General features: G+C 37.4%; 42 protein-coding genes, 4 pseudogenes and 1 riboswitch (2 of these 47 cut by a window edge). Of the genes and pseudogenes, 19 read left to right on the top strand and 27 right to left on the bottom strand.

The window, feature by feature from the left end:
* A protein-coding gene (locus HMPREF2644_RS01995; RefSeq protein WP_011272359.1) for an ABC transporter ATP-binding protein crosses the window boundary here: on the top strand, positions 1-1735 show its 3' portion. Its footprint begins 110 nt before the window's first position; 1735 of the gene's 1845 nt are visible here — the last part of the coding sequence; its start codon lies beyond the left edge, outside the window; the stop codon is at positions 1733-1735.
* Between the two features lie 124 nt (positions 1736-1859).
* On the opposite strand, the gene HMPREF2644_RS01990 is transcribed toward HMPREF2644_RS01995, so the two are convergent.
* The 3 genes from HMPREF2644_RS01990 to HMPREF2644_RS01980 are packed head-to-tail and all read right to left on the bottom strand — an operon-like array spanning position 1860 to position 3593.
* Complete coding sequence (locus HMPREF2644_RS01990) at positions 1860-2138, bottom strand: heavy-metal-associated domain-containing protein (protein ID WP_070828192.1); 279 nt, start codon at positions 2136-2138, stop codon at positions 1860-1862.
* Positions 2139-2146: 8 nt separating this feature from the next.
* Positions 2147-2509: a mercuric transporter MerT family protein gene (locus HMPREF2644_RS01985; RefSeq protein WP_005656013.1), complete on the bottom strand. Its 363-nt coding sequence runs from the start codon at positions 2507-2509 to the stop codon at positions 2147-2149.
* Positions 2484-3593 carry a transglutaminase-like domain-containing protein gene (locus HMPREF2644_RS01980; RefSeq protein WP_011272358.1) on the bottom strand — a complete coding sequence of 370 codons (1110 nt, stop codon included), beginning with the start codon at positions 3591-3593 and terminating at the stop codon, positions 2484-2486. Before HMPREF2644_RS01980 ends, HMPREF2644_RS01985 begins: the two co-directional genes overlap by 26 nt.
* A 252-nt stretch (positions 3594-3845) precedes the next feature.
* Here HMPREF2644_RS01980 and HMPREF2644_RS01975 point away from each other — a divergent pair, with 252 nt between their 5' ends.
* The 7 genes and pseudogenes from HMPREF2644_RS01975 (at position 3846) to HMPREF2644_RS01945 (ending at position 12189) form a co-directional block, all read left to right on the top strand.
* Entirely contained in the window at positions 3846-6269 is a 2424-nt protein-coding gene (locus tag HMPREF2644_RS01975; RefSeq protein WP_044364421.1) for a DMSO/selenate family reductase complex A subunit, read from the top strand.
* Between the two features lie 10 nt (positions 6270-6279).
* Positions 6280-6897, top strand: coding sequence for a DMSO/selenate family reductase complex B subunit (locus HMPREF2644_RS01970; RefSeq protein WP_038441398.1), 618 nt, complete (start codon positions 6280-6282; stop codon positions 6895-6897).
* A gap of 1 nt (position 6898) precedes the next feature.
* Positions 6899-7738: a dimethyl sulfoxide reductase anchor subunit family protein gene (locus tag HMPREF2644_RS01965; RefSeq protein ID WP_038441400.1), complete on the top strand. Its 840-nt coding sequence runs from the start codon at positions 6899-6901 to the stop codon at positions 7736-7738.
* Between the two features lie 111 nt (positions 7739-7849).
* A pseudogene (gene dmsD / locus HMPREF2644_RS01960) lies at positions 7850-8461 on the top strand (Tat proofreading chaperone DmsD).
* Positions 8461-8961 carry a ferredoxin-type protein NapF gene (gene napF / locus HMPREF2644_RS01955; RefSeq protein WP_038441403.1) on the top strand — a complete coding sequence of 167 codons (501 nt, stop codon included), beginning with the start codon at positions 8461-8463 and terminating at the stop codon, positions 8959-8961. The pseudogene dmsD and the gene napF overlap by 1 nt, the downstream one beginning before the upstream one ends.
* 214 nt (positions 8962-9175) lie before the next feature.
* Positions 9176-10597 (top strand): annotated as a pseudogene (locus HMPREF2644_RS01950) (vitamin B12 dependent-methionine synthase activation domain-containing protein); the annotation flags it as partial.
* Positions 10598-10623: 26 nt separating this feature from the next.
* Positions 10624-12189, top strand: a complete 1566-nt coding sequence (locus HMPREF2644_RS01945) for an RNA-directed DNA polymerase (protein ID WP_005659310.1) — start codon at positions 10624-10626, stop codon at positions 12187-12189.
* A gap of 334 nt (positions 12190-12523) precedes the next feature.
* Here HMPREF2644_RS01945 and HMPREF2644_RS01940 read toward each other — a convergent pair whose 3' ends face one another.
* Positions 12524-13726 carry an ATP-binding protein gene (locus tag HMPREF2644_RS01940; protein WP_032824907.1) on the bottom strand — a complete coding sequence of 401 codons (1203 nt, stop codon included), beginning with the start codon at positions 13724-13726 and terminating at the stop codon, positions 12524-12526.
* 67 nt (positions 13727-13793) lie between these two features.
* Between HMPREF2644_RS01940 and HMPREF2644_RS09465 the strand changes: the two are divergent.
* Both HMPREF2644_RS09465 and HMPREF2644_RS01935 read left to right on the top strand, forming a co-directional pair.
* Positions 13794-14027, top strand: a pseudogene (locus tag HMPREF2644_RS09465) (hypothetical protein); the annotation flags it as partial.
* Positions 14028-14152: 125 nt separating this feature from the next.
* On the top strand, positions 14153-14989 hold the full coding sequence (locus HMPREF2644_RS01935; protein ID WP_005647819.1) for a class II glutamine amidotransferase: 837 nt from the start codon (positions 14153-14155) through the stop codon (positions 14987-14989).
* 180 nt (positions 14990-15169) lie between these two features.
* On the opposite strand, the gene HMPREF2644_RS01930 is transcribed toward HMPREF2644_RS01935, so the two are convergent.
* The 4 genes from HMPREF2644_RS01930 to serB form a co-directional block, all read right to left on the bottom strand.
* Complete coding sequence (locus HMPREF2644_RS01930; RefSeq protein ID WP_005655992.1) at positions 15170-15715, bottom strand: YggT family protein; 546 nt, start codon at positions 15713-15715, stop codon at positions 15170-15172.
* A complete protein-coding gene (corA, locus tag HMPREF2644_RS01925; protein WP_005655990.1) occupies positions 15715-16662 on the bottom strand; it encodes a magnesium/cobalt transporter CorA in 948 nt (315 codons plus the stop codon). The genes HMPREF2644_RS01930 and corA overlap by 1 nt, the downstream gene beginning before the upstream one ends.
* A gap of 295 nt (positions 16663-16957) precedes the next feature.
* A complete protein-coding gene (locus HMPREF2644_RS01920) occupies positions 16958-17449 on the bottom strand; it encodes a YajQ family cyclic di-GMP-binding protein (protein WP_005651674.1) in 492 nt (163 codons plus the stop codon).
* 17 nt (positions 17450-17466) lie between these two features.
* On the bottom strand, positions 17467-18411 hold the full coding sequence (gene serB, locus HMPREF2644_RS01915) for a phosphoserine phosphatase (protein ID WP_005655988.1): 945 nt from the start codon (positions 18409-18411) through the stop codon (positions 17467-17469).
* A gap of 380 nt (positions 18412-18791) precedes the next feature.
* Here serB and tkt point away from each other — a divergent pair, with 380 nt between their 5' ends.
* Positions 18792-20789 carry a transketolase gene (gene tkt, locus HMPREF2644_RS01910; RefSeq protein ID WP_005688349.1) on the top strand — a complete coding sequence of 666 codons (1998 nt, stop codon included), beginning with the start codon at positions 18792-18794 and terminating at the stop codon, positions 20787-20789.
* Positions 20790-20913: 124 nt separating this feature from the next.
* On the opposite strand, the gene bioB is transcribed toward tkt, so the two are convergent.
* The 15 genes from bioB to HMPREF2644_RS01835 form a co-directional block, all read right to left on the bottom strand.
* Positions 20914-21915 (bottom strand): biotin synthase BioB, encoded by a 1002-nt coding sequence (bioB, locus tag HMPREF2644_RS01905; protein ID WP_005655985.1) that lies wholly within the window; start codon positions 21913-21915, stop codon positions 20914-20916.
* A gap of 112 nt (positions 21916-22027) precedes the next feature.
* Entirely contained in the window at positions 22028-22675 is a 648-nt protein-coding gene (gene thiQ, locus HMPREF2644_RS01900; protein ID WP_038441405.1) for a thiamine ABC transporter ATP-binding protein, read from the bottom strand.
* A complete protein-coding gene (thiP, locus tag HMPREF2644_RS01895; RefSeq protein ID WP_011272346.1) occupies positions 22659-24275 on the bottom strand; it encodes a thiamine/thiamine pyrophosphate ABC transporter permease in 1617 nt (538 codons plus the stop codon). The genes thiQ and thiP overlap by 17 nt, the downstream gene beginning before the upstream one ends.
* A 4-nt stretch (positions 24276-24279) precedes the next feature.
* Complete coding sequence (thiB, locus tag HMPREF2644_RS01890) at positions 24280-25278, bottom strand: thiamine ABC transporter substrate binding subunit (protein ID WP_011272345.1); 999 nt, start codon at positions 25276-25278, stop codon at positions 24280-24282.
* 52 nt (positions 25279-25330) lie between these two features.
* Positions 25331-25418: riboswitch (TPP riboswitch) on the bottom strand.
* 106 nt (positions 25419-25524) lie between these two features.
* Positions 25525-25872, bottom strand: a complete 348-nt coding sequence (locus HMPREF2644_RS01885; RefSeq protein ID WP_005690826.1) for a helix-hairpin-helix domain-containing protein — start codon at positions 25870-25872, stop codon at positions 25525-25527.
* Positions 25873-26041: 169 nt separating this feature from the next.
* Positions 26042-26986, bottom strand: a complete 945-nt coding sequence (gene ispH / locus HMPREF2644_RS01880) for a 4-hydroxy-3-methylbut-2-enyl diphosphate reductase (protein ID WP_005659294.1) — start codon at positions 26984-26986, stop codon at positions 26042-26044.
* Positions 26983-27498: a signal peptidase II gene (gene lspA / locus HMPREF2644_RS01875; protein ID WP_038441408.1), complete on the bottom strand. Its 516-nt coding sequence runs from the start codon at positions 27496-27498 to the stop codon at positions 26983-26985. Before lspA ends, ispH begins: the two co-directional genes overlap by 4 nt.
* Before the next feature lie 69 nt (positions 27499-27567).
* Positions 27568-29127 (bottom strand): phosphoethanolamine transferase, encoded by a 1560-nt coding sequence (locus tag HMPREF2644_RS01870; protein ID WP_070828190.1) that lies wholly within the window; start codon positions 29125-29127, stop codon positions 27568-27570.
* Positions 29128-29214: 87 nt separating this feature from the next.
* On the bottom strand, positions 29215-31083 hold the full coding sequence (locus tag HMPREF2644_RS01865) for a SurA N-terminal domain-containing protein (protein ID WP_070828189.1): 1869 nt from the start codon (positions 31081-31083) through the stop codon (positions 29215-29217).
* A 187-nt stretch (positions 31084-31270) separates the two neighbouring features.
* Positions 31271-32629, bottom strand: coding sequence for a tRNA uridine-5-carboxymethylaminomethyl(34) synthesis GTPase MnmE (gene mnmE, locus HMPREF2644_RS01860; RefSeq protein WP_070828188.1), 1359 nt, complete (start codon positions 32627-32629; stop codon positions 31271-31273).
* A 158-nt stretch (positions 32630-32787) separates the two neighbouring features.
* Positions 32788-34413 carry a membrane protein insertase YidC gene (gene yidC / locus HMPREF2644_RS01855; protein WP_070828187.1) on the bottom strand — a complete coding sequence of 542 codons (1626 nt, stop codon included), beginning with the start codon at positions 34411-34413 and terminating at the stop codon, positions 32788-32790.
* On the bottom strand, positions 34413-34673 hold the full coding sequence (gene yidD, locus HMPREF2644_RS01850; RefSeq protein WP_005647910.1) for a membrane protein insertion efficiency factor YidD: 261 nt from the start codon (positions 34671-34673) through the stop codon (positions 34413-34415). The genes yidC and yidD overlap by 1 nt, the downstream gene beginning before the upstream one ends.
* Positions 34637-34996, bottom strand: coding sequence for a ribonuclease P protein component (gene rnpA / locus HMPREF2644_RS01845; RefSeq protein ID WP_005651622.1), 360 nt, complete (start codon positions 34994-34996; stop codon positions 34637-34639). Before rnpA ends, yidD begins: the two co-directional genes overlap by 37 nt.
* Before the next feature lie 19 nt (positions 34997-35015).
* Positions 35016-35150 carry a 50S ribosomal protein L34 gene (gene rpmH / locus HMPREF2644_RS01840; protein ID WP_005539760.1) on the bottom strand — a complete coding sequence of 45 codons (135 nt, stop codon included), beginning with the start codon at positions 35148-35150 and terminating at the stop codon, positions 35016-35018.
* A 180-nt stretch (positions 35151-35330) separates the two neighbouring features.
* Positions 35331-36776, bottom strand: a complete 1446-nt coding sequence (locus HMPREF2644_RS01835) for a surface lipoprotein assembly modifier (protein WP_070828186.1) — start codon at positions 36774-36776, stop codon at positions 35331-35333.
* 97 nt (positions 36777-36873) lie between these two features.
* Here HMPREF2644_RS01835 and HMPREF2644_RS01830 point away from each other — a divergent pair, with 97 nt between their 5' ends.
* The 6 genes and pseudogenes from HMPREF2644_RS01830 (at position 36874) to HMPREF2644_RS01805 (ending at position 50906) form a co-directional block, all read left to right on the top strand.
* Complete coding sequence (locus tag HMPREF2644_RS01830) at positions 36874-38745, top strand: transferrin-binding protein-like solute binding protein (RefSeq protein ID WP_070828185.1); 1872 nt, start codon at positions 36874-36876, stop codon at positions 38743-38745.
* Between the two features lie 13 nt (positions 38746-38758).
* Positions 38759-41494, top strand: a complete 2736-nt coding sequence (tbp1, locus tag HMPREF2644_RS01825) for a transferrin-binding protein Tbp1 (protein ID WP_070828184.1) — start codon at positions 38759-38761, stop codon at positions 41492-41494.
* A 191-nt stretch (positions 41495-41685) separates the two neighbouring features.
* Positions 41686-43050 carry a chromosomal replication initiator protein DnaA gene (gene dnaA / locus HMPREF2644_RS01820; protein WP_070828183.1) on the top strand — a complete coding sequence of 455 codons (1365 nt, stop codon included), beginning with the start codon at positions 41686-41688 and terminating at the stop codon, positions 43048-43050.
* 12 nt (positions 43051-43062) lie between these two features.
* On the top strand, positions 43063-44163 hold the full coding sequence (gene dnaN / locus HMPREF2644_RS01815) for a DNA polymerase III subunit beta (RefSeq protein ID WP_070828182.1): 1101 nt from the start codon (positions 43063-43065) through the stop codon (positions 44161-44163).
* A 1-nt stretch (position 44164) separates the two neighbouring features.
* Positions 44165-45244 carry a DNA replication/repair protein RecF gene (gene recF, locus HMPREF2644_RS01810; RefSeq protein ID WP_070828181.1) on the top strand — a complete coding sequence of 360 codons (1080 nt, stop codon included), beginning with the start codon at positions 44165-44167 and terminating at the stop codon, positions 45242-45244.
* A 226-nt stretch (positions 45245-45470) separates the two neighbouring features.
* Positions 45471-50906: pseudogene (locus HMPREF2644_RS01805) on the top strand (S6 family peptidase).
* Between the two features lie 113 nt (positions 50907-51019).
* Here the strand turns inward: HMPREF2644_RS01805 and leuD are convergent.
* The 4 genes from leuD to leuA form a co-directional block, all read right to left on the bottom strand.
* Positions 51020-51622 carry a 3-isopropylmalate dehydratase small subunit gene (gene leuD / locus HMPREF2644_RS01800; protein ID WP_038440278.1) on the bottom strand — a complete coding sequence of 201 codons (603 nt, stop codon included), beginning with the start codon at positions 51620-51622 and terminating at the stop codon, positions 51020-51022.
* A 24-nt stretch (positions 51623-51646) separates the two neighbouring features.
* On the bottom strand, positions 51647-53056 hold the full coding sequence (gene leuC / locus HMPREF2644_RS01795; protein WP_011272333.1) for a 3-isopropylmalate dehydratase large subunit: 1410 nt from the start codon (positions 53054-53056) through the stop codon (positions 51647-51649).
* A 76-nt stretch (positions 53057-53132) separates the two neighbouring features.
* Complete coding sequence (gene leuB / locus HMPREF2644_RS01790; protein WP_048951703.1) at positions 53133-54209, bottom strand: 3-isopropylmalate dehydrogenase; 1077 nt, start codon at positions 54207-54209, stop codon at positions 53133-53135.
* 85 nt (positions 54210-54294) lie between these two features.
* Positions 54295-55842 (bottom strand): 2-isopropylmalate synthase, encoded by a 1548-nt coding sequence (leuA, locus tag HMPREF2644_RS01785; protein ID WP_048951702.1) that lies wholly within the window; start codon positions 55840-55842, stop codon positions 54295-54297.
* Between the two features lie 573 nt (positions 55843-56415).
* Here leuA and dprA point away from each other — a divergent pair.
* Both dprA and yaaA read left to right on the top strand, forming a co-directional pair.
* Positions 56416-57537 (top strand): DNA-processing protein DprA, encoded by a 1122-nt coding sequence (gene dprA, locus HMPREF2644_RS01780; RefSeq protein ID WP_048951701.1) that lies wholly within the window; start codon positions 56416-56418, stop codon positions 57535-57537.
* Positions 57538-57589: 52 nt separating this feature from the next.
* Positions 57590-57671 carry the 5' end (the start) of a peroxide stress protein YaaA gene (gene yaaA / locus HMPREF2644_RS01775; RefSeq protein ID WP_005688368.1) on the top strand. It continues 695 nt past the right edge of the window, so only the first 82 of its 777 coding nucleotides appear in the window; the start codon lies at positions 57590-57592; the stop codon falls past the right edge of the window.

Here is a 57671-nt window from a genome sequence, read left to right as displayed (position 1 = left end):
AGGAATGAAAGGCTGGATTTTTTTGCTCGCAATTTTAACCGTAGGTACAGGTGTAATGGAAGCTGTATTATTCCAATTTATGGGAACGCTTGTAGATTGGTTAGGCACATTTACACCTGAAAGATTATGGCAAGAAAAAAGTCATTTATTAATTGGAATGGCTGCTCTATTACTTATTAGTATTGTGTGGGGATTTTTAGCTTCGGCCGTGCATTTACAAACCTTACAAGGCGTATTTCCAATGCGATTACGTTGGAATTTCCATCGTTTAATGCTTGGACAAAGTTTAAGTTTTTATCAAGACGAATTTGCAGGTAGAGTATCCGCAAAAGTAATGCAAACCGCCCTTGCAGTACGTGACACAGTACTTACACTTGCAGATATGTTCGTTTATGTATTGGTATATTTTATTACCTCTGGCGTAGTGCTAGTGGCATTAGATTCTTGGTTCTTATTACCATTTATTACTTGGATTATACTCTTCGGTTTGATCCTACGAACCCTAATTCCTAAACTATCAAAAACCGCACAACGACAAGCTGATGCTCGTTCTTTAATGACAGGACGCATTACAGATGCTTATTCTAATATTGCTACAGTAAAATTATTTTCTCACGGCTCACGCGAAGCTACTTATGCCAAGCGTTCTATGCAAGATTTTATGGTAACAGTACACGCCCAAATGCGCTTAGCAACATCACTAGATACACTCACTTACGCTACAAATATTCTACTTACGTTAAGTACTGCAATACTTGGTATTATTTTATGGAAAAATGGTCAAGTTGGCGTGGGTGCAATAGCAACGGCAACGGCCATGGCATTACGCGTAAATGGGCTTTCTCGCTGGATTATGTGGGAATCTGCCCGTTTGTTTGAGAATATCGGAACCGTAAACGACGGAATGAATACTTTAACTAAACCCCACACCATTGTGGACAAACCACAAGCGTCACCGTTACAAGTGAAACAAGGGGAAATTAAGTTTAACGATATTACCTTTGCTTACGATCCGACAAAACCATTACTCAATCATTTCAATCTCACTATCAAACCAGGGGAAAAGGTTGGGTTAATCGGTCGTTCTGGTGCAGGAAAATCTACGATTGTGAACTTATTACTTCGCTTTTATGAAGCACAACAAGGCGAAATTACCATTGATGGACAAAATGTACTCAATGTGCAACAAGAAAGCTTACGTCGCCAAATCGGTTTAGTCACTCAAGACACTTCGTTGCTACATCGCTCTGTACGTGACAATATTATTTATGGTCGCCCGAATGCTACTGATGAAGAAATGGTTTTAGCTGCTGAACGAGCGGAAGCCGCTGATTTCATCCCATTTCTCAGTGATTCTCAAGGTAGAAAAGGCTATGATGCCCATGTGGGAGAACGCGGGGTAAAACTTTCTGGTGGTCAGCGTCAGAGAATTGCCATTGCTCGTGTAATGTTAAAAGACGCACCAATTCTATTGTTAGATGAAGCCACAAGTGCATTGGATTCAGAAGTGGAAGTGGCAATACAAGAAAGTCTAGATAAGATGATGGAAAATAAAACTGTGATTGCCATTGCCCATCGTTTATCCACCATCGCAGCGATGGATCGCCTGATTGTGCTTGATAAAGGACAAATTGTCGAACAAGGTACGCACGCCGAATTACTAGAGCTCAATGGTCTGTACGCTAAACTTTGGAATCATCAAAGTGGCGGATTTTTAAGCGGAAGTGCTGAATAATATTGCGTTTATCATATTTAATTAATTGTACTGTAATCAAGCTAATTAAAAAATTAGTCTAATTTAATAGCTAAAGAAAAGTGCGGTGAATTTTCACCGCACTTTTTTGCTAGATATTTAGCGTTTAATTCACGACTTCAGCAGTATATTTCAGCTTGTGAATTGCATCGAATAATTGTTGGTTTGTGACTTTTGGATCTTCCACAACCGTCACTAAACCATCTTTAATAGATGCTTTTGTTGAAATAACGCCATCAATATTACGCAGTTCTTTATTGACTAAGTAAGCACAAAGCTGGCAATTCATTTCCTTTACTTTTAGCACAATTTGTTTGGTTTCATTCGCATGAGCGAAAAAAATTGCAAACAGCGAAAGCAAAAGTGCGGTACATAATTTCTTCATTTTTATTCCTAATTAGCTAATTCTAAAATCCAAGGTAAAATTGTTGGATAGGTTAAGAAAAAAATCATCACGATAAATACAATCCAATATAAAACGATAAGTTTTTTACGGGAAATATATTTGCTACAAATGATTTTTTTGGAAAACATCAACAGCCAAAATCCATAGGCAAAGGCACATAATGAAATGATAAGCATAGGAATACGCAAATAATCATATTCGCCTAAGCCAATCAACCAAGTGGACGACACACCAAATACTAAATAAATTAATGGTGCGATGCAGCACAAGGTTGATGCCACCGCAGCACTTAGTGCGGCGGCTATGGCAACCCAAAAGGATTTATTAGAGTTTTTTAGATACGTAGTCATATTTAAATTCTTTTGGGTCAAAGGAATTTAACGGATCGCCACCTACTTCTGCATATGGATAGCCGAAGTTATTGATTGGAGCCAGTTCTGGTTGTGGATATAAATCGAAGTCACGGGCATGATTAAATCCCACCCAGTTTGCTTCCCAGTTACCAAACAAATATTTTGCTACGGCTTGTGTATCTTTATCTTCAACAGATTTTTTCTCTGCTAAACGCATTTTGGCAACGTCTGCGGAATCAACTGGTACCCATCCAAATCCTGCAAGGTAGAATTCAGCGCGGCAGTGCTGACCGCCACTTACGTTTACGATGCCTTGTTCATTTGCACTACCGAAGGCACCTTTTGAATATTTGCCCATTTTCTCTGCCGTACCTAAGCGAATACCAAAAATTTCACGAGCAGGGATGCCTGCAGCACGAGCAAGTGCCACAAATACAGAGTTAATATCGGTACATTTACCTTTTAACACGCCAGTGGTAAGAATTTTTTCTACATCGCCGTCACCACAACCTAATACAGAATTATCACGTTCCATATTTTTTACGATCCAGTGGTGAATAAGTTCTGCTTTCTTCAATGGATTAGTTTCTTTACCTAGGATTTTGTCAGCAAATTCTTTCACAATGCCATCAGTTTTAATATGTGGAGTAGCTTTTAAGTATTCTTGTACATCCACGGAATACTGAATATCTTTTGGCGGAGTATAATTCTCTAAAGCACCTTTCACCATCGGTTCACGGTCTTTTGTTTCAATGACCATCGTGACTTTTAAATCACGTTTTTGTGCATCTTTATCCCAAGTGGCAAATAAGGTTTTCGCTCCGTATTTATTGTTTTCTGTTACATAGGCATTCATGTAATTACCTTCAAAGTGAATCGATTTCACTTGTTGGTATTCCCCATTAAATGGTAATGGAACCCATAAATTGGTTTGTCCTTGCGAGCCTTTTGGCACAACTAAATCATAGGTTTGCGTGAATTCGTAAAGATGGGCGTCTGTATTGTAGTTTGGAATAATGGTGTTTGCATGAGCTAACGAGCCACACGCAGAAAACACCGCAACCGCGATAAGTTTCTTCATGAAAAGATCCTCTAGTTAATAATAGTTAAACTTAACATATTAGATAAACTAATACGCCACTATGCTAACGGATTTTTAAATCTATAGTCAATTTGTTATTCCAAAATTTATAAAAACATCAACCTACTAAAATACCCTATAAATAATGTACCTATTAATAATTAGTTGATTTGGCTCAAGTAAAACTTCTATACAAAGATTATAATTAACTCGTTTTAGTTATTACTCGATCTTACTGTGGGGGACGATATTATGAGTAACTTTAATCAAATAAGTCGCCGAGATTTTGTCAAGGCGTCATCTGCGGGAGCTGCACTGGCAGTTTCAAATCTTACTTTACCTTTCAATGTAATGGCTAAAGAGACACAACACCTCAATGAAAATAGTCAGGAACGTATTGTTTGGAGTGCTTGTACAGTAAACTGTGGTAGCCGTTGTCCATTACGAATGCACGTAAAAGATAACCGAATCACTTATGTGGAAACCGATAATACGGGGACAGAAACATATAATCTTGATCATCAGGTTCGTGCTTGTCTACGTGGACGTTCTATGCGTCGTCGAGTGTATAACCCAGACCGTTTAAAATATCCAATGAAACGTATAGGTAAACGCGGAGAAGGTAAATTCAAACGAATCAGTTGGGATGAGGCTTTAACTGAAATTGCAGACGCATTGAAACGCAATATCAAAAAATATGGCAATGAATCAATTTATTTAAACTATGGTACGGGAACACTCGGTGGCACAATGGCTAAATCTTGGCCTCCTGCATCCACTATGATCGCTCGTTTTATGAATTGTATTGGTGGATATTTAAACCATTATGGTGATTACAGCACCGCACAAATTGCAGTCGGTTTAGATTATACCTATGGTGGTGGTTGGGCATTGGGAAATGGAATGGCTGACATTGAAAACACCAAATTAATAGTGTTATTCGGTAATAATCCTGCAGAAACTCGTATGAGTGGAGGTGGTTTAACTTATTGTATTGAACAAGCCAAAGCTCGTTCCAATGCCAAAATGATTATTATTGATCCTCGTTATAATGATACTGGTGCAGGGCGTGAAGATGAGTGGATCCCAATTCGTCCGGGTACTGATGCAGCCCTTGTTGCTGCCCTTGCTTATGTAATGATTAAAGAAAATCTCGTGGATCAACCTTTCTTAGATAAATATTGTGTTGGTTATGATGAAAAAACATTACCCGCTGACGCCCCTAAAAATGGTCATTATAAAGCCTATATTTTAGGTTATGGTGATGATGATGGTATCGCTAAAACCCCTGAATGGGCGGCTAAAATCACTGGTATTCCAGCGGAGAGAATTATTAAACTCGCACGTGAAATTGGTAGTACAAAACCTGCCTTTATTTCCCAAGGCTGGGGGCCTCAACGTCGTAGTAATGGAGAATTAATCTCTCGTGCCATCGCGATGTTACCAATCTTAACGGGTAATGTTGGAATTCACGGTGGTAACACTGGTGCTCGTGAAAGTGCGTACAGCATTCCATTTGTGCGGATGCCAACGCTGAAAAATCCCGTGAAAGCAAGCATTCCAATGTTTTTATGGACAGATGCAATTATTCGCGGCACAGAAATGACCGCACTTACAGATGGTATTCGTGGTGTTGATAAATTATCTTCCCCCATTAAAGTAATTTGGAATTACGCAAGTAACTGTTTGATTAATCAGCATGCACAAATCAATCGTACCCACGATATTTTACAAGATGATACCCAATGTGAAATGATCATTACTATTGATAATCATATGACATCTACTGCCAAATACAGTGATATTTTATTACCAGATTGTACAACTTCAGAACAAATGGATTTCGCTTTAGATGCCTTTGTATCCAATATGGCCTATGTCATTTTTGCAGATCAAGTGATCAAACCATCTTTTGAATGCAGACCTATTTACGATATGTTGAGTGATTTAGCTGAGAAAATGGGCGTAAAAGAAAAATTTACTGAAGGAAGAACACAAGAGGAATGGTTACGCCATATTTATGAGCAATCTCGAGAAAAATTACCTGAATTACCTACTTTTGAAGAATTTAGACAACAAGGTATTTTTAAAAAGGTTGATCCTAATGGCTTTAAAGTTGCATACAAAGATTTCCGTGATAATCCAGAAGCCCATCCACTTAAAACGCCATCTGGCAAAATTGAAATTTATTCTTCTCGTCTAGCTGAAATAGCAAAAACTTGGAAATTAGCAGAAGATGAAGTAATTCATCCTTTACCAATTCACGCCCAAAGTTTTGAGCATTACGGCGATCCATTAATGGAAAAATATCCGTTACAACTAAGTGGTTTTCACTACAAAGCAAGAACCCATTCAACTTATGGCAATGTGGATGTATTAAAAGCAGCTAATCCACAAGAAGTTTGGATGAATCCTATTGATGCAGAACCTCGTAATATTAAAAATGGCGATATGATTCGTATCTTTAATGATCGAGGCGAAGTACGTATTAATGTAAAAATTACCCCCCGTATTATTCCAGGGGTTGTGGCATTAAGCGAGGGGGCTTGGTATGCACCAGATAAAGATCGTATCGATCATTCAGGTTGCATTAATGTACTTACGACACAACGCCCATCACCGCTTGCGAAAGGTAATCCGCAACATTCTAATTTAGTTCAAGTGGAACGTTTGTAGGGGGATAATTATGGAACAATATGGTTTTTATTTTGATTCTGAACGCTGCACAGGCTGTAAAACTTGTGAATTAGCCTGTAAGGATTACAAAGATCTTGGCACAGAAGTCAATTTTCGTCGTATTTATGAATATACAGGTGGTCAGTGGAATCAACAAGCAGATGGATGCTGGCATCAAAATATATTTGCTTATTATATGTCTATTTCTTGTAATCATTGTGCAGATCCTGCTTGTACAAAAGTTTGCCCAACTGGTGCAATGCACAAAAATGCAGATGGTTTCGTGATCGTCAATGAAGAAATTTGTATCGGTTGTCGTTATTGCCATATGGCATGTCCTTATGATGCACCGCAATATGATGCACAAAAAGGTCATATGACAAAATGTGATGGATGTTATTCTCGCGTAAAATCAGGTCAAAAACCGATTTGTGTTGATGCCTGCCCACTACGCGCATTGGATTTCGCTCCTATTGATGAACTTCGAGCAAAATATGGCACACAAGCCTCCATCGCACCACTACCACCGGCTGATATCACTCAACCAAATTTAGTGGTAAAACCCAATAAACACGCTCGTTTAAGTGGCGATACAAGTGGGTTCTTAGGAAACCCAAGAGAGGTGTAAGATGAATACAGGATTATATGAACTGCCACTAGTATTTTTTACAGTTTTGGCACAAAGTGCGGTCGGTGCTTGGCTTGTTTTCACATTTGTACTATTAAATGAGAAAAATACAAAAAGTCGCACTTATATTCATAAAGTAATGTTTGTGATTTTGGCTTTGCTAGGTATTGGATTTATTGCTTCCATTATGCATCTTGGCTTACCTATACGTGCATTTAATTCACTTAATCGAGTCGGCTCATCAATGATGAGTAATGAAATTGCCGCTGGTGCAATATTTTTCGCATTAGCAGGTTTCTACTGGCTGATTGCAATTTTAGGTAAAATGCCAGTTTCACTTGGAAATGTATGGCGAATTGTGACCGCCCTTATCGGCATACTATTTATGTATGTAATGAATCAGGTTTACCATATTACAAGCATACCAACTTGGAATAATGCATTAACCTCTTGGTCATTCTATCTTACCGTTGTATTAGGTGGATTAACATTGAGCTATGCGTTATTAATCCCTAATAAACAACGTGAATATCAGCTTCAGCATCTGCCAAGTTTATTTGCCATTGGAGTATTATTGGTCGCAATAGTAGCCATATATCAAGGCTTCAATTTACACAATATTCACAGTGCTATTCAAAATGCCGCTGACCTCGTACCAAATTATGCCATAATGACCGTAACTCGCTTATGTTTACTTTCCATTGTAGCTTTCCTCTTATTCCGAGTGAAAAACATAGGACTATTAGGTATTTCCGTTCTATTAACGTTAGTAGCGGAAGGCATCGGTCGCGTATTATTTTATGGATTACATATGACTTACGGCATGGCGATTGGTGGTTAAATTATGTTGAGGCGTATAGCATACGCCTCAATTTTTAGAAACGTTAATTAGTAATATTTAACCAACCCTCATATCCCCATTCACTAATGACAAATTGTTTTCGGAGATACTATGCAAAATACCCTTCAACAAATTTCTATTTATGGGCGTTTACTCGGTGCAGTATTTTACTATGAGCCTAATGATGCACGACTTACTGATATTTTGACATTCTTTCGCCAACCAAATTAGATGCAAGAATGGGAAATTTCATTTGATGTAAAAACATATAAAAAAATCACCGCACTTATTGAAAAAGGGCTGCAACAAAATATCACTGAACAATATCAGTATTTATTTATTGGTCCAAATGAATTACCTACGCCACCTTGGGGATCTGTATATCTTGATCCTGAATGTGTTATTTTTGGTAATTCTCTCTTAGCATTACGCGATTTCTTACAACAACATCAAATCGCATTTCAAACACAACAAGATGAACCAGAAGATCATATTGGCTTAATGCTAATGCTTGCTGCATATTTAGCAGAAAATCAACCGCACTTATTAATCGAATTTCTACGTGAACACTTCTTAACTTGGGCGTATCATTTCCTTGAACAACTAAGCAAAATAGAAAATTCTGATTTTTATCAAGCTCTTGCATTACTTACCATAAAAACTTTACAACAATGGCAAGTAGATTTACATATTAATGTGCCGACAGTAAGATTTTATCGATAATGAAAAACGAAGCCTATTATCAGGCTTATTTAAGCCACCATCACATTTCTCGTAGAGGACTATTGCGTCATGTATTTCCAGCTACAAAATCAACAATAGAAAAAACGCAATCTCGTCCTCCCTTTTCAGCACGAGAAGATTTATTTTCCGCCGTCTGCAATGGTTGTAGGGAATGCGCTTCAGCTTGCCCTAATGGTTTAATTCAACTAAAACAGCAACAAGCCACCCTTGAAATTGACTACGCACCTTGTGATTTGTGTGGTAAATGCGCAGAAGTTTGTCCGACAAATGCACTACATCCTAATTTTCCAGCGGATACATTACTTCGTCCACAATTTTCCTCAGCCTGTTTAATTCAAAAGAATCAAACCTGTCCAGACTGCCAAACCGCTTGCCCACAACAAGCAATCTCCAGCACTTTAGAGATTGATAATGAACGTTGCAATGGGTGTGGAGAATGTAAAATTACCTGTTTTGTCGCAGCCATTACACTTAAATAAAAAACCTTAATTTTCCACCGCACTTTCCTTCTAACATTTGACACCCCTAGCCCTTACACCTATTATTCCGTAGTTATTTATTTAAGATTTACGGAACAAAATAATTATGGTGAATAAAACCGCTCAACTTAAACAAGCTCTAGAAAATCGCATTCTCATTTTAGACGGTGCGATGGGGACGATGATCCAAAAATATAAACTGACCTAAGCCGATTTTAGAGGCGAGAAGTTTAAGAAAAGTGCGGTCGATTCTGTCGCAGAATGGTGCACTTGGCCAGTGGGAGAACTTTTAAAACACGCCCTTGTGAAAGGGATTACCACTTGCCAAACATTACCAAGCCCACTAGATGTGATTGAAGGCCCGTTGATGGCTGGCATGGACGTAGTCGGCGATTTATTCGGCGATGGTAAAATGTTCCTGCCGCAAGTGGTGAAATCCGCACGCGTGATGAAACAATCCGTGGCGTATTTAGAGCCGTTTATTAAGGCCACCAAACAAAAAGGTTCCAGCAACGCTAAAGTGGTGATTGCAACCGTAAAAGGCGACGTGCACGATATCGGTAAAAACATCGTAAGCGTGGTAATGCAATGTAATAACTTTGAAGTCATTGACTTAGGCGTGATGGTGCCGGCGGACAAGATCATTCAAACTGCTATTGATGAAAAAGCGGATATCATCGCATTAAGTGGCTTTAGTGGTGAATGGGCAGATTACGTGCCACCAACGCCAAAACAAACGGGCATTGTGGAATTTAAAAACGTACCAATTGCCGAGTTGCGCAAATTTATCGACTGGTCGCCATTCTTCCGTATTTGGGGCTTGATGGGCGGCTATCCGGATGCCTTTGATTATCCTGAAGGTGGCAAAGAAGCACGTAAAGTATGGAATGATGCGCAAGTGGTTTTAGATGAATTAGAGCAAAACCACAAACTCAACCCAAGCGGTATTTTAGGCATTTTCCCTGCAGAACGTGTGGACGATGATGTTGTGCTATTCTCTGATGAAGAACGCACGAAAACAATTGGCACCGCTTACGGCTTACGCCAACAAACGGAACGTGGTAAAAACAGCAAGAGCCCATTTAACTTCTGCTTAAGCGACTTTATCGCCGATCGCGAAAGCGGTAAAAAAGACTGGTTCGGCATGTTCGCCGTCTGTGCGGGTGTTGAAGAAATGGATTTAGTAGAAGGCTATAAAGCTGCAGGCGATGACTACAATGCTATCTTACTACAAGCTGTGGGCGACCGCTTAGCTGAAGCAATGGCGGAATACCTACACTTTGAGCTTCGCACCCGCATTTGGGGCTACACGCAAGAAGAATTTGACAACCAAGGGTTAATTAATGAAAATTATGTTGGCATCCGACCTGCACCGGGTTATCCAAGCTGCCCGGAACACACGGAAAAAGCCCTGATTTGGGATTTATTAGAAGTCGAACAATGCATCGGCATGAAACTCACCGAAAGCTACGCCATGTGGCCGGCAGCTTCCGTCTGCGGTTGGTACTTCACCCACCCGGTAAGCAATTATTTCACCTTAGGTCGCATTGATGAAGACCAAGCTCAAGGTTATGCCAAACGTAAAGGTTGGGATGAGAGAGAGATGATGAAATGGTTGGGTGTGGCGATGAAGTAAAATTTATCTAAATGGAAATAATAAAAATGGATTCATCAAGCATTTTAGAATTAGAGCATCATGATGCCAAAGCGTTTTTCTTAAAACATGAAAGTTATTGTAATATTGATTTACCTAGATATTTTTCATTTACAAACTTATTACAAAAAATCTCAGAAGAATTATCAGATAAGAGCCTATTAAACTTTGATCGTAACACGCATAACAATGCTAACCAAAGACCTGATATTGCAAATAATGAGATGGTAAATCATCTCATATATGCCAATAAAGATGGAAAACTCTCTTGGAGACCACTACAAATTATCCATCCATTAGTTTACGTAGATTTAGTTCATAAAATCACAAAAAAAGATAACTGGGAGAAGTTAAAAAAGCGCTTCAAAGAATACCAAAACAATCCCCAAATTGAATGTCTTAGTATCCCTGTGAAGTCCAATAGTCAATTAAAGGATAAAGCTAAACAAATCCTGAAATGGTGGGAGTCAGTGGAACAAGAGTCTATTTGCCTTTCACTTGAATATGAATATGTTTTTGATACTGATGTGGCTGATTGTTACAGCTCTATATATACTCATTCCATAGCATGGGCTATAGAAGGTAAAGACATAGCAAAAAAGAATCATAGATTAACGCTATTAGGAAACTCTATAGATAAAAAAATTCAGAACTGCCAATATGGGCAAACTAATGGAATCCCACAGGGCTCTATCTTGATGGATTTTATTGCTGAAATGATATTAGGCTATATCGATATACTATTAAGTGAAGAGTTAAAAAATAAAGGGATTTCAGAATATAAAATATTACGCTATAGAGATGATTATAAAATTTTTGTTAAAAATCATAGCGATGGAGAAAATATATTAAAGTATCTATCAGAAATAATGATGTCTTTTGGATTAAAATTAAACTCTAGTAAAACTAAAGGTAGTCAAGATATAGTTACTCAATCAATAAAAAAAGATAAACTAGCTTGGTTAAAAATTGCTAATAATACAAAAAACTTACAAAAGAAAAGCTTAATTATTAGACAGCATAGTATTGAATACCCTAATTCAGGAAGTCTTAATTCAGCACTAAATGAATTTGATCAAGCTATAGAAAAAGAAAATAAGCAGAAAATTTATTTAAGTTTAGAAGAACTTATTAATTCATTAAACACTTCTAATAATAGTATAGAAAAACTATCATCAAATACAAAACAAGTAATAAGTATTATTGCTGATATTGCATATTGTAATCCTAAAGTAATACCTGTTTGTTGTTCTATTATTAGTAAATTATTTACTAAGTTGGAAGACTCAGAGCCTATAAAGAGGCTCGTTTATAATAAACTAATAAGAATGCCAAATTCTGGCTTTGCCCAAATATGGATGCAAAGAATGCTAAAATCTGATCTAAATAATTTTAATTTCTCAGAAAAAATGTGTAATCTGTATAAGGGAGAAATTTCTTTATGGAATAATGATTGGATAATTTGTTCAAATATGTTAAGTATCTTAAAAGACACTCCCGTATTTCAACAGGATGAATTTTCTCAATTAAGTAATACTATGTCTAATGACGAAGTCTATATTTTTGATTATTAATATTCTTCTATGATGGCACAAGCGTCCTCGCTTGTGCCTATCAACTGAAAGTGCGGTCAAAAAAGCTAAAGAATTTTGAATATTGGTTCTGCCTACGATTATGCGTAGAATTCACAATGTTTTTATTAAACAGCACCAGCGTGGATGCTGGCGCTATCTTTCTTTATTAGCACAATCTGTTGGTGCACGCTTCCTAGCGTGTGCCTAATTTCACTAAAAAACACCTGAAAAACTAACCGCACTTTATTTACTTTCTAGGGCACCGTTAGGAAACGCGTGCCAGCATAAACATTAATCACTAAAAGTGCGGTGAAAATTTTCAACGTTTTTAGACTTATTGCAACAACCAATCCACCACATAAATCACTTCAATCCCATCAATTTCTGTTTGTTCATAATATTTCCCCGTAATTAAAATCTTTTTATAGTTATCTTTAATATGCAAAAGATTATCTGTTTCGTGGGTATTTTCAGGGATTTCAAAGGCGACTTGTACATATAAAATTTCATCAGCTTTTCGGGCGATAAAATCAATTTCTTTGCTGTCGAGTTTACCCACATCAACGGTATAACCTCGTCTAAGCAATTCAATAAAGACAATATTTTCTAGGCGATTGGCATAATTCGCGCCTTTTTTGCCGATAGCGTGTCGTCTTAAACCGTTATCCACAATAAAATATTTCGCATTGGTTTTTAAATAGCCTTTTCCGCGAATATCGTATTGTTTTGCTTTATAAAAAAGAAAGGCATTTTCTAACAAATCAAGATATTTGCTTATGGTGTGATTTGAAGTGGGAACACGTTCGGACGTGAGCGTGTTGCTAATTTTGCTTGGATTCACCAACTGCCCTACGTTATCCGCTAAAAAGAGAATTACACTTTTAAGAATATGCGTGTCTTTCACTCCAGCTCGGTGGGCAATATCATTTAGCACGATGGAATCAAAAATACCCGATAAAATCGTTTCTTTTAAAGGCTCATCAGCCATCACAACGCTGGGGAAACCGCCATATTTTTCATATTCCGAATAGAGTTTATCGACCAATCTTGATTGGCTATCCACATTTTTGGCGTGCAAAAATTCTTTGAAAGAAAGCGGGTAAATTTTGATTTCTACATACCGACCGCTTAACAACGTCGCAAGCTCACCGGAAAGCAAGTTGGCATTGGAACCTGTAATCACTATATCGGTGTTAAAACTTACGCGAAGCGCATTGACGATTTTTTGCCAACCTTCCACAAACTGAATTTCATCAATCAGAAAATAGATTTTCTCTTGAGAAGACGGCATTTTTTCTTGAATAAGCTGTTGGAAGTCTTGAGCGTCTTTCACCCATTGATATTCAAAAGATTCAAAATTGAGGTAAAGAATATTTTCAGGGGAAATTCCTTGTTGTTGAAGGTAATCACGGTATTGCATGAGTAGCACTGATTTACCAGAACGACGAACACCAGAGATGACTTTGATAAAATCAGTATCTTTAAATTGAATCAGTTGCTGTAAATAATTTTCACGAGAGATCATAGTTTTACTCATTGGAAGTTAATTTCATATTTGTAAAAAGTGTACAAAAATTGGAAGTTAATTTCCATATTTTATTTTTTTGTGTGTGTTTGGAATTACATTTCCAGTTTTTATTGCATTTTTTAGTCTCATTCCAATCCCTTGCACAGTCCCCAATTTTCGCTATCATACGCGCTTTCTTATTTTTCGGAATTTTGTATTTATGAATAAATTAAAGATGGCATTGCTTGTTGTTTTCCTTGTGAGTTTATTTGCTTGTACTACAACACATCAGTCGAAGAAGACTGTTAAATCTCGATTTTTAAAGAATAATAGATTAAATAAGATTTCTATCATTAATATCTATACAACATAAAAATTCATTAAATCTCTCTTGATATTCTCCCTATAATGGTGTTAAATCGCTCACATATTGTGAGGTTATATCTAATTAAAGTTATGTGTCAATTACTCGGAATGAATTGCAATACGCCAACGGATATTGTTTTTTCTTTTGAAGGTTTCCGTCGTCGTGCAGGTTTAACAGATTGCCATTCAGATGGCTTTGGAATCGCGTTTTTTGAAGGACGTGGTGTACGTATTTTTCGTGATAATCAAGCAGCCAGTCTTTCCCCCATCGCAGATTGTATAAAACAATATAATATTAAATCTCTTAATGTTATTGCGCATATTCGTAAAGCAACACAAGGCGAAGTCAATATTGAAAACACCCATCCGTTCATTCGTGAAATTTGGGGACAAAACTGGGTTTTTGCGCATAATGGTAATTTAAAAAACTTACCAGATATGACAGATCATTTTTTACAGCCAATAGGTTCTACAGATTCTGAAGCTGCTTTCTGTTATATGGCTGAATATCTTAAAAATACTTTCCGCAAAAAACCAAGTGAAATGGAAATTTTTGAAGCAATTCAAAAAGTAACAAAAGAACTTGCTCAACACGGTACGTTTAATTTCATTCTTTCTAATGGCGAGTGGATGATTGCACATTGCTCAACAAACTTACATTATGTTATGCGAAAAGCACCTTTTGGCAAAGCTCACCGTATTGATGATGATGGAGTAATTGATTTTAGCTATTATGCAAAAGCAGGAGATAAGGTCAATATCATCACAACATTTCCTTTAACCAAAAATGAATCTTGGACAAAAATGGAAAATGGTGGATTTGTGTTTTTTAAAAATGGAGAGAAAATCGCCGAAGTTATTGGGACGCCAAAAGAAGCGATTGATGATGGTACTTTAGGTAATAGGACAATAAATTCTGCTATTTAAATGTCAATGTAAATAAACTTCCCCTTATTTTTATAAAAGAATTTTATATCTTTTATAAGAATTATAAAAATCAAAAACCTCTAAAAATGAAATAAAAAGGTAAGAATAGAAAATACTATTCTTACCAACTAAATCTTCAATATTTTTATAAAGCAATATTCAAATAAGGAATATGAATATCTAACCAGCGATAATCCAAAGTCCACCTAGAAGATCAAGCATAAAATTGTTTAAAAACAATAAGATAAACATAACGACCATCGGAGAAAAATCAATCATTCCTAATGTAGGTAATAATCGACGGATTGGTTTTAAAAGTGGTTCGGAGAGTTGATAAAAGGCATAACTTATAGAATTATTACCTCGATTAAACCAACTTAAAACAGCCCCAATAAAAAGCACATAGAAAATAGCTAAACCAATGCTTTTCAATACAGTTAATACGCCCAATACTAAGAGTACATTTACTGATAAGCCAAAATAAATAATACCTTTTAACATACCAATAATAAATACAAGCAGTAATGCGGAAGTATCGATATTTTTCACAGTAGGCGCAATTTTACGCAGAGGTTTTAATATTGGATCAGTCATTTTGACTGCAAATGTTGAAACAGGACTGTAATAATCCACACGAGCAAACTGCAACCAAGCTCGTAAGATTACTACAAGTGCGTAAAGATTAATAATTGATCCGATAAATAATGCGGTTTGGGATAATTCCATCATAACCATCCTTTTCTTCTAAAATAAATATATGGTGTCAGTGCGGCTGCGATCATTAATCCAATTGCCATTGGATAGCCATATTTAAAATGTAATTCAGGCATAAAATCAAAGTTCATACCATAAGTGGATGCAACTAATGTTGCAGGAAGGAACATCACAGAAACAACTGAGAAAAATTTCATAATTTTGTTCTGTTCAATATTGATGTAACCCATTGCAGCTTGCATTAAAAAGTTTACTTTTTGGAATAATGATTCATTATGCGGTTGCAAAGATTCAATATCTCGTAAGATTTCTCGTGCTTGTTCTAACTGATTAGTTGGTAAGCGAGTTTTGCGAACCAAGAAACCTAATGCACGTTGAGTATCCATCAAGCACAAACGAACTTTTGAGCTGGTGTCTTCTTGTTCCGTGAGTGTATTTAATGCTTCATCAAAGGCTTCATCTTGTTTTCCGTTTAAAATAACGCGACTTAACTCTTCCAAATCTGCATAAATATTTTCAATCACGTCCGCTAATTGCTCAATTTTCGTTTCAAATAAATCCAGTAAAACTTCATAGGAATTGCATTCTAACAAACGCTGGCTACGTGAACGCATACGGTATAAACGGAATGCGGGTAGCTCGCGATCACGCAACGTAAATAAACGACCATCACGAATAGTAAAAGCAACGCTCGCTAAATCAGCATAATTGTCTTCATCTTCGCAATAAAAAAATGAGTGAAGGTGTAAACCATCTTCATCTTCAAAGAAACGGGCGGAAGCTTCGATATCTTCCAGTTCTAGAAAAGATGCTAGGCTCTGACCTAAGCCTTCTTGTAGTATTTCACGTTCTTCGCCTGTCGGCTCAAGTAAATCAAGCCAAATGGCAGTATTGAGATCAGTTTGGTCTTCGTCAATACGAACCAAGCGGGAATCATTGATAGCAAACGCATTGATCATTTCATACTCCTTATAGGATTATGAACAGCTAACAGTGAACAAATTAAAGAAGAAACGAAAGTGCGGTAAAAAATCGCAAAGTTTTCGTTAAGAGATGCCGAAACAACGGTAAATTTACCGGCGAACGCACGCCGATAATAAAAGGCGAGCGTCTAGAGCGATATTCGGTATCGACTATGACTGTCCAAAGTGTGTGTCCTTCTCGTTAAAAAATCGGGCGAATGTTACGCTTGAAAGCGGTGTTCGTCAAGTTTTATCAAAAAACTATGGCAACATTTCGCCCTTATTTGAAAAACTAATCTCTAAAATTATTAAATTGGAATGGCTGACCTAATTCAGCACTTTTTACAAGTTGAATCACTGCTTGTAAGTCATCGCGTGACTTACCTGTCACACGCACTTGTTCGCCCTGAATTTGAGTTTGAACTTTGATTTTAGAATCTTTTACTAATTTAGTAATTTTCTTCGCCATCTCTGTTTCAATACCCTGTTTAAGCTTGATTTCTTTACTGTAAAGTTTACCGTGGTGTTCGCTTTCTGCTGGAATATCTAAAGAACTGTGCTCAATACCACGTTTAATGCAAGATCCAATTAAAATCTCAATTAATTGTTCAAGTTGGAAATCAGATTCTGTGGTGATTTTAATCGTTTCATTTTTTTCATTTAATTCAATTACCGCTTCGACACCACGAAAATCATAACGCGTGCTAAGCACACGGTTTGCATTTTCCACTGCATTACGAACTTCGTGTAAAGTAATTTCAGAAACAATATCAAAAGATGGCATAGTCTTCTCCCATTTTATTAAATTCGATCATTGGCACTTAGAAGGCATAAAAGTGCGGTTAAGTCGGCGAAGTTTACCACAATTTGCGCTTGTTGTTGCACTTTAGGTTTAGCATGGAACGCAACACCTAGTCCCGCCACATTCATCATTGCCAAGTCATTTGCACCGTCGCCGATAGCAATAGAATGTTGGGAATAAATACCGTATTCCTCTAACAAATGTTGCAATGTTTTAGCTTTATATTGGGCATCAACCACATCGCCTTTAACTAAGCCTGTGAGTTTTCCATCTTCAATATCAAATTGATTTGATGCAGCAAAATCAAGTTGCAATAAGGCTTTCAAATAATCCGCAAAATAAGTAAATCCGCCTGAAGCAATTGCAGTTTTCCAGCCATATTTTTGTAAGGTTTGGATCGTTTCAACTAATCCAGACATTAGCGGTAAATTCTCTCTAACTTGCTGCAAAATGCTTTCTGGCGCACCTTTTAATGTACCCACTCGACAACGCAAACTTTGCTCGAAATCTAATTCCCCCCTCATTGCACTTTCCGTAATCGCAGAAACAAGTTCGCCAACACCCGCTAGTTTCGCAATTTCATCAATACACTCAATTTGAATAGCGGTAGAATCCATATCCATCACCAACAACCCTGCTTGAGACAATTTAGGGCTGAAATCTAATTTAGCAATATCCACTTCAACATCGTGAGCAAATTTAATGAAATCAGAAAACCATTGACCTTTCAATAAGACGATAATATTTTTCGCTACCATCCAAACATCAAAAATCTGAAAATTTTGACCGCACTTTTGTTGAAATTTTTCTAGCTTAGTTATGTCCAACTTTGTGCCGTATAAGATAAAAGGCTCTCCGTTCTGTATAGGCTCCTCATTAGCCAAAAGTGCGGTAGGAAATTGTGGATATTTTTGTGTAATACTTTCGAAACATTGAATTTGCATAAAAATCCTGTAAGTTGTGGCGACTAAAAAGATTTTAACCGATGTGAATTGAAAAAGTGAAAATAATTAAAGAAAAACTACTCAATGATACTTGCAACGATTATTTCGCTAAGCCTAGCGATATTTGGCGTTATCTTATTTGGTGTAAAACAAGTATTTTTTAAGTCATTATCGCTGTTCTTATCATAAACTCAAAGAGAAAAAAGTGCGGTAAATTTGACAATAAAATCTAGTAGTATGCGTTTTCATCAATGTCGTCGTAGAATTTGATTATTGTCACAAACTATTAAATTGAGTGCGGATTTTTGCTAAATTTCCTTCAGAAATAAGGTAGAATGCGCAAGATTATTTTTCAAAACGAATTATCACAGGAGAACAAAATGGCAACTCGTAGACAATTAGCCAATGCAATTCGTGTCTTAGCAATGGATTCTGTACAAAAAGCGAAATCTGGTCACCCTGGTGCACCAATGGGGATGGCGGATATTGCTGAAGTATTATGGCGCGACTTTTTAAAACACAATCCAACCAATCCTAAATGGGCTGATCGTGACCGTTTTGTGCTTTCAAATGGACACGGTTCTATGTTGATTTATAGTCTTTTACATTTAACTGGCTATGATCTTTCTATCGAAGATTTAAAACAATTCCGTCAATTACATTCTAAAACCCCAGGTCACCCAGAATATGGTTATGCACCTGGTGTTGAAACCACGACTGGCCCGTTAGGTCAAGGTATCACTAATGCGGTGGGTATGGCAATTGCTGAGAAAACCTTAGCTGGACAATTTAACCGTGAAGGCCATGAAATTGTCGATCACCACACTTATGTGTTCTTAGGCGATGGCTGTTTAATGGAAGGGATTTCTCACGAGGCTTGCTCTTTAGCAGGAACATTAGGTCTGGGTAAACTAATCGCATTCTACGATGACAACAATATTTCCATTGATGGTCATGTTGATGGCTGGTTCAGTGATGACACCGCCGAGCGTTTTGAAGCTTATGGCTGGCAAGTAATCCGTAATGTAAATGGTCACAATGCAGAGCAAATTCGCGCTGCTGCCGTTCTTGCTCAAGCAGAAAAAGAAAAACCAACGTTAATTATTTGTAAAACCATCATTGGTTTTGGTTCTCCAAATAAATCAGGTTCTCATGATTGCCACGGTGCGCCATTAGGCGATGAAGAAATCGCTTTAACCCGCAAAGCACTTGGTTGGGAATATGCGCCATTTGAAATTCCAGCTGAATACTATGCTGAATGGTCGGCAAAAGAGAAAGGTGCTGCAGCAGAAAAATCTTGGGAAGAAAAATTTGCCGCTTATGCAAAAGCCTATCCTGAATTGGCAGCAGAATTTAAACGTCGTGTTTCTGGCGAATTACCAACAAACTGGGCGGCAGAATCTAAAGCGTTCATCGAAAAATTACAAGCAAATCCAGCGAGTATTGCAAGCCGTAAAGCATCACAAAATGCCATTGAAGCCTATGCACACCTATTGCCAGAATTTTTAGGTGGTTCTGCAGACTTAGCAAGCTCCAACTTAACCTTATGGAGTGGTTCAAAACCGATTCGTGCCCACGAAAACGTAAGTGGTAACTACATTAACTACGGTGTTCGTGAATTTGGTATGTCTGCCATTATGAACGGCATTGCCTTACACGGCGGTTTCATTCCTTACGGCGCAACCTTCTTAATGTTCTACGAGTATGCTCACAACGCAGTACGTATGGCAGCATTAATGAAACAACGCACATTATTCGTTTATACCCACGATTCCATCGGTTTAGGCGAAGATGGACCTACACACCAACCAGTAGAACAAACGGCTTCACTACGCTTAATTCCAAACCTTGAAACATGGCGTCCATGTGACCAAGTTGAATCAGCCATCGCATGGCAACAAGCGGTTGAACGTCAAGATGGCCCAAGTGCGTTAATTTTCACTCGTCAAAATCTTGCTCAAATGAACCGCACTTCTGCACAATTAGATGCGGTTAAACGTGGTGCTTATGTATTAAAAGACTGTGATGGCACACCTGAGTTAATTTTCATTGCGACAGGTTCTGAAGTGGAATTAGCAGTGCAAGCAGCCGAAGCATTAAGTGCTGAAGGTAAAAAAGTACGCGTTGTTTCTATGCCAAGTACTAACCGTTTCGATAAACAAGACGAAGCATACCGTGAAAGTGTATTACCTGCAGCGGTAACCAAACGTGTTGCGATTGAAGCGGGTATTGCTGACTTCTGGTATAAATACGTTGGATTCAATGGTCGTGTTGTCGGTATGAATAGCTTTGGCGAATCCGCACCAGCAGATCAATTATTTAAACTCTTTGGTTTCACTGTTGAAAACGTGGTAGCAAAAGCGAAAGAAATTCTTTAAGATTAAACTAAACTAGCTCCTTGATATTCAAGGAGCTTTTTTATTGGCTATTGAAAATTATTGTGAGATATGAAATAAAGAAAGGAATAGATTTATACTTAATTTCTCAGCTTTCTAACGCAAACTACAACTTTTTATTTTCTGCAGTTTCTGGCTCTAAATCTAATTTTGCCATCAATAACTGATCGCCATCTTCTTCTGGATTATCTGTAACAAGTAATTTATCGCCATAGAAAATCGAATTTGCCCCCGCCATAAAACACATCGCTTGCATTTCTTCAGTCATACCACTACGACCTGCAGAAAGGCGAACATAACTTTTTGGCATAGTAATACGTGCAACAGCAATCGTTCGCACAAACTCCGTCCAATCTAATTCTTCCGCATCGGCTAACGGTGTACCTTCAACCTTAACGAGTTGATTAATCGGCACTGACTCAGGTTGCGGATCAAGATTTGCAAGGCTCGCGATTAATCCAGCCCGTTCTTTACGGGTTTCATTCATCCCCACAATGCCACCACAACACACTTTTAATCCAGCTTTGCGCACTTTTCCTAAGGTACTAAGACGATCATCAAAACGGCGAGTACCAATCACTTCTGCATAATGTTCTGGTGCGGTATCAAGATTATGATTGTAATAATCTAATCCAGCTTCTTTTAAATCTTCCGCCATACCGTCTTGCAATAAACCAAAGGTACCGCAAGTTTCTAAACCAAGTGATTTCACGGCTTTAATAATTTCTGTGACTTTCTCAATATCTTTTGGCTTAGGGCCTCGCCAAGCAGCCCCCATACAGAAACGTCCCGCACCACGTGCTTTCGCAATTTTTGCTTTAGCGACGATCTCATCAACATCTAATAACTGCTGATTTTGTACGCCAGTATGATAACGGGCTGATTGAGGGCAATAACTACAATCTTCTGGGCATCCCCCCGTTTTGATAGACATTAACGTGGATAACTGAATCGCGCGAGGATTAAAATGCTTACGATGAACTTGCGTTGCTCGGTAAACTAATTCCAAAAATGGCGTTTCAAATAACGCCTCAACTTTGCAAACAGACCAATATTCTACACTTGGATGAGGTGTAATAGAGTTAATTTGTAATTTTTCCGCTAACATGTTTTTCCTTTGAAAGTGCGGTTAAAAACACCACGCTTTTTATACTTTCTTAATTGATGAATTAGTGTATATGGTAGAAACAATCAATTCAACGTTATGAATGAAACTAATTTTACACCCCTTTTTGCAATTGACTTATCTGACCATTTTCCACCACTAACACTTGATCTATCGAACCGATTAATTCCGATGGTTGGTGGGTAACAAGTAGCAATGTTAAATCTTTCTCGTCACAAAGTTTAGCGATTAAAGCCAGCATTTCTACCCGAAGTTTCTGATCTAATGCAGAAAAAGGCTCATCTAATAACAAAATTGGCTTATCTCGCAACAAACAACGCGCCAATGCCACTCGTTGTTTTTGCCCCCCCGAAAGAGAATTCGGTAAACGCTCTAAATAATCGCCCAATCCTACGGAGCAAGCGGCCTGTTCAATTTTTTCCTGCTCAAGTGCGGTTAATTTTAAAGAGGGTTTTATTCCTAAGGCAAGATTTTGTTGTACAGTCAAATGGGGAAATAAGTTATTTTCTTGAAATAGCATGGAAACAGGACGCTCGTAAGGCGCACTACGCGTATGATTTTTATCGTTTAACCAAATTTCTCCTTGAGCAGGAAATTCAAACCCAGCAATTAAATTCAATAAGGTACTTTTCCCCGCCCCACTTTCGCCAATAATTGCGACACGTTCGCCAGCCTTAACGTTCAAATTAAAGCACATTGGTAAGGTTTTATCATTCAAAATCACATTATTTAGATAAATCATCAGCATCCCTATATGTGTGAATAAAGGCAAACAATATGCCACAAAGCAATAATAAAATCCCTGCGGTTACAGCGGCATCTTGATTACGATAATTACCTAACTGCTGATATAACAAATGCGGTAAAGAAGTAAACTCTTGATTGCCAAATAACGCAATAGCCGTAAAATCGCCGAGAGATAACGCCAAACCTAAAGCAAAAGCATAACGCAACGGTGCGCGCAAGGTTTTCCACTCAATCAGATAAAAACGTTGCCAACCCACAATTCCCAAACTGTTACACAGATTTTCGTAATAACGCATATTATTATGAAAAGGTGCGCTCAAAATACGTAAAACAAAAGGCATTGCACTTAACGCATTGCAAAATACAACGATAATAAACAAATCAATATTCGAAAAATCACGCTCTTGTAATAATAAAAATAACCCCATTGCGAGTACTAAAATCGGGATTGCCAAAATTACCATTCCTGCATTAATAATAAATTGAGCGATTTTCTGATAATGTAACCATTCTAAACGGCGTGATAAAAGCAATAAGGCAATCGCCATCGTTAATGCAAGTAATGCGGACAAGGGTGCGATAGAAAGTGAATAACCTAACGCACGCCAAAGTTGAGAATTATGCCAAACCTTGAGTAAACTTGATGAACTCAATGCGCTAATAAGAATATTCAAAACTGGCGAAAAAAGGAAAAAGACAAAAACAATTAAAACAAAAACATAGAAAATTTTGACCGCACTTTTAGGTTTCACAAACCAAATATTACTATTGCTCAAGCCATTTTGATTAGAAGGCGAAAAACGAGATGTTAAACTAAATAAAAGCAAGCAAAATACAAATTGCAACATAGCAAAGAGTGCCGCTTTCGGCAGATCAAATTCAAATAAAATCGCTTGGTAAATTGCTGTTTCTAATGTTGTATATTGAGGCCCACCACCTAACGTAAGAACAACGGTAAAACTGGTAAAGCACAGCATAAAAATCAAGCTAAATGTGGGCAAACATTGCTGACGAAAAACAGGCCATTCCACCAATTTAACGAATTGCCAACCTTGCAAATTGAGCTGTGCTGCAAGCTGACGTTGCTGATAAGGGATACTTTGCAAACTTTGTAAGAAAAGCTGTGCTGCCAGTGGGATATTGAAAAAAAGATGGGCAATTAAAATACCCGACAGTCCGTAAATATGCCCCTGCCACGACATTCCAAAAAGATTAGCAAACCAAGCTAACCAACCGCTTGAACCATAAATACCGATCAAACCAAAAATTGCCACTAAAGCAGGTAAGACAAAAGTTAGCGACATTAATTTTAACAACCACTTTTTTCCAAAAAATGGCTTATAAAATAATGCCCGAGCGAGAAGTAAACCAAAGAAAATAGATAAAACGGTAGAAAGTAAAGCTTGCCCAAAACTGAAAAGAATCAGATGCTGTAGGTAATCATCAGTAAACCAAGCTCGCCATTGCAATTCATCGCCCAATGTAAAGATCGAACTTAAGGCACTACCATAAAAAAGAATAATGAAACTAATGACAACAACCCCGCCCGCATAATGACGAGGGCGAAGTTGTGGATGATGAAATAACGACAACATCAAATTATTTTGTTAATGTAGTTTGCCAAGTGCTGATCCAATTTTTTAACTGCTCAGCATTCACTGTTGGATTAATTGGCGTTTGAGTTTTTTGTTGAACTTTCAGCGCATCAAAGTGCGGTTCAATTTCGCCTTGAATAACTGGCAACATAATATTGGCTGTCACAATATGTTTTTGTGCTGTAGGCGAAATTAAAAATGCCATAAAATCATCCGCACATTGATTTGGATGGTTGGCAACTCGCGCCGCTAATTCCACTTGAGTAATATGCCCTTCCGCAAAATCTGTCGCCGCATAATTATCTTTTTTCTCAAAAAGTTGATGATAAAGTGGCGATGTGCTGTAACTTAATACTAAATCCGCTTCGCCTTTTAAGAATGCACCGTAAGTATCTGACCAGCCTTTACCCACTGTTACCGTATGCTTATCTAAATTTTTCCAAGCAGATTGAATTTTATCTTCAGGATAAATTACATTCATCCAAACCAATAAACCACGTCCCACACTGCTGGTGCGAGGATCTTGATAAATCACACGAAGATCTTGGCGTTCAACTAATTCTTTCAAACTTTTCGGCGGATTTTGTAATTTGGTTTTATCGTACACAAAAGCATAATTACCGAAATCGAAAGGTAAGAAGGTCTTATTTGTCCATTTTGTTGGTAAATCAAGCTGAGTTAAATCCACGTTATTTGGTGCAAAAATACCTGTTTTTTCAGCTTGTTCCAAAAAAAAGTTATCTAAACCTAGCACAATATCCGCTTTTGTTTTCTTTCCTTCCAAGCGAACACGGTTGAGCAACACTCCAACGCTTTCAAAAGGCGTAAAATTAATAGTGCATTGTGGGTGTGCTTTTTCAAAATCTTGTTTTACTTTTGGCCCAGCACCCCATTCAGAAGTGAAAGAATCGTAGCTATATACGTTCACACTTTGCTGTGATTGTGCTAATGCAGCAGTGGAAAAAAGTGCGGTAGAAATTAAGGTTAATTTAAGAAGTTTCATTATTACATCCTTATTTATGATTAAAAGGCAGCAATAATGACGAAAAGGAGATAAGGTTATATTCCTAGTTTCCTACGTCAGTATTAACTGTTTCAGGTTCACGGGTATGATCTCAGCGTATTGCACCCCGACTAGGCTTGCTAGTGTATTAAAATTTACTCAAGTTGCCAACGGCTTTTTAATGTATTCTGTGTGTAAAGAATAAAAAAGCCCTGTAAAACAGGGCATTCATTGGAGGTTAGAAAATTAAAAGATTATACGATCACGATTTTTCTCTAGTGTTGCTTTGCCAATTCCTTGTACTTCTAAAAGCTGTTCTACATTAGTAAAATTACCGTGTTTTTCACGATATTGCACAATAGCTTCCGCTTTTTTCGCACCAATGCCAGTTAGGGATTTTTGAATTTCACTGGCAGTTGCTATGTTAATATTCAATTTATCTCCCATCATAGCTGGTGCTACTTGTGAATCCGTTTGAGTGGTCACAACAGCTTGAGTTGTTTGCTCAACCACCTTGTCTTCAGCAAAAGTGGAACCAGCTGCAAGTGACCCACACAATACAAACGAAGTGAATAATGTTTTCATTAATTTCATAGAGGTTTCCTTATAATATGAACCGTTGATCAACAATCAACACACACATTTTTTCCTGCCTTGCAAAAAACCTCAAGAACCTGACCGCACTTTTGCGATCTCGATCTCAAAAATTCTTAATTTGAATGAAAAAAACAAAGGACTTATCATTGACGATAAGCCCTTAGTATTAATTAACTTCTTTTATTCTCAACTCTTTTGGCACTTCAAAGAACATATTTTCTTCTAAACCTTGCAGTTCTTCTATAGTATCCGCGCCAAACTCTTTTAAGCGAGAAATAATCGATTGGACTAATTCTTCTGGTGCAGAAGCACCAGCTGTAATCCCAATGGTTTTTACATCATTAAACCAATCATCTTGAATATCGGAAGGATCATCAAGAAGCTGTGATTTAATCCCCATTCGAGACGCCAATTCAGCTAAACGATTTGAATTTGATGAGTTTTTAGACCCCACAACCAACACTAAATCTGATAATTTAGCCAATTCTCGCACCGCTTCTTGACGATTGGTTGTCGCATAACAAATATCGTTTTTATGTGGCCCTTGAATAGCGGGATATTTTTCTTTTAATGCAGCAATAGTTTCTGCTGTATCATCTAGCGATAAAGTGGTTTGCGTCATAAAGGTTAAATCATCATTGTCTTGCATTGGCAAACGTGCAATATCTTCTACTTTTTCAATCAAGAAAATTCCGCCATCTTCATTACTATACTGCCCCATTGTGCCTTCAACTTCAGGGTGTCCTTTATGTCCAATCAAAATCGCTTTTGTTCCCTTTCGACTTGCACGAGCAACTTGCATATGTACTTTGGTCACCAAAGGACAGGTTGCATCAAATACTTTGAGATTGCGGTCTTTCGCTTCTTGTCGAACGGCTTGAGATACGCCGTGCGCAGAAAAAATCACGATCGCACCATCAGGTACCTCGCTTAATTCTTCCACGAAGATCGCACCACGATCACGCAATCCGTTCACAACAAATCGGTTATGCACCACTTCATGACGAACATAAATCGGTGCGCCATGAATTTCTAAGGCAAGTTCAACAATACTAATAGCACGGTCTACACCGGCACAGAATCCTCGTGGATTGGCTAAAATTATCTTCATTTCTGACCGCACTTTTCTACTTGTTTATCTTGTACTTTTTTCTTTTCGCTCTTAAACGCATCCAATGCTAACAACCCTGCGCCAATACAAATGGCAATATCAGCGATATTAAACACTGGATAATGATAAATATCCCAATAGAAATCAAAGAAATCCACGACGAAACCATTGTAAGCTCGATCTACCATATTCGCTAATGCACCACCAATAATCAGTGCATAAGCAGAATTTTGGATTTTTTGTTCAGCATTATTTTTTACTAAAAAATAAACCAACATGCCTGAAATAGCCAACGCTAACAAAATAAAGAAATATTGTTGCCAGCCACTATGATCCGCTAAGAAACTAAATGCCGCACCATAATTGCGGACATAGGTAAGATTGAAAACAGGCAGCACATTAACACTTTCATACAAATCAAATTTTTGTACCACAATGTATTTAGTGAGCAAATCAACCACGAAAGCGACCGTACTTAACCATAAAAACGAAAGCCCTGATTTTTTGGACATACTATTTCCCTTTTAAAAAAATTCCGCTCATTCTAGCACAAGCCGATAAATGATAAAGCACGATCTCATTTACTGAACGGTTTCTGGTAATTTTGCTGGATCATCAGCCAACTCTTTAACATTTACAACGTTATTCCAATCAAATACCTTAATTTCCTGTTTTTCAGGATGGAAGAAATCCACGCCTTGTAAATGTTTTTCCTTAATTCCCATCCAATCAGCAAAACCATAAACAAAATTAAATGCCGATTGTGGCGTTTTTATTTTTTCTACCTTTTGACTATCACTCGAAAACATGACGAAAGGAATTTCATAATCTTGTTTATAAAGATTATTTGGATGCAATGATAAACCTTCAGAATCCTCATAATGAGCAAGCCCATGATCAGAAAAGTAAATCACCGAATAGGGTTCATTTTGCGATACTAACTGCGAATTTAATTTTTCTAAAAACTGATCCGTATATTTAATCGATTCTAAATAACAAGACATAGATTGATTAATAAAATAATTTTTAACTTCGTACGGAAGACGCTCACAAAAGGCTGGATGTGAGCCCATTAAATGAATCACAATTAATTTTGGATTCGTAATATTTTCTTTTAAGGCTTTATCTAATACAGGCAACATTTCATCGTCATAAACTTTTTTAGAATTATAACCTAACGGCTTCATAAAAATCGTTTCATCTGCACTTTGACCAATACGAGAGGCCATCGTATCAAATTCCCCAATTTTGCCTTGATTAGAAATCCAATAAGTTTTCACGCCCGCTTTTTTGGCTAAAGAAATAATATTATCCGTATAAACCGTTTCCCCTTTTTCTGCTCGATATAGGGTGTGTTGTAAAGACGGTTGCGTATTCGGTGCTGCAGAATAATAATTTTCAAAAACTGTGCCTTTCACACGCTCTAAAAATGGCGTGGTTTTCAGTGGAAAGCCATATAACGACATATAATCTTTTCGCATACTTTCACCAATAATTAAAATATAATTTTTATATTTTGGCGTAAAAGATTGAATATCCCATTGAGACGGCGCATTAACGGATTGATTTAGAAAATCTCGTTGTTCTAAATACAGATCATTCATTCGATCAAATTCAGAATAAAAAAGAACTGGATAAAAACGGAATTTATAGGCGTAGTTCCAATTAGAAAATTGATTATAAGAAAAAACTAATAATAGGCTGATAACAGCCATATTTAGCCATTTAAATGCTTGTTGTTTAAAATAAAAACTTAATTTCATTAAAGCAACAAATAAAATGATATAACTAACTTGAAATAAAAATATCCAGAAAGGAATGGTTGTGTAATATTCTAAGGTTTCATTAATATTCGTTTCATAAACAGAAGCGATAATACCCAAAGATGGAATTCCATAGAAAAAACCAGCAGAGCAATAAAATAGCGCACTGAGAAATAATACAGTAATTAATATTCGCCCAAGCCAAGGGGTAAAATAAAAAGAAATCGCCGTGATAGCAAATAAAATTGCGTAATCTGAAACGGGAATATTCTCACTTAATACATTGCCTAATCCCATATTGGTAAATATGGAAAAGAGAAACAATAAAAAATAAAACCATATTGTTTTGGAATGAATTATTTTTTTCCCGAACATCATTAACTTCCTTTTGCACAAAAGTAAAAAAGTGCGGTGAAATTTACCGCACTTTTGAGCAAAATTTATCTCAAATTATCATTTAACCTGTTATTGTTGCACTTCATCATCTTGATTGATGAAAGAGTCATTTACCTCAATTTTCGCTCTCTCACGTAATCCCTGTATTAACTGAAGTTGTAATTCAGATTGATGACTACGCAATAATTGCATACCAAATTGCGACAATTCTTTTTCACTTAAACTGCTTTGTTCAACCTTATTCAAGGCAACAACAACCACATCGCCATTTGAATTATGCACCACTTGATAAAGAGCTTCATTTGATTTTGGTTTAGCAATTGAAAATATACCATTTGTTAAAATAGGATCTTTATTTTCACTTAACGTAAAAGTCTGCTCACTTGAGAAATTAATGCCATCTACTTTTGATTCAGGGTTTTCATTTAATTTTTTCACTGCTTGTTGTGCTTTTTCATTAAGCGCATTCTCAGCTTTCTGACGTTTTAAGAAAGTTTCAATATCTATTTTAGCCTCTTCTAAACTTTTTACGCCCTCTGCTTTGCGATCCAACACACGTACAATAATTGTGTGATAATCGCCTACATTAATTGGTTCAGAATTCATACCAACATTCGTAGTATCTGATTCAAATATTGTGTAAATAACATTAGGGAAATTTAATCCAGCTGGCACATTTTGACGAGAAAAATAATCGCTCTCTTGAACCTTAACACCTGCTGCTTGTGCTGCAGTATTAAGAGACTTACTGTCTTCAAAAGCCTTATCACTCGCTTGTTTTTCTAAAGAAAAATAACGACTCTCCATCAAAGATTTACGAACTAAATCTGCAATTTGAGCTTTCACATTCTCCAAACTTTGCGCTTTACGTTCTTGCACTAACACAATATGGTAATTGCCGTCCACATTGATTGGTTGGCTATATTGCCCTACCTGCAATGCAGCTGCGGCATCTTCAAAGGCTTTTGGTAATTCATTCGCATTTACCCAGCCTAAATCCCCGCCATTCTCGCCAGAAATTTTATCCAAAGATTTCGTTTTAGCGACATCAGCGAAATTTGCCCCTTTCTGTAATTCCTCATAAACCACTTTCGCATCTTGTTCATTTGCAAATTGAATATGTGCTAAACGCTGAGTCATAAATTGTGCTTTATTATCTTGATAATATTGTGCAATTTCTATATCTGTAACTTGAAGATTTTTACTTATGTTATCTGCAGAAAGATCAATATACTGAACTTTAACCTGCTCTGGCTGAACAAAAGATTTTTGATTAGCTTCATAATAAGTTTTGATTTCATCATCAGATACTGATTGTTTTGCCATTTCATCTGCAAGAGATAAAGTTGCTAAACGAGCTAAACGCTTTTGAAAGAAAATTTCTGCACTATTTTTTACTTGAGCAGGAACAATAAATTCACTGTTAGCAACGCCATTTTGTATTTGTTCAAGAGGTAACGAAGCACGTAAAATTGAAGCGTAACCATCTGACGTTAAATGATTTTGTTGTAATATTCGTTGATAAACAGAATTATCAAATTTACCCTTTACTTGAAAATTAGGATCAGTCACGATTGCACGTTTAATCATTTCATCACTCACGCCTAATTTTAATTCTTTAACATATTGGCGAAGTAATTCTTGATCAATCATTAGATTGACGATGTTTTGACGAAGTGCGGTAACAAATTCAGGAGAATCAGACTGAGCCACAAACGCCTCTCCCTCACGTTGTGCGCGTATTTCAAATTCTTGATTATAGCGATTTAAAAAATCTTGTTGAGAAATCACTTCGCCGTTCACTTTTGCCGCATAAGTATCATTTGAGCTAAAAAGATAGCCAGACATTCCTCCAACTAAAAACGATACAGTAATCAAACCTAAGATAAATTTAGAAATCTTTGAGTTTGTTAAATTGTGCATTTTTTCAATTAACATTCTATAACCCTTGTTATAAATATAAAATTTTCCCGATTATAATCTAAACGTAAAAAATTAGCATCTTAAAAAGTGAAAACTCCATCCTCACAAAGCCAGCTAATACCAATTCCTATCAACAAAACACCACCAAATATTGCCGCTTTTGATTTAAATTTTGCCAAAAAATGACCGCACTTTACGCTTCCTATTTTCCAATGCAGAAAGAACTAAAAATATTACCAAGTAAATCATCGGATGTGAATTGACCCGTAATTTCACTTAAATAGCTTTGAACTAAGCGTAATTCTTCCGCTAAAAGTTCTCCTGCGTGAAATTCTGTAAGTTGAACCAAACCGATTTGTAAATGCTCTGCGGCTTTATCCAGCGCATCTAAATGACGGCGGCGAGCTAAAAAGCCTCCTTCCATGCCTGTTTGGAAACCCATTGTTTGTTTCAAATGTTCACGTAAAAGTTTTACACCATCATGCGTTTGAGCGGAAAGACTAATTATTTGATAACCGCCCTGTTCGCTTTCACTTGCTTGTTCGCCATTTAAATCAATTTTGTTTCGAACAATAGTAACTGGCAAGGTTGAGGGTAATTTTGCTAAAAATTCTGACCGCACTTTGCTTAAATCTACACTTTCAGGATCGCTACTATCTAACATTAAAATAATACGATCGGCTTGTTCAATCTCTGTCCAAGCACGAGAAATCCCAATACGCTCTACTTCATCGGTTGCATCTCGAAGACCTGCGGTATCAATAATATGCAATGGCATACCGTCAATATGAATATGCTCACGCAATACATCACGGGTTGTACCTGCAATATCCGTGACGATAGCCGCTTCGCGACCAGCAAGCGCATTAAGCAAGCTCGATTTACCCGCATTCGGACGACCAGCAATCACGACTTTCATTCCCTCACGTAAAATAGAACCTTGTTTGGCTTCAGAGCGAACATCTTCCAACTGATTTATAATACCACGTAAATTTGCTTCAATTTTTCCATCCGCCAAGAAATCAATTTCTTCATCAGGAAAGTCAATGCTTGCTTCTACATAAGTACGTAAGTAAATCACAGAATCAACTAATGTATTTACTTTTTTAGAAAACTCTCCTTGTAAGGATTTTAATGCGGAACGTGCGGCTTGTTCTGATGTTGCATCAATTAAATCCGCAATGGCCTCAGCTTGAGCAAGATCCAATTTATCATTCAAAAAAGCTTGTTCAGAAAACTCGCCTGGTCTCGCCAAACGGATTCCATCAATTTGTAAAATACGTTTGAGTAATAAATCTAATACAACCTGTCCACCGTGACCTTGCAATTCCAACACATCTTCACCAGTAAATGAATTTGGCGATTTGAAATAAAGCGCAATCCCTTGGTCTAAAATAGTGCTATCAGCATCTTTAAAAGGAAGATAATCTGCCATTCTTGGCTTCGGGCATTTACCTAATATAGCTTGAGCAACTTTTGTTGCTAAAGGCCCAGAGACCCTTAAAATCCCAATGCCACCACGACCTGGTGCAGTAGCTTGAGCAACGATTGTTTCTTTCATAAAAAACTCTTTAAAATCTAGCCGCACTTTTAATTTAGAGGGATAACGCTTATCCCTGTTTCTACTAAAAAAACTCTATCTCTACAAAATGCAGAATATATTAAGATCAAATAATAAAGAAAGGCACATTCCGTGCCTTTCTTTTTGCCTATTCGTGACTATTTTTTACGAGAATGCAACCCTTTTTTCTCTAAACCACGATAAATTAATTGCTGTTGAGCGATAGTGATCAAGTTAGATACTAACCAGTATAATACCAAGCCTGATGGGAACCACAAGAAAAAGAACATAAAAACTAATGGCATAAAATTCATTACTTTTTGTTGTGTTGGGTCAGTTACTGGTGTTGGAGACATTTTTTGCAACAAGAACATTGAGATACCCATTAAAATAGGGAAAATGTAATAAGGATCTTGTGCCGATAAGTCTTGGATCCAACCAAAGAATGGTGCATGACGTAATTCAACGGCTTCTAAGAACGTCCAGTATAATGCGATGAAAATTGGCATTTGAAGAAGAATTGGCAAACAACCACCAAGTGGATTTACTTTTTCCTCTTTATAAAGTTTCATCATTTCTTGGCTCATACGTTGGCGATCATCTCCAAAACGTTCACGCATTTCTTGCATTTTCGGTTGCAAAATACGCATTTTAGCCATTGAAGTATATTGTGCTTTTGTAAGAGGATACAAAATTGCTTTCACTACAATTGTTACACAGATAATCGCTAAACCCCAGTTAGACACAATCCCTTGAATAAAGGTTAATAACCAGAATAACGGTTTAGCAATAAACCAAGCCCAGCCATAATCAACGGTTAAATCTAAATTATTTGCGACAGTTGCCATTTGATTTTGAAGTTTAGGACCAGTCCACAATGAACTTGTAATCGTCTCTTGGCTACCAGCAGGAATAGTGACAACAGGACCACGATAACCAATTGATGCAACATTATTTTTACTATCTGTAATTGTATAAAGTTGATTATTTACATCTTGATTTGGGATCCACGCAGAAACGAAATAATGTTGTAACACCGCAACCCAACCAGCTTTAGTATCAATAGAAAGATTATTATCTTGCATATCAGCAAAACTATATTTTTTATAGTTAGTTTCTGAAGAAGAATATGCACCGCCAGTATAAGTAGGCATTGCAACATTACCAGAGCTTTCAACAATAGAATGTTTCAATTGACCATAAGGCTCAACTTCAATGGCTTGACCACTTTGGTTATCAATCTTGTAATCTACGCCTAAATCATAGCTACCACGTTTTAATACGAAGATTTTTTGATAAGTTATGCCATCTTTTTCAAAAAGAAGAGGTACAGAAAGAGATTCTTGCCCCTCTGCTAATTTAAAATTATCGCCTTCAATTTGATATTGTGCACGACCAGAACGAGTATCAATACCGTTTTTACCAATTAAACCACTTTGCGCAATATAAATATGCTCTTTAGTATCTTTTAATAATTCAAACGGTGTTTTTGAATCCAATTCTGCATCATATTTTAATAATTCAGAGCTAATTACATCGCCACCCAATGTATCAATTTTCAAACGGAACACATCGTTTTCAAGAGTAATAATACGACCACGAGTTTGAGAATCTGCTATGGCTTGTGAATTAGAAGGGGAACTTGCCGGAACGTCAGAAATGGCAGTTATTGAAGTTGTTTGTTCAGTTTGCACAGGTGGATTTTTATCCAACTGCCATTGCTGATAAACAAGGAAAGAAATAAAAATCAGTGCAAGCACTAATAGGCTACGTCTTGAGTCCATTATTTTTTCTCATCATTATTATTGGTTTTTGGTGGAACAGGATCGAATCCACCTGCGTTTAAAGGATGGCATTTTAATACACGTTTCAGCGTAAGCCAACCACCTTTTAATAATCCGTGTGTTTTTAATGCTTCAATACCATAGCAAGAACAAGTAGGCACAAACCGACAACGAGCCCCAATAAACGGACTAATCATAATTTGATAAAGACGGATAATCTTAATTAAGATTTTTGTGCCAAGCGAATGTGTCTCTGCCATAATTTTTCGAGTATTTGTGCAAATGCACTATTGTCGAGTTTTCCAATACCATTTTTAGCTACAAAAACAAAATCATAAGCAGGCAAGCGATGCTGTGATAAACGAAAACTTTCTCGTACTAAGCGTTTAATTCGATTACGCTCGTGGGCGCGTTTTAAATGTTTTTTAGCAACGGTCAAACCTAAACGCGGATGTTCAAGATTATTTTTTCTAGCAAGGATTGTAATTTCGGGAGTACTAGCTCTGAATGGCTGTTCGAAAACATTTTTGAATTGAATGGGAGTTAATAAACGTAACTCCCTTGAAAAGTTCAGCTTAACCACTAAGAATTGTGAATTGTGATTATGCAGATAAACTTTTACGACCTTTAGCACGGCGACGCGCTAAAACTTGACGGCCATTTTTAGTTGCCATACGAGCACGGAAACCGTGAGTACGACTACGTTTTAATACAGAAGGTTGAAATGTACGTTTCATTTTAATTTACCTAAATACAATTAAGAGTGAATAAAATAGGACGCAATTCTAGTCATAAAATGCGCGTTCGTCAAATAAGAAACGGAAATTTTTAAAAAAAACTTCAAACGAATATTAAAAAATATATGCACTTTGCTAAAGTTAGAGATACCTCAAAATTTAGGTTACAACTTTTCAGCCTTAAAATATTTTTCCAATTTCGAGATAAATTCTATTTTTATCATAACGATAAAAAGCATGGTTACTGGTGGATTTTTGATAATCCCACGATAATTTAGGTGTTAGCCCCATAAAATGTATATTTCGATGCCATAAAGTAATTGTGGTTGTGTATTCACGATTTTTTTGCTGTATCCCAATCAAATCTTTCTCTCTATATACTCGATTGGCATAACTAAAAGTAAGACGTGATGAAATACCATAAGACCAATCCTGCCCCCAACCAAGTCTCAATGTCTTTTGTTGATAAGCATTATCTAATGCTTGTGTATTTTCTCGATGAAAATCCATGCCAGCAAACCAAAATTGGGTGCTTTTAGGTAAATAAAATAATGTTGATGAAACGAAATAATAATTACCATCTAAATGTTTTCGGATTTTATAACGAGATTCTCCATACTCAAGTGCGGTAGAAATTTGCCAAGTTTTACTTAGCCAATCTACGTTTTCTAAACGAATACCCAATTTATCCGCATATTGCTTCATTGTATTCGTTCCAGAGCTACCGCCTGCATACCAGCGTTTTTCTTGAAAAGGAAACAACGAGACTTCAACTAAGGCAGTTTGATAGCCTAAACCACCACCTATACGAAAAGTAGCCTCATTGTATTTTTTATTATCCCAATAATATTTTCCATTCCCATTAAACATAGTTTTACTAAAAAAATGATCTGCCCATGGCCATTTTTTTTCTACTGATAAAGAATACCCTACCCCCTTCCCACTTTCTTTTTCCCAAGCGGTCCAATTACCAATTTTTGTGCCACTTTTTGGAGCGTTATTCAAATTATCATCATTTAAAAAATTTAAGCCTACTTGCCATATCCATTGATTCCGCTGATTTAGTGTTAAAAGATACTGATCAATAACACCTAAAAATTTTTCATCATCTACCTCTGTACGTAATTTTTCAAATTGAATTTTGGCAGCTTCATTTTCATAGTTAAAAAATAGAGCTTGAGCTAATTGATAACGTAAAGGTAGTAAAGATGCGTCTCGAGCGAATAATTCACGATAATAAGCAATAGATTGAGTTAAATCACCTTGTTCACGAGCTTCAATAGCCTTTGCCCAAGTTAGTAAGAAATTATCTTGTTGAGGAAATTGTTTATATAGTGGTAATAACAGTTGAACTGCCTGAGTGTTATTTTGATATAAAGCAGGAATTAACCCACGCAAAACAAGTCTTGGATGTTGTGCTAATTGGCTTTTGGAAAGAGAAATAATATGCCTATTTGGTATTTCTTTCTTAGGCATAGAAGAAAAAGAGGAGGTTTTTAATTCCGCACTTTGAATCGTATTTGTCAATGTATCATTTTTAGGACGTGCAACTTCTGCCCAAGCTACATTCGTTAATGATAAGCCTATTAATGATAAGAGAGAAAGTTGTTTTACGCCATTTTTCATATTTTATCCATGAACTTAAAAAATTATAAGTTGACATTATTACAAATAAAAAATGATAATGCGAACAATTATCAATTTTGTATAAGAATATAATTCTATGAAATCTGTACCTCTTATCACTGGTGGACTTTCCTTTTTATTAAGCGCTTGTAGCGGGGGAGGTGGTTCTTTTGATGTAGATGACGTCTCTAATACCCCCTCTTCTAAACCACGTTATCAAGACGATACTTCAAGTTCAAGAACAAAATCTAAATTGGAAAATTTGTCCATTCCTTCTTTAGGGGGTGGGATGAAGTTAGTGGCTCAGAATTTACGTGGTAGCGAACCTAGTCTCTTAAATGGAAATGACTATATGATATTTTCCTCACTTTCTACGATTAAAGAGGATGTTGAAAATAACAATAAAAACAGGGAGTCCCTTATTGGCTCAATAGACGAGCCTAGCGCAAGCGCAACAAATCCACCCCAAAATCATCATGGACAAAAATATGTATATTCAGGGCTTTATTATATTCCATCATGGAATCTAATAGATTCCTCAAAGAGCAAGTATTATGTTGGTTACTATGGATATGCGTATTACTTTGGCAAGCAAACAGCCACTACATTACCTGTAAATGGCAAAGTAACGTATAAAGGAACTTGGAGTTTTATTACTGCAACTCAAAGAAATAAAAAGTATGAATTACTTAATGGTCTGGGTCAGCCTTACGCTAGACGTAGTGCTACTCCAGAAGATATTGATTCCGAAAATAATTCCAGTAACGGTGACACGGGCTTAATAAGTGAATTTAGTGTAGATTTTGGTGAGAAAAAGCTCACTGGAGAACTTTATTATAATAAAAGGAAAACAAATGTTAATCCATCAGCAAATACAAAACATACACTCTACAATCTAGAAGCTGATGTGTATAGCAACCGATTCAGGGGTAAAGTTATTCCTAAAGAACCCGAATCTACGGAACATCCCTTTACCAAAGAGGGAACATTAGAAGGTGGTTTTTATGGGCCTAATGCTGAAGAACTAGGGGGAAAGTTTTTAGCTGGCGATAACCGAGTTTTTGGGGTATTTAGTGCCAAAGAAACGCCAGAAACAGAAAAGGAAAAATTATCCAAAGAAACCTTAATTGATGGCAAGCTAATTACTTTCTCTACTAAAACAGCCGATGCAACAACCAGTACAACAGCCAGTACAACAGCCGATGTAAAAACCGATGAAAAAAACTTTACGACAAAAGATATATCAAGTTTTGGTGAAGCTGATTACCTTTTAATTGATAATTACCCTGTTCCTCTTTTCCCTGAAGGGGATACTGATGACTTCGTAACGAGTAAACATCACGATATTGGAAATAAAACCTATAAAGTAGAAGCATGTTGCAAGAATCTAAGCTATGTAAAATTTGGTATGTATTATGAGGATAAAGAGAAGAAAAACACAAATCAAACAGGACAATACCACCAATTTTTGTTAGGTCTCCGTACTCCCAGTTCTCAAATTCCTGCAACGGGAAACGTGAAATATCGCGGTAGTTGGTTTGGTTATATTGGTGATGACAAGACATCTTACTCCACCAGTGGTGATAAGGAACGCAGTAAAAATGCTGTCGCCGAGTTTGATGTAAATTTTGCCAATAAAACATTAAAAGGGGTGTTAAAACGACACGATACTCAAAATCCCGTGTTTAACATTGAGGCAACCTTTCAAAATGGTAGTAATGACTTCAAAGGTACAGCAACCGCAAACAATGTAGCGATTGATAGCCAAAATACACAAGGCACATCTACAGTCAATTTCACGACAACAGTAAACGGGGCATTTTATGGTCCGAACGCTACAGAATTAGGCGGTTATTTCACCTATAACGGAAACAATCCTACAGATAAAAATTCATCATCCAATTCAGAAAAGGCTCGTGCCGCCGTTGTGTTTGGAGCTAAAAAACAACAAGTAGAAAAAACCAAATAATGGAATACTAAAAATGACTAAAAAACCCTATTTTCGCCTAAGTATTATTTCTTGTCTTTTAATTTCATGCTATGTAAAAGCAGAAACTCAAAGTATAAAAGATACAAAAGAAGCTATATCATCTGAAGTGGACACTCAAAGTACAGAAGATTCAGAATTAGAAACTATCTCAGTCACTGCAGAAAAAATAAGAGATCGTAAAGATAATGAAGTAACTGGACTTGGCAAAATTATCAAAACTAGTGAAAGTATTAGCCGAGAGCAAGTATTAAATATTCGTGATCTAACACGCTATGATCCAGGGATTTCAGTTGTAGAACAAGGCCGCGGTGCAAGTTCTGGATATTCTATTCGTGGTATGGACAGAAATAGAGTTGCTTTATTAGTAGATGGTTTACCTCAAACGCAATCTTATGTAGTGCAAAGCCCTTTAGTTGCTCGTTCAGGATATTCTGGCACTGGTGCAATTAATGAAATTGAATATGAAAATGTAAAGGCCGTCGAAATAAGCAAGGGGGGGAGTTCTTCTGAGTATGGTAATGGAGCACTAGCTGGTTCTGTAACATTTCAAAGCAAATCAGCAGCCGATATCTTAGAAGGAGACAAATCATGGGGAATTCAAACTAAAAATGCTTATTCAAGCAAAAATAAAGGCTTTACCCATTCTTTAGCTGTAGCAGGAAAACAAGGTGGATTTGAAGGGGTCGCCATTTATACTCAACGAAATTCAATTGAAACCCAAGTCCATAAAGATGCATTAAAAGGCGTACAAAGTTATAATCGCTTAATCGCCACAACAGATGACTCTAAGGCATACTTTGTGATGGAAGATGAGTGTACAAATGGTTATGAAAGTTGTAAAAAGTCACCCAAACCACCTGCGAAGTTATCCACCAAAAAAGAAACCGTAAGCGTTTCAGATTATACGGGGGCTAACCGTATCAAACCTAATCCAATGAAATATGAAAGCCAGTCTTGGTTTTTAAGAGGAGGGTATCATTTTTCTGAACAACATTATATTGGTGGTATTTTTGAATTCACACAACAAAAATTTGATATCCGTGATATGACATTTCCCGCTTATTTAAGCCCAACAGAAAGACGGGATGATAGAACTGGCCCTTTTTATCCAATGCAAGATCATGGTGCATATCAACGTATTGAGGATGGCAGAGGCGTTAAATATGCAAGTGGGCTTTATTTCGATGAACACCATAGAAAACAGCGTGTAGGTATTGAATATATTTACGAAAATAAGAACAAAGCGGGAATCATTGACAAAGCAGTGTTAAGTGCTAATCAACAAAACATCATACTTGACAGTTATATGCGACATACGCATTGCAGCCTTTATCCTAATCCAAGTAAGAATTGCCGCCCAACACTTGATAAACCTTATTCATACTATCGTTCTGATAGAAATGTTTATAAAGAAAAACATAACATGTTGCAATTGAATTTAGAGAAAAAAATTCAACAAAATTGGCTTACTCATCAAATTGTCTTCAATCTTGGTTTTGATGACTTTACTTCAGCGCTTCAGCATAAAGATTATTTAACTCGACGTGTTATCGCTACGGCAAGTAGTATTCCAGGGGAACGTGGTGAAATAAGAAATGGTTACGACTCACGTCCTTACTTCTACTCAAAACCAACAGTAGGTTTTGTAGGACAAGATCATTGTAATTATCAAGGTAGCTCCTCTAATTACAGTGACTGTAAAGTGCGGTTAATTAAAGGGAAAAATTATTATTTCGCAGCACGCAATAATATGGCATTAGGGAAATACGTTGATTTAGGTTTAGATATTCGGTATGACGTATCTCGTACAAAAGCTAATGAATCAACTATTAGTGTTGGTAAATTTAAAAATTTCTCTTGGAATACTGGTATTGTCATAAAACCAACGGAATGGCTTGATCTTTCTTATCGCCTTTCTACTGGATTTAGAAATCCTAGTTTTGCTGAAATGTATGGTTGGCGGTATGGTGGCAAGAATGACGAGGTTTATGTAGGTAAATTTAAGCCTGAAACATCTCGTAACCAAGAGTTTGGTCTCGCTCTAAAAGGGGATTTTGGTAATATTGAGATCAGTCATTTTAGTAATGCTTATCGAAATCTTATCGCCTTTGCTGAAGAACTTAGTAAAAATGGAACTGGAAAGGGCAATTATGGATATCATAATGCACAAAATGCAAAATTAGTTGGCGTAAATATAACTGCGCAATTAGATTTTAATGGTTTCTGGAAACGTATTCCCTACGGTTGGTATGCAACATTTGCTTATAACCGAGTAAAAGTTAAAGATCAAAAAATCAATGCTGGTTTAGCCTCCGTAAGCAGTTATTTATTTGATGCCATTCAGCCCAGCCGTTATATCATTGGTTTAGGCTATGATCATCCAAGTAATACTTGGGGAATTAATACAATGTTTACTCAATCAAAAGCAAAATCTCAAAATGAATTGCTAGGAAAACGTGCATTGGGTAGCACTTCAAGGGATGTAAAATCAACAAGAAAACTTACTCGGGCATGGCATATCTTAGATGTATCGGGTTATTACATGGCGAATAAAAATATTATGCTTCGATTAGGGATATATAATTTATTCAACTATCGCTATGTTACTTGGGAAGCGGTGCGTCAAACAGCACAAGGTGCGGTCAATCAACATCAAAATGTTGGTAGCTATACTCGCTACGCAGCATCAGGACGAAACTATACCTTAACATTAGAAATGAAATTCTAAATTAAAATGCGCCAGATGGACTAGACATGCTATATCTATACCTTACTGGCGCATCTTTTTCTGTTCTATAATCTGGTTAAGTGAAAAACCAAACTTGGATTTTTTACAAGATCTTTTCACGCATTTATTGTAAAATCTCCGACAATTTTTACCGCACTTTTCTCTATTACAAAAACAATAAGGATCCTTTTGTGACTCTCTCAAATCTTTGGCAAAGTTGCCTGTTACAACTTCAAGATCAAGTTTCAGCCAGCGATCTTAGCACTTGGCTTCGTCCTTTACAGGCTGATGTGGTGGCGGATAACCACATTGTTTTATATGCTTCTAATATGTTTGTGAAAGGTTGGGTGGAAACCCATTATCTCGCACAAATCCAGCAAATTTGTCAAACACTTGCACAAAATCCTGAACTGCGTATTTCTTTAAAAGAAGGGGTCAAGCCTGCACCTAAAGTAGTAGAAAATACGCCAAATATATCACTTAGATCAGAAAGTGCGGTAGATTTTCAAGCTGAATCTAGTGCTTCAGTAAAATTTGAATCTCATCTCAATACTAAACACTTATTTGATAACTTTGTTGAAGGTAAATCGAACCAACTCGCACGTGCAGTCGGTCAAAAACTTGCTCAAGCACCAGGCGAACCTTCGGCTAATCCTTTCTTTTTATATGGTGGCACTGGTTTAGGGAAAACTCACTTGTTACACGCCATTGGCAACGGCATTTTAGCCAATAAACCGAATGCGCGAGTACTTTATATTCACGCCAACAACTTTATGCAACATATGGTAAAAGCAGTGCGTGATAATAAAATGGATCAGTTCAAAAAATTCTATCGTTCTCTCGATGCACTTTTAGTAGATGACATTCAATTTTTCGCTGAAAAAGAAAAAACTCAAGAAGAATTCTTCCATATTTTCAATAACTTGTTTGAAACGGGTCGCCAAATTATCTTAACTTCGGATCGTTATCCTAAAGAAATTGAAAAAATTGAAGAACGTTTAAAATCACGTTTTGGCTGGGGCTTAACAACGGCCATTGAGCCGCCCGATCTTGAAACCCGTGTAGCGATTTTATTGAAAAAGGCGGAAGAACATAATCTGAACTTGCCAGAAGAAGTCGCTTTCTTCATTGCTCAACGCTTGCGTACCAACGTGCGTGAACTTGAGGGTGCGTTAAATCGTGTAAAAGCAATGCAAGACTTCAAAGGCGGTGACATTGATATTGATTTCGTGCGTGATACCTTAAAAGATATTTTGGCTCTGCAAGAACGCTTAGTTACCATTGAAAATATTCAAAAAGTGGTGGCTGAATATTATCGAATTAAGGTTTCAGATTTAAAATCAAAAAGTCGTGCACGTTCAGTGACTCGCCCACGCCAAATTGCCATGGCATTAGCAAAAGAATTAACAAACCGCAGTTTGCCTGAAATCGGTCGTGCATTTGATCGTGATCACACGACCGTATTAAACGCTTGCCGTGAAGTGCCAAAATTCCGTGAGCAAGACAATAGCATTCAAGAAGATTGGGCGAATTTGATCCGCACTTTGTCCGCATAAAAGGAGAACGCAATGCAATTTAGCATTTCAAGAGAAAATTTATTAAAACCGTTGCAACAAGTATGTGGCGTATTGAGTAATCGCCCAAATATTCCTGTATTAAACAATGTGTTGTTACAAATTGAAGACAATCGTCTGACTATCACAGGGACAGATTTAGAAGTTGAACTCTCTAGTCAAACTCAGCTTTCATCATCTTCTGAAAATGGCACTTTTACCATTCCAGCAAAAAAATTCTTAGATATTTGCCGCACTTTATCTGATGAGTCAGAAATTACGGTGACTTTTGAACAAGATCGTGCATTAGTGCAGTCTGGGCGTAGCCGTTTTACGCTGACAACCCAACCTGCTGAAGAATATCCAAACCTCACAGATTGGCAGTCTGAAGTGGATTTTGAACTACCGCAAAATACCTTACGCCGTTTAATTGAATCCACTCAATTTTCTATGGCAAACCAAGATGCACGCTATTTCTTAAATGGTATGAAATTTGAAACAGAGGGCAATTTATTGCGAACTGTGGCAACAGATGGTCATAGACTTGCGGTGTGTACTATCTCACTTGAACAAGAATTACAAAATCATTCTGTGATTTTACCTCGTAAAGGCGTGTTAGAGCTGGTTCGTTTATTAGAAACAAACGATGAACCAGCACGTTTACAAATTGGCACGAACAATTTACGTGTCCATTTAAAAAACACGGTATTTACATCAAAATTAATTGATGGTCGCTTTCCTGACTATCGCCGAGTATTGCCTCGTAATGCCACAAAAATTGTCGAAGGCAGTTGGGAAATGCTGAAACAGGCTTTTGTTCGTGCGTCCATTTTATCTAATGAACGAGCACGCAGTGTACGTTTAAGCTTAAAGGAAAACCAGCTTAAAATTACTGCCTCAAATACAGAACACGAAGAAGCAGAAGAAATTGTCGATGTCAATTACAATGGCGAAGAATTAGAAGTGGGCTTTAATGTGACCTATATTCTTGATGTGCTGAATGCACTTAAATGTAATCAAGTGCGAATGTGCTTAACTGATGCGTTCTCCAGTTGCTTAATTGAAAACTGTGAAGACAGCAGCTGCGAATACGTCATTATGCCAATGCGTTTATAATATGGCGATTTCTCGTTTACTGGTCGAAAAATTTCGTAATTTAACAGCAGTGGATCTTGATTTTGATCCCTGCTTTAACTTTCTAATCGGCAACAACGGCAGCGGAAAAACCAGCTTATTAGAAGCCATTTTTTATCTTGGTCACGGACGTTCATTTAAAAGTGCGGTCACAAATCGCATCATTTCTTACGACGAACCGCACTTTACCCTATTTGGAAAAATCCAAGAAAGCCAACATCAATGGTCTATCGGCTTACAAAAACTTCGTCAAGGCAACACCTTAGTAAAAATTAACGGTGAAGATGGCAATAAAATTTCCGATCTCGCCCATCTTTTACCAATGCAATTAATCACCCCAGAGGGCTTAACCTTACTCAACGGTGGGCCAAGTTATCGCCGCGCGTTTTTAGATTGGGGATTATTCCATCACCAAACAAGTTTCTATTCCGCTTGGAGCAATCTCAATCGATTACTCAAACAACGAAATGCCGCCCTTGCACAAAATCAGCCTTACTCTGCCATAAAAATTTGGGACGTTGAACTTGCTAAACTTGCCCATCAAGTAAGTCAATGGCGTGCCGAATATGCAGAAGCACTGCGCCCTGAAATTGAGCAAACTTGCCAACTTTTTCTGCCTGAATTAGAAATTAATGTCAGCTTTCATCAAGGATGGGAAAAAAATGCTGATTATTATGAAATTCTTCAACAAAATTTTGAACGAGATCGTGCCTTAAATTACACCTTTGCTGGCCCTCAAAAAGCGGATTTTCGTTTCAAAGCACAAGGATTGCCAGTGGAAGATGTGCTTTCTCGTGGACAACTTAAACTTTTAATGTGTGCATTAAGACTAGCGCAGGGCGAGCATTTAATGAAAGAAAAGCAACGCCATTGTATTTTTTTAATCGATGATTTTGCCTCGGAATTAGATCAATACAAACGTGCCTTGTTGGCAGAACGATTACAACAAAGTGGCTCACAAGTGTTTGTTACCGCCATTACGCAAAGACAACTAAAAGAAATGCAAGTGGAAAACAAAAAAATGTTTTCTGTTCATAATGGCATCATTAACGCCTTAAATTAGCCAAAAGTGCGGTGGAAAATACGCCAATTTTTTAAAAAATATCAAAAATTATTATCATTACCTCGTAAATGTAATTCAAGTTTTGAGCGATTTATGCTATAAAGCTCGCTCATTATAAAGATGAAGACAACTTGCAAACTATCAACGCAACACAGCCAAAATTTGAATCAACTTGTAACCGTATATCAAATCTACTTTTTAAACTTAATTAATAAGGACAGCTTCTATGCTAAATAAAAAATTCAAACTCAATTTTATTGCGCTTACTGTCGCCTACGCATTAACCCCTTATACAGAAGCTGCGTTAGTGAGAGACGATGTGGATTATCAAATATTTCGTGATTTTGCAGAAAATAAAGGGAAGTTTTCTGTTGGTGCAACAAATGTGGAAGTGAGAGATAAAAAAAATAATAATTTGGGCAGTGCGCTACCTAAAGATATTCCTATGATTGACTTTAGTGTGGTGGATGTAGATAAACGCATCGCCACATTGATAAATCCACAATATGTAGTAGGTGTAAAACACGTTAGTAACGGCGTGAGTGAACTACATTTTGGGAACTTAAATGGCAATATGAATAATGGCAATGCCAAAGCACACCGAGATGTATCCTCTGAAGAAAACAGATATTACACCGTTGAAAAAAATGATTTTCCTAAAGAGAATGCAAAGTCTTTCACAACAAAAGAAGAACAAGATGCTCAAAAACGTCGTGAAGACTACTATATGCCACGTCTTGATAAATTTGTTACCGAAGTTGCACCAATAGAGGCTTCAACTGCAAGTAGTGATGCTGGCACATATAATGATCAGAATAAATATCCTGCTTTTGTAAGACTAGGAAGTGGTACCCAGTTTATCTACGAAAAGGGAGCTTATTACAAATTAATCTTGTCGCAAAAAGATAACAAAGGAAATCTGTTGAAAAACTGGGATATTGGTGGAAATAATCTTAAATTAGTTGGTAATGCTTATACCTATGGTATTGCAGGCACACCTTATAAAGTAAACCACGAAAATAATGGACTAATTGGTTTTGGCAATTCAAAAGAGGAACACCGCGATCCAAAAGGAATATTATCTCAAGATCCTCTTACCAATTATGCTGTTTTAGGCGACAGTGGCTCCCCATTATTTGTATATGATAGAGAAAAAGGAAAATGGCTTTTTCTTGGGTCTTATGATTTTTGGGCGGGTTATAACAAAAAATCTTGACAAGAATGGAATATTTATAAATCTCAATTTACTAAAGATGTTCTCAATAAAGATAGTGCAGGTTCTTTAACTGGTTCTAACACCCAATATAGTTGGAAAGCCACTGGCAATACAAGTACGATTACGGGGGGAGGGGGAGAACCTTTAAGTGTTAGCTTATTTGATGACACAAAAAAAACTGATGGAGAAAAAGCTAACAATGGAAAAAGCATCACTCTTAAAGGAAGTGGAACACTTACCTTAAATAATAATATCGATCAAGGTGCAGGCGGATTATTCTTTGAAGGAGATTATGAGGTTAAAGGCACTTCTGATAGTACCACTTGGAAAGGAGCTGGCGTTTCTGTTGCTGATGGAAAAACAGTAACGTGGAAAGTGCATAACCCACAATCTGATCGTTTAGCTAAAATCGGCAAAGGAACATTAATTGTAGAAGGAAAGGGAGAAAATAAAGGTTCGCTAAAAGTGGGCGATGGTACTGTTATCTTAAAACAACAAGCTGATGCCAATAATAAAGTTAAAGCCTTTTCACAAGTAGGTATAGTAAGTGGTCGCTCAACTGTTGTACTTAATGATGATAAACAAGTAGATCCAAATTCCATTTACTTTGGCTTTAGAGGCGGTCGATTAGATGCCAATGGCAATAATCTCACTTTTGAACATATCCGTAATATTGATGATGGTGCAAGAATAGTAAATCACAATACCAACAAAACCTCTACTGTAACAATTACTGGGGATAATTTGATTACAAGTACAAGTCAAATTAATCGAATATACGATATACCACAACAAAATGAAGATAATCCTTTCTTGCCTAGACGGGTACAACTTGGAGGGCAGCTGTATTTTAATCAGGATAACAGATCCTATTACGCATTAAAAACAGGTGCTAGCACTCGTTCAGAATTGCCTCAAAACAGCGGAGAAAGCAATGAAAATTGGCTATATATGGGTAAAACTTCCGATGAAGCCAAAAGAAATGTAATGAACCATATCAACAACGAGCGTATGAATGGCTTTAACGGTTATTTTGGTGAGGAAGAAAATAAGGCAGATCAAAACGGCAAATTAAACGTTACCTTTAGTGGTAAAACCGAGCAAAATCGCTTTTTATTAACAGGCGGTACAAACCTTAATGGCGATTTAAAGGTTGAAAAAGGCACCTTATTCCTTTCAGGCAGACCAACACCGCACGCAAGAGATATTGCAGGTATTTCTTCAACAGAAAAAGATAAACACTTTGCTGAAAATAATGAAGTGGTGGTAGAAGACGACTGGATTAACCGCAATTTTAAAGCAACAAATATTAATGTAACCAATAACGCAACCCTTTATTCAGGTCGCAATGTTGAAAGTATTACGTCAAATATCACAGCTTCTGATAATGCACAAGTTCATATTGGCTATAAAGCAGGCGATACCGTTTGTGTACGTTCTGACTATACGGGCTATGTGACTTGCACTACTGACAAGTTATCCGATAAAGCCCTTAATAGCTTTAACGCCACCAATGTATCTGGCAATGTAAATTTATCAGGTAATGCAAACTTTGTCTTAGGCAAAGCCAATTTATTCGGCACAATTCACAGCACAGAAAATAGCCAAGTACGTTTAACCGAAAATAGTAAATGGCATTTAACAGGAAATAGTGATGTTCATCAATTAGATCTAGCAAATGGGCATATTCATTTAAATGTACAAAACGATGCAAATAAAGTAACTACATATAACACGCTGACTGTGAATAGCTTATCAGGTAACGGTTCTTTCTATTATTGGGTTGATTTTACCAATAAGAAAAATGACAAAGTTATTGTAACCAAATCCGCTACAGGTAACTTTACATTACAAGTAGCAGATAAAACAGGCGAGCCAAATCATAATGAACTCACGCTTTTTGATGCTTCAACAGTTGCTGAAAGAAGTAATTTAAAAGTGACATTAGCAAATGGCAAAGTTGATCGAGGTGCTTGGAGCTATACTTTGAAAGAAGATAGTGGACGTTATTACTTGCATAACCCAGAGGCGGAAAAAAGAAATCAAACTGTCGATACGCCAAGTATTGCAATGCCCAATGATATTCAAGCTGATGCCCCTAGCGTATCAAGTAACAATGAAGAAACCGCTCGTGTTGAAGCACCAGTTCCACCACCTGCGCCTGCTACACCATCAGAGACAACTAAAACAGTGGCTGAAAATAATCCGCAAGAAAGTGAAACCGTAGAGAAAAACGAGCAAGACGCAACCGAGACAACAGCTCAAAATGATGAAGTTGCAAAAGAAGCTAAACCAAGTGTAAAAGCTAACACTCAAACAAATGAAGTGGCTCAAAGTGGAAGTGAAACCGAGGAAACTCAAACGACTGAAACAAAAGAAACAGCTAAAGTAGAAAAAGATGAAATTCAAGAAGCACCTCAAATGACTTCTGAAACGTCTCCGAAACAAGCAGAGCCTGCTCCTAAAGAAGTTTCAACTGATACGAAAGTAGAAGAAACTCAAGTTCAAGCTCAACTGCAAACACAACCGACAACAGTTACTGCGGAAGATACAACTACACCGAACGGTAAACCATCGGAAGAAACTCAACCAAGTGAAAAAACTAACGCTGAACCTGTAACATCTGTATCACAAAATCAAGCAGAAAATAAAGTTTCTCAACCAACAGAAACAGAGAAAACGGCTAAAGTAGAAACAGAGAAAACTCAAGAAGCCCCTAAAGTTGCTTCTCAAGCGTCTCCGAAACAGGAACAGTCTGAAACTGTTCAACCGCAAGCAGTGCTTGAAAGTGAAAAGGTTCCGACTGTTAATAATGCAGAAGAAGTTCAAGCTCAACTGCAAACACAACCAAGTGCAACAGTAAGCACTGAACAACCTGCACCAGAGAATTCAATAAATACTGGATCTGCAACCGCAATGACAGAAACTGCTGAAAAATCCGATAAACCACAAACACAAACTGCGGCTACGACCGAAGATGCTAGTCAGCATAAAGCGAATACTGTTGCGGATAATTCTGTAGCAAATAATTCAACATCTGTTAAACCAACAGAGAATTCAAGCACAAAAGCTGAACAACCTGTGACAGAAAACACAACAGTAAACACTGGAAACTCTGTAGTGGAAAATCCAGAGAATACAACTCAACCTGCGGTTAATTCAGAAAGCAGTACGCCAAAGAGTAGACGTAAAAGAAGTATTAGCCAGCCTCAAGAGACTTCTGCTGAAGAAACAACGGTAACTTCTACTAACGAAACAACAGTAGCTGATAATAGTAGACGTAGAAGTAGAAGTAGAAGAAGTGTTAGCCAGCCTAAAGAGACTTCTACTGAAGAAACAACAGTAACTTCTACTGACAAAACAACAGTAGCTGATAATTCAAAAAGCAGTAAGCCAAATCGTAGACATAGAAGAAGTGTTAGCCAGCCTCAAGAGACTTCTACTGAAAAAACAACAGTAGCTGATAATTCAGAAAGTAATAAGACAAATAGTAGACGTAGAAGTAGAAGAAATGTTAGCTCGGAACCAACTGTTACAAGTGACAGCGATCGTTCTGCAGTACCATTGCGCGATCTCACAAGTACAAACACAAATGCGGTAATTTCTGATGCAAGGGCAAAAGCACAATTTGTTGCATTAAATGTAGGGAAAGCAGTTTCTCAACATATTAGCCAGTTAGAAATGAATAACGAGGGGCAATATAACGTTTGGGTATCTAATACTTCAATGAACAAAAATTATTCCTCAGAGCAATATCGTCGTTTTAGTTCTAAAAGTACGCAAACTCAACTTGGTTGGGATCAAACAATCTCAAACAATGTTCAGTTAGGTGGCGTGTTTACTTATGTTCGCAATAGTAACAACTTTGATAAGGCAAGCAGTAAAAATACTCTAGCACAAGTTAATTTCTATTCTAAATATTATGCGGATAATCATTGGTATTTAGCGGTGGATTTAGGCTATGGTAATTTCCAAAGCAACTTACAAACTAATCATAATGCGAAATTTGCTCGCCATACTGCACAATTTGGTTTAACCGCAGGCAAAGCATTTAATCTTGGCAATTTTGCTGTTAAACCAACTGTAGGGGTTCGTTATAGTTACTTATCAAACGCTAATTTTGCATTAGATCAAGATCGCATTAAAGTAAATCCAATATCTGTCAAAACAGCCTTTGCTCAAGTTGATTTAAGTTATACTTATCACTTAGGCGAGTTTTCCATTACGCCAATTTTGTCTGCTCGATATGATGCAAATCAAGGCAGCGGCAAAATTAATGTAGATAGATATGATTTTGCTTACAACGTGGAAAATCAACAGCAATATAACGCGGGACTTAAATTGAAATATCATAATGTGAAATTAAGTCTAATCGGTGGATTAACAAAAGCAAAACAAGCGGAAAAACAAAAAACAGCGGAAGTGAAACTAAGTTTTAGTTTTTAATAAGCCTGTTTGAATTAGCGTTATAGACGACAAAGCCCTGTGTATTACAGGGCTTTATTTTTGAATGAAATTCAGTGATTAAGTGCGGTGAAAAATCAGCTCATTTTTTATTTTTAACGTAAAAACGCTGGAATATTTTTTTCGTATGCTGAGATTTTGTCTTCGTGCTGTAGAGTTAAGCCGATATTATCTAAACCGTTTAGCAAACAATGACGGCGGAATTCATCCAGTTCAAAGTGATAAACTTTATCCCCTACAGTGACCGTCATCGCTTCTAAATCTACGTGGATTTGTTTGCCATCATTTGCCCATACCCATTGGAAGATTTCTTCTACTTCTTCTTCGCTTAAACGAATCGGTAACATGTGGTTGTTTAAGCTGTTGTTATAGAAAATATCTGCAAAACTTGGGGCGATCATTACTTTAAAGCCGTAGTCTGCTAATGCCCAAGGGGCATGTTCACGAGAAGAACCACAACCAAGATTTTTACGTGCGAGCAAAATCGTCGCACCTTGATATCGTGGATAATTCAAGACAAATTCTGGATTTGGCTTAGTGCCGTCCACATCTAAATAACGCCATTCGTGGAATAAATGTTTGCCGAAACCTACGCGAGTGATGGCTTGTAAAAATTGTTTTGGAATAATTGCATCAGTATCTACATTCGCCGCATCCAATGGAACGACTAAGCCTGAAAGTTGTTTAAATCCTGCCATTTTTCTTTTTCCTCTTATTGAGCCTTAATTTAATGCCACTTCACGAATATCAACAAATTTACCGAACATTCCTGCCGCCGCTGCCATTGCAGGACTTACTAAATGGGTACGCCCATTACGACCTTGACGCCCTTCAAAGTTACGGTTTGACGTGGAAGCACAGCGTTCCCATTCGCCTAAACGGTCGTCGTTCATTCCTAAGCACATTGAACAACCTGGATTACGCCATTCTGCACCTGCGGCAATAAAGATTTTATCCAAGCCCTCTTTTTCCGCTTGTTCTTTCACTAAGCCAGAACCCGGTACTACTAAAATACGTTTTACATTATCCGCTTTTTTACGACCTTTCATTACAGCCGCTGCTGCGCGTAAATCTTCAATACGCGAGTTGGTGCAAGATCCGATAAATACTTGATCAACTTTAATATCTTTTAAATTAGTGCCAGCTTCCAAGCCAATATAATGTAAGGCTTTTTCTGCCGAAGCACGTTGTACAGGATCTGCCATTTCTTGCGGATTTGGTATGGTTTCATTCACAGAAATTACCTGCCCTGGGTTTGTCCCCCAAGTGACTTGTGGTGCGATGTCTTTTGCTTCTAGCGTTACCACAGTGTCAAATTGTGCATCATCGTCAGATTTTAAGGTTTTCCAATAAGCAACCGCATCATCCCAATCCTTGCCTTTCGGCGCGTGTGGACGATCTTTCAAATATGCAAATGTGGTTTCATCTGGCGCAATCAAGCCTGCTTTTGCACCCATTTCAATTGCCATATTACAGACGGTCATACGCCCCTCCATAGAAAGGTCTCGGATCGCTTCTCCGCAGAATTCTACAACGTGTCCTGTACCGCCTGCCATCGTAGTTTTGCCGATAATGGCAAGAATAATATCTTTTGCCGTAATACCTGATGCGACTTTACCACGCACTTCAATTTTCATACTTTTTGCGCGAGCCTGTTTTAAAGTTTGAGTGGCTAATACGTGCTCTACTTCAGAAGTACCAATACCAAAAGCCAAGGCACCAAATGCACCGTGCGTTGCGGTGTGTGAATCGCCACAAACAATTGTCATACCGGGTAAGGTTAAACCTTGTTCTGGCCCCATAACGTGTACAATACCTTGCTCTTTAGTTGTTATATCAAATAATTTAATACCTGTTGCTTTGGTATTTTTATCCAATTCTAACACTTGAATTTTCGCTTGACCTTCAAGTTTATTGACATCTCGTACTTGGGTGGAAATGCTGTGATCCATTGTGCCGAAAGTTTTGTTTACTTGGCGCACTTGGCGATTTGCGACGCGTAACCCATCAAAGGCCTGTGGGCTGGTTACTTCGTGAATCAAATGACGGTTAATATACAAAATTGGCGTTTCGCCCTCTGCTTCATACACAATGTGTGAATCAAATAATTTTTCGTAAAGTGTTTTTGCCATAATATTTTTCTCTATTCGTTAAGGGAAGTGCGGTTAAAATTCGATGTGTTTTTCAACCGCACTTTAATTATTTTTATTAAATTGCTTGTGTAATCAATGTACCCATTTCTGCAGTAGAAACTGGTGTGGAATCATCTGCCAAATCGGCGGTACGATGACCACTAGCCAAGACTTTTTGAACCGCACTTTCAATGGCATCTGCTGCTTCGTTTAAGTTGAAGCTATAACGCAACATCATTGCTGCAGAAAGAATTTGTGCGATTGGGTTGGCAATGCCTTTGCCTGCAATATCAGGGGCAGAACCGCCAGCAGGCTCGTATAAACCAAAACCCTCTTCATTTAAGCTGGCAGATGGCAACATTCCCATAGAACCTGTGATCATCGCCGCTTCGTCAGAAATAATATCGCCGAAAATATTAGAGCAAAGTAAAACATCAAAAGATTCAGGTGCTTTGATTAATTGCATTGTGGCGTTATCGATATAGATATGCTCTAAAGTTACTTCAGGATAGTCTTTTGCCATTTCTGTCACAGTTTCACGCCATAAAATAGAAGACTGCAATACGTTCGCTTTATCTACAGAAGTGACTTTTTTATTGCGTTTCATAGCAGCCTCAAAAGCCGCACGTGCAATGCGTTCGATTTCATATTGGTAATACACTTCCGTATCAAATGCTTTGGTTTGTACGCCATCCCCCTCACGACCTTTAGGCTGACCGAAATAAATCCCGCCCGTTAATTCACGCACCACCACCATATCAAAACCTTTTGCGGCAATATCTGCACGTAATGGACAGAATTTTTCCAAGCCTTTATAAAGGGTTGCAGGACGAAGATTACAGAATAATTTGAAATGTTTACGCAAAGGCAATAATGCACCACGTTCTGGCTGTTGATCTGGTGGTAAATTTGTCCATTTAGAACCACCTACAGAACCAAATAAAATGGCATCCGCTTGATCACAGCCTTTTAAGGTTTCTGCTGGTAACGGATAACCGCAATGATCAATAGCCGCACCGCCGACAAAAAACTCGTTGAAGTTAAGTTTAAAACCAAATTTTTCTTGAACTCTGTTTAATACCTTAATGGCTTCCGCCATGACTTCGGGGCCGATACCATCGCCTGCTAATACTGCTATATTGTATGATTGCATATTATTTTTCCTATTTTTTACTTCAAAAGTGCGGTTAGTTTTTTTGTATTTTTCCCCTCTTTGCTAAAAAGGGGAACTCGATAAATTAATGCTGTTTATGATTCTTAATATCTGCCACTTTATGCGCTCGATAAATGGCATTGATGGCGTGGACTAAAGCAAGTGCGGAAGATTCAACAATGTCTGTCGCTAAACCGACGCCGTGGAATTTACGCCCTTTGTGTTCTACCACAATATCCACTTGCCCTAATGCTTCTGCGCCCTCGCCTTTAGCAGTTAAGTTATAGTGAGACATTTTGATTTCTAAACCCGTTAAATTTAAGATGGCGTTATAAACCGCATCCACTGGGCCATTACCGCCAATTGAAGACGTACTTAATTTTTCGCCATCCAACTTCAATTGAACAAACGCAGTTGCTGGATATTCTTTGGTGGAGTGTGCCGAAAGTTTATCTAATACCAAACGATCTTCATCCCCTTGCTGCATATCGATAAACGCCAATGCTTCCAAATCATAATCAAACACTTGACCTTTTTTATCCGCCAATTTTAAGAACTCGTCATACAATTTATCCAAATCGTAATCTTGTTCGGTGTAACCCATATCTGCCATATGACCTTTCACAGCTGCACGACCAGAACGTGCGGTTAAATTTAATTTTTCTTTTTTCAATCCAATGGTTTCTGGAGACATAATTTCGTAGGTATTTTTGTTTTTCAACATACCATCTTGATGGATGCCAGAAGAATGGGCAAAAGCATTTGAACCCACAATGGCTTTATTCGGCTGAATCGGCATATTGCAAAGTTGGCTTACCATTTGGCTGACACGGTGAATTTCTTGAGTATTAATATGGGTATCCACGCCCATAAAATCCTGACGCACTTTCATTGCCATAACCACTTCTTCAAGAGAGGTATTGCCCGCACGTTCACCAATTCCATTAATGGTACATTCAATTTGGCGTGCACCATTTTGTACTGCCGTTAAAGAATTAGCGGTTGCCATACCTAAGTCATTGTGGCAATGCACGGAAATCACTGCTTTATCAATATTCGGCACGCAACTACGCACTTGAGCAATGATATTGCCGTATTCATTTGGTAAGCAAAAACCGACTGTATCTGGAATGTTTACCGTAGTTGCACCTGCGTTAATTGCCGCTTCAACAATACGACAGATATTATCAATGCCTGTACGGCCTGCATCTTCGCAAGAGAACTCAACATCATCCGTATAATTACGTGCGCGTTTCACTGCTGCAACTGCCATTCCTACCACATCATCAAAAGAACGTTTTAATTTCGCTTCAACGTGCAATGCGGAACTTGCAATAAACGTATGAATACGGAATGCTTCTGCCACTTTCAATGCTTCGTATGCGGCATCAATGTCTTTATCTACCGCTCGAGATAACGCAGCAACACGCGCGTTTTTAATATGGCGAGCAATGGTTTGAACAGATTCAAAATCCCCTTGAGAAGAAACAGGAAACCCTACTTCCATTACATCCACACCTAAGCGTTCAAGTGCTAAAGCGATCTGTAATTTTTCTTTTACCGTCAAACTTGCTTTTAATGCCTGTTCCCCATCACGCAAGGTGGTATCAAAAATAATAACGCGATCTGTCATAACAATATCCTTACTAAATGTCGTCCTTACTAAATGTCCTTACTAAAAGTTCCTCTAAAATCACTCCAAAAGTGCGGTGCGTTTTTCCTGTATTTTTTAGATAAAAAACCCGCAACTTATAAAGTGCGGGTTTAAAATTGGGTATTTACATCTGACTGTTTTTTGTCCACAACTTAGCCGCACACAAAATGTGAGAGCAGTAGGTTGAGAGATAAGGAAACAATACGAAACATAAATAAAAATCCTGCTGTGTAAAACGTTTTCCATATTACGAATAAAAAACTGGCTGTCAAACTATTTTTTTGGCATTTTATATTAAAAATAAACCTACTTACACTTCATAAAATATACATTTAACTAATAAACTTAATAAAATTAGCATATTTAACCAATACAATCCTAATCAACAAATTTTTCTTATTGGATTTTTTACATTTTCAAAATAAGAAAAATTTTGCAATTTTTTATTCATTAAAAAGAATTTTTGCGATCTGCATCGCAAAATGCTTTTAAATTAATCGTTTCTCTCCTTCGTTTTTTCCATACTAGATTTTCAAATAAAAAGGAAAAAATATGAATGACATTACCTACACATTACTCCGTTTAATGCAAGTGCCTAAACTTGGCGGCGTTGGCATTGATAAAATTTTGTCCAATATTACCTTAAATGAATTACTTAATTATGATGATGTTGCTTTCCGACAAATGGGGTGGGGAGCCATCCAAATTCGCCGTTGGTTCAAGCCTGAAGCAAAATTTATTGAGCCTGCACTTGTGTGGTCACAAAAAGAGGGAAATCATTTAGTGAATTATTTTTCCCCTTTTTATCCCTTTTTGTTGAAACAGACCGCAAGTTTTCCGCCACTATTATTTGTAAAAGGAAATTTAACCGCACTTTCACAACGCCAAATGGCAATGGTTGGAAGCCGTTATTGCACGACTTACGGAGAATATTGGGCAAAACATTTTGCGACAGAACTTTCATTAGCTGGCTTTACGATTACTAGTGGACTTGCATTAGGAATTGATGGACATTGCCATCAAGCTGTGGTCAATATTCAAGGACAAACTATTGCGGTTTTAGGCAGTGGATTAGAAAAAATCTATCCCTCTAAACATCAAAGATTATCGGCACAAATCATCGAAAATAATGGCGCATTAGTCTCTGAGTTCTTACCAAACCAAGCCCCCATTGCCGCTAATTTCCCACGTCGTAATCGGATTATTAGCGGGCTTTCAGTCGGCACGCTTGTTGTTGAAGCCACCGAAAAAAGCGGATCACTTATTACTGCACGGTATGCGTTGGAACAAAACCGAGAGGTTTTTGCTGTGCCAGGCAATATTCAAAATGAATCAAGTCAAGGTTGTCATCGCCTAATTAAACAAGGTGCAATGTTGGTAGAAAATGCTAAAGATATTTTGGAAACCCTCTATCAACATTCAATCCATAGCCAAACTGAAATTGATTTTGACCAGATCGCCGTGCCTAATTACACGCCACCACCTGATCCTCGCCGATTAGTAGAAGCACCAAGCCACCCGAAACTTTACTCGCGTATTGGTTACACGCCTGTGAGCATTGATGATTTAGCGGAAGAATTTAACTTGAGTGTCGATGTTTTGCTTGTTCAGTTGCTCGATCTTGAGTTGCAAGATCTTATCATAAGTGAAAATGGCTTATATAAACGCGTTTAACGTAAATTTTTATGCTAAGATACGCCCATTCTTTTTTCATAAAAGGACGATTATGTTAGCGATTATCTCCCCTGCCAAAACCCTTGATTTTGAAAGTGCGGTAAAAAATTTTCCTGTTTCTCAACCGCACTTTA

Source organism: Haemophilus sp. HMSC071C11, assembly GCF_001837655.1.
Taxonomy (GTDB): domain Bacteria; phylum Pseudomonadota; class Gammaproteobacteria; order Enterobacterales; family Pasteurellaceae; genus Haemophilus; species Haemophilus influenzae.
The sequence above is the reverse complement of the archived record's forward strand: the minus strand, read 5'-3'. Positions and strand labels throughout refer to the sequence as shown.

What these genes read in the sequence shown, in the direction of transcription:
- HMPREF2644_RS01990 (WP_070828192.1), bottom strand. Translation starts at nt 2,138, where the DNA reads ATGAAGAAATTATGTACCGCACTTTTGCTTTCGCTGTTTGCAATTTTT.
- HMPREF2644_RS01985 (WP_005656013.1), bottom strand. Translation starts at nt 2,509, where the DNA reads ATGACTACGTATCTAAAAAACTCTAATAAATCCTTTTGGGTTGCCATA.
- HMPREF2644_RS01980 (WP_011272358.1), bottom strand. Translation starts at nt 3,593, where the DNA reads ATGAAGAAACTTATCGCGGTTGCGGTGTTTTCTGCGTGTGGCTCGTTA.
- HMPREF2644_RS01975 (WP_044364421.1), top strand. Translation starts at nt 3,846, where the DNA reads ATGAGTAACTTTAATCAAATAAGTCGCCGAGATTTTGTCAAGGCGTCA.
- HMPREF2644_RS01970 (WP_038441398.1), top strand. Translation starts at nt 6,280, where the DNA reads ATGGAACAATATGGTTTTTATTTTGATTCTGAACGCTGCACAGGCTGT.
- HMPREF2644_RS01965 (WP_038441400.1), top strand. Translation starts at nt 6,899, where the DNA reads ATGAATACAGGATTATATGAACTGCCACTAGTATTTTTTACAGTTTTG.
- napF (WP_038441403.1), top strand. Translation starts at nt 8,461, where the DNA reads ATGAAAAACGAAGCCTATTATCAGGCTTATTTAAGCCACCATCACATT.
- HMPREF2644_RS01945 (WP_005659310.1), top strand. Translation starts at nt 10,624, where the DNA reads ATGGATTCATCAAGCATTTTAGAATTAGAGCATCATGATGCCAAAGCG.
- HMPREF2644_RS01940 (WP_032824907.1), bottom strand. Translation starts at nt 13,726, where the DNA reads ATGAGTAAAACTATGATCTCTCGTGAAAATTATTTACAGCAACTGATT.
- HMPREF2644_RS01935 (WP_005647819.1), top strand. Translation starts at nt 14,153, where the DNA reads ATGTGTCAATTACTCGGAATGAATTGCAATACGCCAACGGATATTGTT.
- HMPREF2644_RS01930 (WP_005655992.1), bottom strand. Translation starts at nt 15,715, where the DNA reads ATGGAATTATCCCAAACCGCATTATTTATCGGATCAATTATTAATCTT.
- corA (WP_005655990.1), bottom strand. Translation starts at nt 16,662, where the DNA reads ATGATCAATGCGTTTGCTATCAATGATTCCCGCTTGGTTCGTATTGAC.
- HMPREF2644_RS01920 (WP_005651674.1), bottom strand. Translation starts at nt 17,449, where the DNA reads ATGCCATCTTTTGATATTGTTTCTGAAATTACTTTACACGAAGTTCGT.
- serB (WP_005655988.1), bottom strand. Translation starts at nt 18,411, where the DNA reads ATGCAAATTCAATGTTTCGAAAGTATTACACAAAAATATCCACAATTT.
- tkt (WP_005688349.1), top strand. Translation starts at nt 18,792, where the DNA reads ATGGCAACTCGTAGACAATTAGCCAATGCAATTCGTGTCTTAGCAATG.
- bioB (WP_005655985.1), bottom strand. Translation starts at nt 21,915, where the DNA reads ATGTTAGCGGAAAAATTACAAATTAACTCTATTACACCTCATCCAAGT.
- thiQ (WP_038441405.1), bottom strand. Translation starts at nt 22,675, where the DNA reads ATGATTTATCTAAATAATGTGATTTTGAATGATAAAACCTTACCAATG.
- thiP (WP_011272346.1), bottom strand. Translation starts at nt 24,275, where the DNA reads ATGTTGTCGTTATTTCATCATCCACAACTTCGCCCTCGTCATTATGCG.
- thiB (WP_011272345.1), bottom strand. Translation starts at nt 25,278, where the DNA reads ATGAAACTTCTTAAATTAACCTTAATTTCTACCGCACTTTTTTCCACT.
- HMPREF2644_RS01885 (WP_005690826.1), bottom strand. Translation starts at nt 25,872, where the DNA reads ATGAAATTAATGAAAACATTATTCACTTCGTTTGTATTGTGTGGGTCA.
- ispH (WP_005659294.1), bottom strand. Translation starts at nt 26,986, where the DNA reads ATGAAGATAATTTTAGCCAATCCACGAGGATTCTGTGCCGGTGTAGAC.
- lspA (WP_038441408.1), bottom strand. Translation starts at nt 27,498, where the DNA reads ATGTCCAAAAAATCAGGGCTTTCGTTTTTATGGTTAAGTACGGTCGCT.
- HMPREF2644_RS01870 (WP_070828190.1), bottom strand. Translation starts at nt 29,127, where the DNA reads ATGATGTTCGGGAAAAAAATAATTCATTCCAAAACAATATGGTTTTAT.
- HMPREF2644_RS01865 (WP_070828189.1), bottom strand. Translation starts at nt 31,083, where the DNA reads ATGTTAATTGAAAAAATGCACAATTTAACAAACTCAAAGATTTCTAAA.
- mnmE (WP_070828188.1), bottom strand. Translation starts at nt 32,629, where the DNA reads ATGAAAGAAACAATCGTTGCTCAAGCTACTGCACCAGGTCGTGGTGGC.
- yidC (WP_070828187.1), bottom strand. Translation starts at nt 34,413, where the DNA reads ATGGACTCAAGACGTAGCCTATTAGTGCTTGCACTGATTTTTATTTCT.
- yidD (WP_005647910.1), bottom strand. Translation starts at nt 34,673, where the DNA reads ATGGCAGAGACACATTCGCTTGGCACAAAAATCTTAATTAAGATTATC.
- rpmH (WP_005539760.1), bottom strand. Translation starts at nt 35,150, where the DNA reads ATGAAACGTACATTTCAACCTTCTGTATTAAAACGTAGTCGTACTCAC.
- HMPREF2644_RS01835 (WP_070828186.1), bottom strand. Translation starts at nt 36,776, where the DNA reads ATGAAAAATGGCGTAAAACAACTTTCTCTCTTATCATTAATAGGCTTA.
- HMPREF2644_RS01830 (WP_070828185.1), top strand. Translation starts at nt 36,874, where the DNA reads ATGAAATCTGTACCTCTTATCACTGGTGGACTTTCCTTTTTATTAAGC.
- tbp1 (WP_070828184.1), top strand. Translation starts at nt 38,759, where the DNA reads ATGACTAAAAAACCCTATTTTCGCCTAAGTATTATTTCTTGTCTTTTA.
- dnaN (WP_070828182.1), top strand. Translation starts at nt 43,063, where the DNA reads ATGCAATTTAGCATTTCAAGAGAAAATTTATTAAAACCGTTGCAACAA.
- recF (WP_070828181.1), top strand. Translation starts at nt 44,165, where the DNA reads ATGGCGATTTCTCGTTTACTGGTCGAAAAATTTCGTAATTTAACAGCA.
- leuD (WP_038440278.1), bottom strand. Translation starts at nt 51,622, where the DNA reads ATGGCAGGATTTAAACAACTTTCAGGCTTAGTCGTTCCATTGGATGCG.
- leuC (WP_011272333.1), bottom strand. Translation starts at nt 53,056, where the DNA reads ATGGCAAAAACACTTTACGAAAAATTATTTGATTCACACATTGTGTAT.
- leuB (WP_048951703.1), bottom strand. Translation starts at nt 54,209, where the DNA reads ATGCAATCATACAATATAGCAGTATTAGCAGGCGATGGTATCGGCCCC.
- leuA (WP_048951702.1), bottom strand. Translation starts at nt 55,842, where the DNA reads ATGACAGATCGCGTTATTATTTTTGATACCACCTTGCGTGATGGGGAA.
- dprA (WP_048951701.1), top strand. Translation starts at nt 56,416, where the DNA reads ATGAATGACATTACCTACACATTACTCCGTTTAATGCAAGTGCCTAAA.